The following is a 44,116-nucleotide window of genomic DNA, read 5'->3' on the forward strand; positions in this document are numbered from 1 at the left end:
CAGCGGTCGTGGCGCTGGATCTGGCCGGATCGTGGGGGGTGGCCGGTACGGGGGATTTTCCCACCGCAGCACCCGCCGTGGGCGCTTTTCTGCTGTCGATCGTGACGCTACGGGAGACCGGCGAAATCACCATGGCGACCATCGCCCTCGGTTTGGCCATGAGCGTGGCGGCGCTGTTGGAAACGCACGACGATCTGCTCGCTCTCGGCCCGTACATCCTTTCCATCTCGCTCACGGTCGCGCCCCCGTTGGTCGGTGCCAGCATCGTTCAGGCCTTCCGGCGCATGGTGCAGCGCGAACTCGACCTCGTTTTGGTGCAGAGCACGGTATCGCAGCCGCGGTTCGCGGTCGGGATGCTCGCCTCCGAGCAGCTCGCCCGACTCGACCTCGATGCGGAGACCCTGCTCGACGATGTGGCGCAGGGCCGCACCGCACTGCCGCTGGCACCGTCCACAGCGACAACGGCCGCCTCGCTGGCCACCCAACTGCGGCATCACCTGATTGAAGGCCGCACCGAAACCTGGCTGCATCATGCCGTGACCGAGAGCGAATTTCTCGGCCCCGTCGTCGCGCTGAGCGATCCGAACGGCTTGGCCGGGCTGTTGTCGCCACCGCAACGTGATGGACTGTTGCTAACGATTTGGCTATTGATTGGGGACACGGCGCGGTCCGGGGCATCCGTTTCCCTGCGGCTTGGACCGATTGCCCCCACACATGGGGCTGGGCCGCATCGCAAGGTGCGATTTCCCATTGAATTGACCACAACGGGGGTAGCCCGACGGCGTGTCGATCCCGAAACGTGGCAGGCAATTCGTGCGGTCGGCCCGCACGTGGACTCAAATAAAGCTGGAAGCTTGCGGGTAGACATCGAGTGCAGCGTTGACAATCCCACGGATGCCTAGCATTGGGGATATTGACGATAGGGTGCAGGCAGTAGGAGGCAGAAAATGACGACAACAGACCGTCCCATCCGTTTGGCCCTTGTTGATGACCACAGGATGCTTTTGGGTGCGCTCACTGAGTGGATCCGGAGCGCCGCTGACGACATCGAGATGGTGGCGGCGGTGACCACCTGGCCCGAGTTGCTGACGCATCCCGAGTTTCCGGTGGATGTCGTGCTGCTCGACCTCGATCTCAAAGACAACATTCCGGTGTCCCTGAAGATTTCCACGCTCAAGACCACGGGCGTGAAGACCGTGCTGATGAGCACCTATTCCGAACCGGCCCTCGTGCGTGAAGCGCTCGCTGCTGGCGCGCTCGGCTACCTCGTGAAGAGCGAGGAGGCCAGCATGATCGTCGACGCCATTCGCGCCGCGTACAACGGCAAGTCGTATATCTCGGCTGAGCTCGACTATGCGCTCAACTCCACCGAGAACGTTGAGGGCCCCCGCCTCAGCGCCCAGGAACGTCGGGTCATGGCGCTCTACGGTGCCGGCGAACCGGTGAAGGCCGTCGCCTACCAGCTCGGCATCTCCGAGGAGACCGCCAAAAGCTATCTCAAGCGCATTCGCGAGAAGTACCGTCTGGCCGGTTACGATGTGGGAACCAAGGTGGCGCTGCGCAAGCGTGCCATCCACGACGGCATCCTGCTACAGACCGACTAGACCGCAGCATCCGCTTCACCGACCGGCCACCTTTTTGGGAGCCGGTCAACTGCGTTAACGCTGGCGGATGACCGGGTTGAGCTGCGTACCGTAGGGGACGTGCCGGCCGTTCAGGCGGCGCCGACGATCGATGTTGAAGGTGCTCAGCGTCAGCAGCACGCCGATCGCGCTGAGCCCCACGCCGATCCAGACCGGGGCGAGATAACCCAGGCCCGCCGCGATGGCGACGCCGCCCAGGGCCGCGCCGAGCGCGTTACCGACGTTGAGTGCGGAATGGTTGAGCGCGGCGGCGAGGGATTGGCTCTCGTGCGCAACATCCATCAGCCGGGCCTGAATGGTCGGTGACAGCGCGGATGCCGCGGCGCCGACCAGGAACATGCCCACGAGCAGCCCGGCCAGGAACTGCGCCGACAGGCCGAGGGTGACCAGCGCGATGATGAGCACGCCGAAGGAGAGGTACATCGTGCGGCGCACGCTCCAGTCGGCCAGTGCTCCCCCGGCAAAGTTGCCGACGGTCATCCCGAGCCCGACGACGACCAGAATGAGCGGGACCGCCGCGGCGTCCAGTCCGGTGATCTCCATCACGAGCGGCGCCACGTAGGTGTACACGGCGAACAGACCGCCGAACCCGATCGCTCCAATCGACAACGTCATCCACACCTGCAGGCTGCGGAAGGCCCGCAACTCGGCGCGCATGGTGGCCTTGGGATTGCCGTCCTGGAACGGCACCAGAAGGGCGACGGCCACGAAGGTGAGGGCGAAAATTGCGGCCACGACGAGGTAGGCCACGCGCCACCCGCTGGTCTGACCGATCCAGGTGATCGTGGGCACCCCGATGACGTTGGAGATGGTCAGCCCACTCAGCACGATGGCGATGCCGCGGGCCCGTTTGCCGGGACCCATCAGGTGTGCGGCCACGAGCGATGCAATGCCGAAGTAGGCGCCGTGCGGGAGTCCGGCGATGAACCGGGCGGCAAGCACGGTCTCGAAGGTGGGCAGCAGCGCCGAGGCGACGGTACCGAGCGTGAACGCGGTCAGCAGGGCGAGCAGCAGCTGTTTGCGGGGCCAGCGAGCGGCGGAAGCGGCGATTGTCGGTGCTCCGACGACGACACCGAGGGCGTAGGCCGAGATAAGCCAGCCGGCTTTCGCGTTGGCGGCATCCGGGGCGCTGGCGTACAGGCCCGGAAGCAGGTCGGCGGCGAGGTTCGGCAACAGCCCCATGGCGACGAATTCGGTCGCGCCGATGCCGAACCCGCCCAGGGCGAGGGCGAGCAGGGCAAAACGAATTCGGGTCGACGACAGTTGCGTCGACCCGTCAGGAGTCAGGGGCATGCAATAAGCCTAAGCCTGAATTCGTCGGTTCGCGTTGAGTGAGCGATGCTCGCCTGCCCGCTTGCCTGCCTGCCTGCCTGCCTGCCCGCCTGCCCGCCTGCCTGCCCGCTTGCCCGCCTGCCTGCCTGCCTGCCCGCCTGCCTGCCTGCCTGCCTGCCTGCCTGCCTGCCTGCCCACTTGCCCGCTTGCCTGCCTGCCTGCCCGCTTGCCGCGCACACGCTGGCGTGGGTCGACGGCCACGTCGGGAAACTTGATCAGCGGATGCGGCGCCCCACCGACCTCTCACCGAGCGTGGCCCCTCGCGTTCACGGCGGTCAATCGCGACGAACTTGCGGCGCGGGAGTTGCGCCGGTGCGCGCGAGGCGCAACTCCCGCGCACTGGCGCAGCTCCCGCGGGACGCGTGGCGCGGGGGTACCGGCCAGGCCGGAACTCCCGCGCACTGGCGCAATTCCCGCGCCGCCGCACCTCCACCCGACCGCTGGAGCGAGCATAGGCGCCAGCCTGCTCGCGCGGGCTGTCTAGGCGTCGAGGGCGGTTTCCAGGCGCTCGAGCTTGCCAGTCAGCTCTCCGGTATGGCCGGGACGGATGTCAGCCTTCAGCACGAGGGAAACGCGCGGTCCGAAAGCGCCCACCGCCTCCGTCGCCGCCTTGATCAAGGCAAAGACCTCGTCCCAGTCGCCCTCGATGGTGGTGAACATGGAATCGGTGTGGTTCGGCAGACCGGATTCACGCACGATGCGCACCGCGGCAGCGACCGCGTCGTGCACGGATCCCTGCGAGTCAGCGGCGACGGACGGGGCGACAGAAAATGCTACGAGCATGTGGGTTCCTTAGGTGTGGTGGTCGATGGCATGAGTGGTGGGGCCGGCTGAAGCAGACGGTGTCGAGTCAGACGGTGTCGAGTCAGACGGTGTCGAGTCAGACGGTGTCGAGTCAGACGGTGCTCCGGTGAGGCGATACAGGGAGTGCAACGCCCAGCCGAGCAGCACGAATTCGAGCAGGTTGCGCAGGCTGAGCACGAACACCAAAATCGGGTTGGCCACGAGGACCCAGTCGTACAGGGTGGGGTAGATGATCTGCGTGAGCGCGGCGAGCACCAGCCCGAGCAGCGCCGGCATGCGCCAGGCCCGACCGTTCAGCACGAGTCCCAGGATGAGCGGTGCGGCGAACCAGCTGATGAACTGCGGCGAACCGACCTTGTTGAACGCGATCAGGGTCGCCGTCAACGCGAGCGTCAGCGGCGGCAGGACCGCCAACCAGCCGGCGCCGCGTCGCTGGGCGCGCACGCCGAGCAGGAGCACCATAGCGGCGGCCAGCGCCAACAACGGGGTCATTGCGGCGCTCAGCGCGCTGGTGCCGGCACCGGCGACCTGAAACGTGAGAATCTGCCGGTCGTAGTAGACAAAACTGCCGGGCACGCCGAACGCAGCCTGCCACAGCCACGGCACGGCCACGGGCGATTCGATTTGGATCCCCCGGCCCGCCTGTTCGCCCACAAAACTCAACACGTGCAGGCCGCTGCCTCGGCTCAGGCTGAGCGTCGCGGCCACGGCGACGACCGCGGCGGTCGCGGCTGCGGCGACCCCGAGGATGTGCCAGCGCTGTTTCGATGCCACAAACAGGGCGGCGAGCGCCGCAACGGGCCAGATTTTGATCCAGGTTGCGATCGTGAGCAGCACCGTGCCGCAGAGCGGCCGGCGCCGTAACCAGAGCAGGGCCACGATGCACACTGGCACCGTAACGGAGTCGATGCGCACGAGTGCGATCGGGCCGAGCAGGGCCAGAAACAGCAGCCACCACCGCGCCACGGCCCACTGCGAGCGGTGGCGCAGGAGCACGTAGAAGGCCCCGGCGTTCAACGCACACACCAGCGCGAACCAGGTGCCGAGGTACGCCGGGCCGCCGAGCGCGTACGCGGCGACCACCGGCACGAGGGCCAGCACCGGGTAGACGAAGTCCTCCGTGATTCCCACGATGCTGCCCAGGCCGGCGTTCGCGGCCCAGCCGCGATAGACGCCCTCCACATCGCCGAGCGGATAGCCCGGGCCGAACAGGGCCAAGCCGATCAGCAACAGGTGCACGAGCACGAATGCCGACCACAGGGCGGTCAGCGGATGCCGCGGTTGCCGCAGGCTCCAGCGGCCCGCTGGCCGGATCTTGTCGTGAATTCGCACGCTTTACTTTGCCACAGCCAGGCGAGCGAATGTACTCCGCCCGCTGAGACCGCGTTTCTCCCTGCTAGCGGGTCGGGCGGGGGCCGGGATCGATCCCGTGGTCCAGAAGCGCGGCGACAACGCGCGGCACGGTCTCGGCCACGTCCAGGGCCGCGATCGGGCCGCCGCGGGAGGCCAGTTTGGCGGCTTCGGCGTGCAGGAACGCGGCGGTCGCGGCGAGCGGGGCGAGGGAGGCGGCATCCGCTTCGAGCTGGTCAGCATGGGTGGCCAGGAGCGCACCGAGAATGCCGCCGAGAACGTCGCCCGACCCGGCCGTGGCGAGCCAGGCCGGCCCGGTCGACACGGTCAGCAGGGCTCCTGCCGGCGAGGCCACGTGGGTGACGGCCCCCTTGAGCAACACCGTCACGTCGAACAGGCGCGCGGCGCGAATCGCCCACTCGCCCGGGTTCGCGGCAATCTGCGAGGCGGAACCCGGCTTGGCTTCATCGGCGAGCATCACGGCCAGTTCGCCGGCGTGCGGTGTGATCACGGTCGGTCCGATCCCGTGCGAGACCAGGTCGAGGGCGCCCGCGTCCAGCACCGTGGGTAGTCCCTCGGCGAGGGCGAGGTCGAGGTGCGCGGTGGTGGCATCCGTTCGGGTGCCGGCGTTGATTCCGGAGCCCAGCAGCCAGGCCTGCACGCGGCCGGGTACGGTCACGATCTCGGGTCGGCGCTGGAGAACGAGCGTCTCGGCTCGACGCGGTCCGAGGTAGCGCACCATGCCGAGGCCGGTGCGCACGGCCGCCTCGACGCCGAGCACGGCGGCACCGGGGTAGTCCTTGGAACCGGTGCGCACCCCGAGCACGCCGCGGGAATACTTGTCGTCATCGGCCTGGGGCCGGTAGATCCAGTCGCGGGCCTGTTCGGCCTCCCATTCGAGCCAGCCGCGCGGTTTCACCATGCCTCCACGATAGGTCGTTTTGTTCGGCGCTGGAACCCGGTGTGCTCGGTTCGGGTGCCTGTGCCAGCCCTGCGTCAGCCCTGCGCCAGCCGCGGGTTTCGCGGCCGACGCGGCGCGTGCTAGTCGCGGCGGGTGGCGTCTTGTACTTCGCCGACCAGCTCCTCGATGATGTCCTCCAGGAAGAGCACGCCGGTGGTCTCGCCCTCGGCGGTGAACGACCGCGCGAGGTGCGCACCGGAGCGGCGCATAGTGGCGAGGGCGTCCTCGAGGTCGGTGTCTTCGAAAATAGAAATCAGGGTACGGATGCGCTTGGCCGGGATCCGCCCCGCATAGCTGTCCGGTGCACTCAGCGTTCCGGTGCCCACCGCAGCCGATGCAACATCGAGGTCGAGCACGTCCTTCAGGTGCACGTACCCGGTGAGGTGGCCCTCGGCGTCGGCGAGAACGTAACGGGAAAATCCGTGACGGGTGACGGCCTTCTCGACATCGGCCGGCGTGGCCGACTCGGGCAGGCTGACCAGGGCGCCGAGGCCAACGGCCACGTCGCGCACCTTGCGGTTGGTGAACTCGAATGCCGCGCTGAGGGCGCCGGTCCCATCGCTCAGCACGCCCTCACGGGTGGACTGCGAGACGATCGTGGCGACCTCGTCGAGCGTGTACGCGCTCGTCGCCTCGTTCTTGGGCTGCACCCCGAACAGGCGCAACACGCCGTTGGCGAGCGCGTTGAGGGCGACAATGAGCGGTTTGAAGACGCGTGCGACGAACACGAGCGGCGGCGCGAGCAGCAGAACAGCACGGTCCGGAACCGAGAACGACAGGTTCTTCGGCACCATCTCGCCGAACACGACGTGCAGGTAGGAGACCAGCAGCAGCGCCACAACGAAGGCGATCGTGCCGATCACCGGGTCGGGCAGCCCGGTCAGGCCCAGCGGAGCCTCGAGCAGGTGGTGAATCGCCGGCTCGGACACGTTCAAAATGAGCAGCGAACACACCGTGATGCCCAGCTGGGAGGTCGCGAGCATGAGCGTTGCGTGTTCCATCGCCCACAGCGCGGTCTTGGCACTACGCTTTCCGGCTTCGGCAAGCGGTTCGATCTGGGAGCGGCGGGCCGAGATGACGGCAAATTCCGCTCCGACGAAGAAGGCGTTGGCCGCGAGAAGCACGACCAACCAGGCAAGTCCGGCCCAGTCGCTCATTTGTCGCTCACCTTCTTTCGATCGGATTTGATTTCAACAGACAGTGCTGGTTCGGGAGCGGCCTCGGGGGTGAACCGCAGTCGGTCGATGCGGCGCCCCTCGAGCCGTTCCACGGTGAGGAATCCGCCGTTGACCGGCACGCGATCGCCGAGCACCGGCAGCCGGCCCAGCTCGCTCATCACAAAACCAGCCACGGTCTCGTACGGACCCTGCTCCGGCACGACGACCTTGGTACGTTCGAGCAGCTCGTCGGGGCGCAGCATGCCCGGAAAGGTCAGCGAATCGGGTGACCGCACCACGCCGGCGCGGGCCCGGTCGTGCTCGTCGGCAACCTCACCGACCAGTTCCTCGACGAGGTCTTCCAGGGTGACGACACCGGCGGTGCCGCCGTACTCGTCAACGACGATCGCCATCTGGTAGCCACGGCCACGCAGCTCACCGAGCAGGTCGTCGAGCTTCATGGTTTCCGGTACCCGCACGGGGTCGGTCTGCAGGGCTGACACCGGAACATCCGCTCGGCGGGCACGCGGCACGGCCACGGCCTGCTTGATGTGCACGACGCCCACGACGTCATCGACGCTTTCGTCAACGACCGGAAAACGCGAGTAACCGGTGGAGCGGGTGAGGTCGATCACGGCCTGCGCCGAATCGGTGCGATGGATGCTCGCCACGCGCGGGCGCGGCGTCATCACGTCGGACGCAGTGTGCCCGGAGAACAGCAGCGTTCGGTGCAGCAGGGTTGCGGTGTCTTCCTCGAGCAGTCCGGCACTGGCCGAACGGCGCACGAGCGAGGACAGCTCCTCGGCGGTGCGCGCTCCGGAAAGTTCCTCCTTCGGTTCGATACCGACCGCACGCAACATGCCGTTTGCGCTGTTGTTGAGCACGAGCACGGCCGGTTTGAACACCGTGGTGAACACGGTTTGGAAGGGAATCACCAAGCGAGCGGTCTGAATCGGCAGGGCGAGTGCGAAGTTCTTGGGAACCAGCTCACCGATCACCATCGATACGAGGGTCGCCGCCACGATAGCGATCGTGGTGCCGAAGGCCGGAACAAGGTCGATGGGCAATCCGACCGCCGTCAATGGGCCACGCAGCAACGACGACAGGGCCGGTTCGATCGTGTAACCGGTCAGCAGCGTCGTGAGGGTGATTCCGAGCTGAGCGCTCGACAGGTGCGTCGAGGTGATTTTCAGCGCGGCGATGGTGAGGACGAGGCGGGGTTCCCCACGATCGCGTCGCGCTTCGAGGTCGGCGCGGTCAAGATTTACCAGGGCGAATTCACTGGCGACGAAGAGGCCCGTCCCGACGGTCAGGATGAGGCCGAAACCGAGCATGATCAGCTCAGACAAGGACTTCACCGCCGGCGGCTACGGGCGAGGGTTTATGAGAATCAGGTTTAGCGGTGGGAGGGTCATCCATTATTCCACCGAGTATACCGGGCGCACCTGCCTGATTTCCGGTGGGCGCGCTACCAGGAGACGGGCAGCGCCTTGCCCTCTTCGTAGCCGGCCGCCGACTGAATACCCACGAGCGCCTTGGTATGAAAATCGGCGACGGTAGTTGCCCCGGCGTAGGTGAACGAGGAGCGCACCCCCGAGGTAATCATGTCGAGCAGGTCCTCGATCGACGGCCGCAGCGGGTCAAGGTAAATCTTCGAGCTGGAGATCCCCTCCGCGAACAGGGTCTTGCGGGCAAGGTCGTAGGCGTCGAGGCGCTCGAACCGGGCCTGTACCGCCTTGGTCGAGGCCATTCCCCAGCTTTCCTTGTAGAGCGCGCCACGGGCATCCGTATTCAGTGTTCCGGGAGCTTCGGCGGTGCCGGCGAACCAGGAACCGATCATGACGGATGCCGCACCGGCGGCGAGCGCGAGGGCCACGTCTCGCGGGTAGCGCACCCCGCCATCGGCCCAGACGTGAGCGCCCAGTTCGCGGGCTGCGGTGGCCGTTTCGAGCACGGCCGAGAACTGGGGCCGTCCAACGGCGGTCATCATGCGGGTGGTGCACATGGCCCCCGGACCGACCCCGACCTTGACGATTGTGGCGCCGGCACCGACGAGGTCGCGCACCGCATCCTTGGTCACCACGTTGCCGGCCACAATCGGCAGTCCGAGGTTCAGGTCCGCGACGATGCCGAGAGCACGCAACATGCCGGACTGGTGCCCGTGCGCGGTGTCGATCACGAGAATGTCAACGCCGGCCGCGGCGAGCGCGCGAGCCTTTGCGGCGACGTCGCCGTTGATGCCGATCGCGGCAGCGACCTTGAGTCGCCCCCGCGCATCGAGGGTGGGCTGATACAGGGTGGAGCGCAGGGCGCTCTTGCGGCTGAGGGTTCCCACCACAAGGCCGTGGTGCAGCACCGGGGCGAAGTCAATGTCGGCCTCGGTCATCAGATCGAAAGCGCGGCGCGGCCCCTCGACATCGTCGGCGTCGAGCGCGGTCAGTTCACCGTGCAACAGATCGCCGAGGCGAGCGTCGGGCAGCGCCGTCGCAAGCCGGCTGGCGACGATGCAACCGAGATAATCCCCATTACCGGCATGAATCACAAGTCCCTGGCCGGGAACGGCCGGAACCTGCCGCAACGCCATCTCGACGGTGTCGTCCGGGGCAAATACGAACGGCGTGTCGAAACGAACCGATTGGTCTTTAACCCAGCGGATGGCCGCATCCAGATCCTGCAACGGCATGTCCTGCGGCAGCACTCCGAGTCCGCCGCGCCGCGCGAGCGCGGCGGCCAGACGCGGCCCGGTGACCGAGTTCATATTCGCCGACACGATCGGAATCGTGGCGCCGGTGCCGTCGTTGGGTGCCAGCGACACATCCAAACGGCTGGTGACCGCCGACTGTCCAGGCACCAAAAACACGTCGGAATAGGTCAAATCATGACTGGGCGTTGTTCCATAGAACTGCATATAAAGAACGCTAGCCGCTCACTGGGGTGTTTATGGTCGTGCGGGATGGGATTAGGCTGGACAGGCAGACTGACCTGATGGTCGACATCGTCAGCGACAGTCTCAATGAAAGCGAAGATTGACCCGGCGAACTTACCCCGCCGAGGGCATCCAAATTCAAAGCAGAGAGTGGGCGATCCCACGGTGTCAAGCCAGGTAACCGGTGGAGCTTCTGACGAGACAACGTCAGGCGAATTCGGAGCAAATGAGTGGCTCGTTGACGAATTGTACGAACGATACTTGATCGACAAAACGTCGGTCGATGAATCGTGGTGGCCGGTACTCGAGAGCTACCACCAAACCGCAAACACTCCGATGGACGCACCCGCAGGCGTCCCCGCCGCATCCGCTCCCCCGGCGCCAGCAGCGCCGGCCGCAGCAGCGCCCGCTGCCGCCGCCCCGGTTGCTACCCCGGTAGCTGCCCCTGCTGCCGCCCCGGTGGCGCAGACTGCCCCCGGCGCTGCCGCACCGGTCCCCGTCACGGGAAACCAGCCGACGGCCCGCACCACCTCGAGTGCGCCCAAGCCGGCTCCGGTTCCCGCCGACGCTCCGGTGACGAGCCCGCAGGCCGTCGTCGTTGACGACTCCGAGCCGGTCAAGCAAGACAAGGTCTCACCGCTGCGCGGTATGGCGAAGTCGCTCGCGACGAACATGGTCACCAGTCTGACCGTGCCGACCGCCACGAGCGTGCGCACCATTCCGGCCAAGCTGCTCATCGACAACCGCATCGTCATGAACAATCACATGAAGCGGGCTCGAGGCGGCAAGGTCTCCTTCACCCACCTGATCGGTTGGGCGCTGATTCGCGCGCTCAAAATGTTCCCGAGCCAGAACGTCTTCTACGACGAGGTCAACGGCAAGCCGTCGGTCATCGCCCCCGCCCACGTCGGAATGGGCCTGGCCATCGACATGCCCAAGCCCGACGGCACGCGCGCCCTGCTCGTGCCGGCCATCAAGCGCGCCGACACGATGACGTTCGGGGAGTACCTCTCCGCCTACGAAGACCTCGTCTCCCGTGCCCGGCAGAACAAGCTCACGGCCGACGACTTCGCCGGCGCTACGCTCTCGCTGACCAACCCGGGCGGCATCGGCACCGTGCACTCGGTGCCTCGCCTCATGAAGGGCCAGGGCTGCATCATCGGCGCCGGCGCCCTCGACTACCCGGCTGAGTTCCAGGGCTCGAGCGTCAAGACGCTCACCGGCCTGGCCATCTCGAAGACCATCACGCTCACCAGCACCTATGACCACCGCGTCATTCAGGGTGCCGGTTCGGGTGAGTTCCTCAAGATCGTGCACGAACTCTTGATCGGCCAGCACAACTTCTACGAAGAAATCTTCTCGGAACTGCGCATTCCGTACGACCCGATCCACTGGGCGCCGGACATCAGCGTCGACCTGGCCAGCGCCGTCGACAAGACCGCCCGGGTGCAGGAACTGATCAACTCGTTCCGCGTGCGTGGCCATCTGATGGCCGACATCGACCCGCTCGAGTACCGGCAGCGCAGCCATCCCGACCTCGATATCGCAACGCACGGTCTCACCTTCTGGGACCTCGACCGGTCCTTCGTGACCGGCGGTTTCGGTTCGCAGCGTCAGATGCTGCTGCGCGACATTCTCGGCGTGCTGCGCGACTCGTATTGCCGTACCACGGGCATCGAGTACATGCACATTCAGGATCCGGCCCAGCGTAAATGGGTGCAGGAGAAGATGGAGAAGTCCTACGTCAAGCCCACGCACCACGAGCAGATGCGTATTCTCGCCAAGCTCAACGAGGCCGAAGCGTTCGAGACGTTCCTGCAGACCAAGTACGTCGGCCAGAAGCGTTTCAGTCTGGAGGGCGGCGAGTGCACCATTCCGCTGCTGGACACCATTCTGCAGGGCGCTGCCGAGCAGGGTCTCGACGAGGTCGCGATCGGCATGGCCCACCGCGGTCGTCTGAACGTGCTCACCAACATCGCCGGCAAGACCTACGGCGAAATCTTCCGTGAGTTCGAGGGCACCCAGGACCCGCGCACCGTGCACGGCTCCGGTGACGTGAAGTACCACCTCGGTACGACCGGCACCTTCCGGGGCGAAGACGGTGCCGAAATTCCGGTGTCCCTCGCCGCGAACCCGTCCCACCTCGAAGCCGGCGACGGCGTGCTCGAAGGCATCGTCCGGGCCAAGCAGGACCGCAAGCCGATCGGCACCTTCTCCACCCTGCCCATCCTCATTCACGGCGACGCCGCGATGGCCGGCCAGGGCGTTGTGCTCGAAACCCTGCAGATGTCGCAGCTGCGCGGCTACCGCACCGGCGGAACTGTGCACATCGTCGTGAACAACCAGCTCGGTTTCACGACCCTGCCGCTGGATGCTCGCACCAGCGTCTACGCGACAGACGTCGCCAAGACCATTCAGGCGCCGATCTTTCACGTCAACGGCGATGACCCGGAAGCCGTCGTGCGCGCCGGCGAGCTCGCGTTCGCGTACCGCCAGGAGTTCAAGAAGGATGTCGTCGTCGACCTCATCTGCTACCGCCGTCGCGGGCACAACGAGGGCGACGACCCCTCGATGACCCAGCCGCTGATGTACAACCTGGTCGAAGCCAAGCGCAGCGTGCGCAAGCTGTACACCGAGGCTCTCGTCGGCCGTGGCGACATCACCGAGGAAGAGTACGAGGCCGCCCACCGCGACTTCCAGGACCGCCTGGAGCGTGCGTTCCTCGAGACCCACGCCGCGCAGACCTCCTCGATCCCGATCATCACGCCGGAAATGGCCGCCAAGGCCAAGGCCGAATCGGAAGCTCAGGCCAGAGACGACGCTGCCGGTGAGCCCGAGACCACCGGTGTTTCCGAGAGCGTCATCCACCTCATCGGCGACGCGTTCAACAACAAGCCGGCCGGTTTCACCGTGCACAACAAGCTGCAGCAGCTGTTGCAGAAGCGTCTCGACATGAGCCGCAACGGCAACATCGACTGGAGCTTCGGCGAGCTGCTCGCTCTGGGTTCCCTGCTGGTGGAGGGCACCCCGGTGCGTTTCGCCGGCCAGGATGCCCGCCGCGGCACGTTCGTGCAGCGTCACGCTGTGCTGCACGACCGGGTGAACGGCCAGGAATGGCTGCCCCTGGCCAACCTCAAGGACAACCAGGCCCGATTCTGGATCTACGACTCGCTGCTCAGCGAATATGCGGCCATGGGCTTCGAGTACGGCTACTCGGTGGAACGTGCCGATGCCCTCGTGCTCTGGGAAGCGCAGTTCGGTGACTTCGCCAACGGTGCGCAGACCATCATCGACCAGTTCGTGTCCTCCGCCGAGCAGAAGTGGGGGCAGCGGTCATCCGTTGTCCTGCTGCTGCCGCACGGTTACGAAGGCCAGGGCCCCGACCACTCGTCGGCCCGAATCGAACGGTTCCTGCAGCTGTGCGCCGAAGAGAACATGACCGTGGCTCGTCCGTCGACGCCCGCGTCGTACTTCCACCTGCTGCGCCGTCAGGCGTACATGCGCCCGCGTCGCCCGTTGATCGTGTTCACCCCCAAGTCGATGCTGCGCCTGCGTGGCGCGACGAGTTCCGTCGCCGAGCTCACCAGTGGCAAGTTCGAGACGGTCATCGACGATGACCGCATCGCCGACAAGTCCGCCGTCAAGCGTGTCTTGTTCATGTCCGGCAAGATCTACTACGACCTGCTCAATGAGCTCGTGAAGAACCCGAACCCCGAAATCGCCCTCGTGCGCGTCGAGCAGTTCTACCCGCTGCCCGCCGTGCAGCTGAAGGATGTGGCAGCCCAGTACCCGAATGCCGAACTGGCCTGGGTTCAGGACGAACCGGAGAATCAGGGTGCCTGGCCGTTCTTCTACCTCGAGACCAACAAGCTCGGCCCGCGCGCCATGCGGTTGTTCTCCCGCCCGGCGTCGGCCTCGCCGGCCGCCGGTTCGGCCAAGCGCCACGCGATCGAGCAGGCAAAGCTGCAGCGTGAGGCGCTGACGCTGTAGTTCTGATTACCGGCCGTGGGTCTGACGATGGAGGGTGACCTGGTCACCCTCCATCGCTGTATCCGCACGGTGGCCTCCGCCCTGGTCGCGCCGCACAGTCGCATCCGCGTGCGTTTTTCGCGTTGCCAGCGCGCACGGAGCGTTCTAGGCTCGGACCAACCGGAGGAGCACAGCATGCCCATTCGCACGGAGAACCGGCTCGGAGAGCCCTGTTGGATCGACCTGATGACGAGCGACCAGGCCCGGTCGATCGCGTTCTACCGGGACCTGCTCGGCTGGAGGGCCGTGGATACCGGGGCGGGCTCCGGTCGGTACACCATGTTCTTTCACGGCGACGCGGCCGTTGCGGGCCTCACGCCGCAGGATCCCTCCAGCGGCAATCGAGATTTCTGGACGACCTTCCTGGCGACCGGGAACGTCGATGAGACCCTTCTCGCTGCGACCACTGCGGGGGCCACCGTGACCGTGCCGGTGCAGACCGTCGGCGATCAGGGGCGTCTGGCTGTGCTGACCGATCCGTGCGGAGCGGCCGTGGGCATCTGGGAGGCAGCCGGGCACCTGGGTTTCGGCGCCGACAATGAAATCGGCACGCCCGTCTGGCACGAACTGATGAGCCGGGACTTTCCGGCGGCGATCGAGTTCTACCAAGCGGTGTTCGGCTGGACCCCGCTTCCGCTGAGTGACAGGCCCGATTTTCGCTACAGCACCTTCGGGCACGACGAATCGATGACCGGAGGGGTCTACGACGCCGATGCCATGCTTCCGGCGGGGGTTCCATCGCACTGGCAGGTGTATCTCGGGGTCGCCGACGCGCGGGTGGCCGCCGAGCGGGTGCGGCAGCTCGGCGGCACGGTGCTTCGCGAGCCCTGGGAATCCGATTTCGGAACCTTCGCCCAGGTGGCCGACCCGACCGGTGCCGCATTTCTACTCGGAGAGGTTCAACCGTCGCGGCAACAAGCCACTCCGGAATCGGCTCTAGTGTGAGGCTTGCAGGGCACGCAGCCTGAGCAGAACCTGATCTCTCAGGTCTTCGGGCGCGGTTTCCTTGCAGGCACGCTGCACGACCTCGGTCAGCGTGCGCCCAACGAGGTGTTCAACGCTGCAATCGGGGCACTGTGCGAGGTGCTCCTGAATGTCGGCCGCATCGTCTTTGCGAAGTTCGTTGTGTAGATACTCTTCGAGTTCGGCCTTGGCCTTCTCGCAACCGCAATCGGTCATTTGTCTGCGCTCCTGGATGTTTTCTGGCCCTCGGCCGTGCCCAGCCCGCGCTCAGCCGCATAGCCGGCCAGGAGCTCGCGCAGAAGTCGCCGGCCTCGGTGCAGGCGGCTCATCACGGTGCCAATGGGGGTTTTCATGATTTCGGCGATCTCCTGGTAGGAGAAGCCTTCAACGTCGGCGAAGTACACGGCGAGTCGGAAGTCCTCGGGGATGGACTGCAGGGCGTCTTTGACGGCACTATCGGGCAGATGGTCGATCGCCTCGGCCTCGGCCGAACGCCCCGACATGGCCGTCGTTGACACGGCACCGCCGAGTTGCCAGTCCTCCAACTCATCGATGGTGCCCTGATACGGCTCGCGCTGCTTCTTCCGGTAGGCGTTGATGAAGGTGTTGGTGAGGATGCGGTACAGCCACGCCTTGAGATTGGTGCCCTGCTCGTACTGCGCAAACGCGGCGAACGCCTTGACAAAGGTCTCCTGCACGAGATCCTGAGCATCCGAGGGATTGCGTGTCATGCGCATGGCCGCCGCGTATAGCTGGTCAAGGAACGGCAACGCCTGTTCCTCGAACAAACCCCGCGTCTGCTCGCGCAGCTCGGCCTTTGTCGGTGCAACCGACGTGAGTTGTGTGTCGCTGCTCGAAAGGTCTTCCGAGTTCACGGGCGTGTCTGAAGTCATCACGGGCAATTCTAGGCTGTTACCCACAGCCAAGGGTCGTTCCAACAGCATTGACACCGCTTCAGATCTCCCTCAAATTGTTATCACCGACTATTCTGATAACCGATGTTGATCTCGAGATATTCCAAGCCGGAGTTCGATCCGTACGGCGACAATTCGCCGACCGAAGCGGATGCCTGGTGGCCCGCGCCGACCACGGCGGCGCCGCTGCAGGCGGTGCTCGCTTTGCCGGGCTCAAAATCGCTGACCAATCGGGAGCTGGTGGCATCCGCTCTGGCCAGCGAACCGTCGCTGTTGCGCGCGCCACTGCACTCGCGGGACAGCGACCTCATGGTCGGTGCGCTGCGCCAGCTCGGCGCCACCGTAGAAGCCGTTGCCGGGGCCGGTGCGTTCGGCACCGATCTACTGGTGACCCCGCCGGTCGAAATGCTCGGCTCCACCACGATCGATTGCGGTCTGGCCGGCACCGTGATGCGCTTTCTGCCACCGCTGGCCGCCCTCGCCCTCGGCCCGACGACTTTTGACGGGGATGCCGGGGCGCGTCGTCGCCCCATGGGCCCCATGATCGGCGCCCTGCGCGACCTCGGCGGCGATATCAACGACGATGGCAAGCGCGCCCTGCCGTTCACCGTGCACGGGCGTGGAGCGGTCACTGGCGGCGCCGTCACCATCGATGCGGGCACCTCGAGCCAATTCGTCTCCGGGCTGCTCCTGGCCGGCGCACGCTTCGAGCAGGGGCTGCACCTCACCCACTCGGGGGAACGGTTGCCGAGCCTGCCCCACATCGAGATGACCATTGAGGTGCTGCGCGCCCGCGGAGTCGAGGTGGCAACCCCCAACGTCGGCGAATGGGTCATCGCACCCGGCCCGATCGCCGGCCGCACCGTAGACATCGAGCCCGACCTGTCCAACGCCGCGCCCTTCCTCTGCGCCGCACTCGTGGCCGGCGGCAGCGTCACCATCACCGGCTGGCCGGAAACGACCACCCAGGTTGGTGCCGACCTCGAGCAGCTGCTCCCGCTCTTTGGCGCGACCGTCACCCGCATCGGCAACCGCCTCACCGTGACCGGCGGCGAGCGCATCCACGGTGTCGAACTGGATCTCTCCACCGGCGGCGAACTCGCCTGCACCCTCGTAGCTCTGGCCGCCCTCGCCGACGAACCGAGCACGATCACCGGCATCGGGCACATTCGCCACCACGAGACCGACCGGCTGGCTGCGCTGGCCACCGAGATCAACCGGCTCGGCGGCGCCGTCACCGAGCTGCCCGACGGCTTGCAGATCCAGCCGGCCCCCTTGCACGGCGGCCAGTGGCTCAGCTACGACGACCACCGCATGGCGACAGCCGGCGCGCTGATCGGCCTCGCCGTACCCGGTGTCGAGGTGGAGAACATCGGCACAACCGCCAAGACCCTCCCCCAGTTTCCCGAACTGTGGCACGCCATGATCACCGAAGCGGCGCTGTAAATGGCGGTGGCCCCGCCCGCTGACGGCGCTGCCGGTTCCGACGATGCCGGCTCTGATGACCTGGCCGGCGCCCCCGGCGACATCTGGTGGGCATCCGCTGACGATGACGAACCGGAGTTCGATGAGTCGAGCGTGCGCGTGCGGGCAGGCCGCAAGGGCAGTAAACCGCGCACGAAGACCCGGCCGGGACACGAGAATGCCCTGACCGGGCGCATCCTCTCGGTTGACCGCGGACGCTACACGGTGATGCTCGATGAGAACCTGCCCACCGAGCGCCGCATCACGACCGCCCGGGCGAGTGAGCTGCGCAAGAAGGCCGTCGTGAACGGCGACCGCGTCGATATCGTCGGCGATACCACCGGTGCTGAGGGCAGCCTGGCCCGTATCGTGCGCATCGTGCCACGCGACACCCTGTTGCGGCGCAGCGCCGACGACACCGACGCCGTCGAGCGCGTGATCGTCGCCAACGCCGACCAGATGTTGATCGTGGTCGCGGCGGCCAACCCGGAGCCGCGCATCCGCTTGGTGGATCGGTACCTGGTAGCGGCCTACGACGCCGGGGTGAAGCCCATTCTGTGCATCACCAAAACCGACCTCGCTGACCCGTCCGAGTTCCTGGCCAATTTCGCCGGACTCGACCTGCCCGTGTTTCAAAGCGGTGAGGGCGGCATGCCGATCGCCGAGATCTCGGCGGCGCTGATCGGCCACGACACCGTCTTCGTCGGGCATTCCGGGGTCGGCAAATCCACCCTCGTGAACGCGCTCGTGCCGGGCACCAACCGGGCCATCGGAGTGGTCAACACCGTCACCGGGCGCGGACGCCACACATCCTCGTCAACCGTGTCGCTGCGCCTCGAAACGGATGCCGGCCGCGGCTGGGTTATCGACACTCCCGGCGTGCGCTCTTTCGGCCTGGGGCACATCAACACCGACAACATCCTCAAGGCGTTCACCGACCTCGCCACGATCGCCGAGCGCTGCCCGCGCGGCTGCACACACCTGCCCGGATCGCCGGACTGCGCGATCATCGAAGCCGTCGAGGTCGACGAACTCGGTGCCACCGGCCGGGTGCGCCTCGATTCCCTGCAGCGCCTGCTCGCGACGTTCGCGCCCGCCCGATAACGTCACGGTGCGCGGGAGTTGCGCCGGTGCGCGGGAGGCGGAACTCCCGCGCACCGGCGTAGCCCCCGCGCGATGCGCCGTGGAGCGGCCGCTCGATACGATGGAGGTATGACGGATTCAACGCACCTCGCAGTCGGCGACACAGCCCCCCAGTTCACCCTGACCGACCAGGACGGGGCATCCGTTTCGCTGGCCGACTTTGCCGGCCACAAGGTCGTCGTGTACTTCTACCCGGCCGCAATGACTCCCGGCTGCACAACCCAGGCCTGCGACTTTCGCGACAACCTCGGGTCGCTGAAGGCGGCCGGCTACCAGGTACTGGGCCTGTCGAAAGACGCCCCCGCCAAGCTCAAAAAGTTTCAGGAGCACGACGCGGTGAATTTTCCGCTGCTCAGCGACACCGACCTCGAGGTGCACCGCGCTTACGGTGCCTGGGGCGAGAAGAACCTGTACGGCAAGATCGTAACCGGCGTGCTGCGCTCGACCTTCGTGCTCGACGAAGCCGGAAAGATCACCCACGCCCTCTACAACGTCAAGGCCACCGGCCACGTCGCGAGTCTGCGCAAGAAGCTCGGCATCGACGCCTAGGTTCGGTGCTCTGGAGCGTTGTTCAGAGCCCGCCCAGATCGGTCAATCGACGTCGGGCTCGGGTTCGTGACTGGTTGCGGCGATCACCCGCGGGCTGAAGACCAACACGAGCACGATAATCGACGGCAGCAGCAGGAGCCAACCGATGTCGGGACGGGCATATATGCCCTGAAAACAGCCAATGGCAATCATGACCTGCACGAGCTGCCAGGTGACCGCCGCACCTCGAATCCACGGACGCCGGCGCAGCGCACCGACGGTGATCGCGCTCACCCACACGGCAGCGACCACGGTGAGAGCTACCAGCGCCAGGGATGCGCCGGCCGAATTCGGGGTGGCGACGATCATTTCCAGCACCCACCAGGCGCTGAAGGCCCACAGGGCAAGTGCTTCGAGCGCGAGTAGAGCGATCATCACTCCCAGCAGCGGGGCGCGACGAAGCGCCCGGAGGTCAATCCAGGCTGGGCGCCCTGCACCAGAGCCGCTGTTCACAGCGAAAAGCCATACAAAACTATTGATTTGATACCTCTATTATGGGACGATATTTGAGGCCCGGTTGACGCTCACAGGGACGTGAGCTGTTTCAACGCGGTTATCGCGCAGATTCCACTTTCCTGCAACCGGCCATCACCCCTGCAACTCTGGCCAAACGGCCGTGCACCCATGTAATAAAAGGAGCATCCCTATGGACTGGCGCGATAAAGCTGCCTGCCTCACCGCCGACCCGGAACTTTTCTTCCCGGTTGGTAACACTGGACCCGCAGTGGACCAGATCGAAAAGGCAAAGTCGGTGTGCGCCCGATGCAACGTCACCGAAGTGTGCCTGCAGTATGCACTTGAGACCGGTCAGGACTCGGGAGTCTGGGGCGGCCTCAGCGAAGACGAGCGCCGTGCGCTCAAGCGCCGCGCCGCACGCGCGCGCCGCGCCTCCTAGCGAGCCGGCACTCAGAACGCGAGCCTACGGCCATCCGAAACATCGGAGGCCGCGGGCTCGCTTTTTTGTGCGCTGTCGACCGCGTGCGCCCGAGCATCCGCTCACGGGCCCACCTTGTGCAACTGGGCCCATGATCTAGCATGGGCCCAGTTTCCGGGCCCGGGCCCGGGTAGGTACACAGGAGCGTGGGGGCTAGCCCTCCTGCATGAAGCGCAGAGGGATCTCGATTGTGACCTCGGTGCCGCTGCCCATCATTGTGTGCCAATCGATGGTGCCACCGAGCTCACCCTGGATAAGGGTGCGCACGATCTGCGTGCCCAGACCGGAGCCCACCTTGCCTTCCGGCAGGCCAGCACCCGTGTCACGCACCATAACGGTGAGGGTCTCATCGCTGCGCTGCGCCTCGATCGACACTTCGCCCTCACGCCCGGCGAGGCCGTGCTCGACCGCGTTGGTGACGAGTTCGGTCAGCACGAGCGCGAGCGGCGTGGCATAGGCGCTCGGCAGAGTGCCAAAGCTGCCGGAGGACTTCGGGTGCACCGTCGTGTTGTGAGCGGATGCGACTTCCACCGTCAACAGCAGCACCCGTTCGAAGACGGCATCGAAGTCGACGATCTGACTCAGCCCCTCCGACAGGGTGTCGTGCACGACGGCAATGGCCGCGACGCGTCTCATCGCCTGGGTCAGCGCCTCGCGTGCCCGGTCAGACTGGGTGCGCCGCGCCTGGATACGCAGCAGCGATGCCACGGTTTGCAGGTTGTTCTTCACCCGGTGGTGAATCTCCCGGATGGTGGCATCCTTGGTGATCAGTTCACGTTCCTGGTGGCGCAGCTCGGTGACGTCACGCGAGAGAATGATCGCGCCCACCCGTTCGCCGCGGTTGCGAATGGGAATCGCGCGCAGCGACACCGTCACGCCGCGCGCCTCGATGTCGGTGCGCCACGGCGCCCGTCCGGTGACGACGAGGGGCAAGGACTCATCGACGACGGCGCTGCCGGTGAGCAGGCTCGTGGTGACCTCGGCGAGCGACTCCCCCTCCAGTTCCTCGGCGAACCCCATGCGGTTGAAGGCGGAGAGCGCATTGGGGCTGGCGAACGTCGTCAGGCCGTCGGCGTCGAGCCGCAGCAGGCCGTCCGAGGCGCGCGGCGCACCGCGGCGCGGCCCCGTCGGGGCGCCGAGGTCGGGAAAGTCCCCCGAGGCGATCATGGCGAACAGGTCGTTGGCGCAGTCGTTGAAGGTGAGTTCCTGACGGCTCGGCGTGCGCGCCTCACTCAGGTTGGTGTGCCGGGTGAGCACCGCCACCGGGGCATCCGTCACCTCGGAACCGGTCGTACTCAGCCGGCGCAGCACCGGAATGGCCCGCACCCGGGTGGGAGTTTCCTCGTACCAGTCGGGGGCGGTGGTGTCGACGATTTTGGCCGTCTCGAAAGCCTCGGTGACCTGATTGCGCCATTCGGCCTTGATCGGCTGGCCCACGAAGTCACGATAGAACAGGGTGGCGGCACTCGACGGGCGTGCATGCGCGACCGCGACGAAGCTGTCGGAAGTTGTGGGTACCCACACGACGATGTCCGCGAAAGCGAGGTCGGCCAGTAGCTGGCCGTCCGCGACGAGCATGTGCAGCCAGTCCACGTCTTCCGCGCTGCTGCGGCCCTGGGCAAGTACGAGATCACTGAGAGTCGACACCCTCACTAGCCTAGATCCCCACGCGCCCCCGCGATGCACTCTGCCGTGTCGGTCTGCGATGGGTCCATGATGTAGATATGCACACAAACGTGGCGAAAACGAACCGCACCCTGATCGTCATCCTCGGCATCATCGGCGTCCTCGTATTGGTCGCCCTAGCGGTGGTCTTCACCCGGGGGGCACCACAGACATTGGATCCGAGCACTCCGGAGGGCGTGGTGCAAGCCTATTCTCTGGCCGTGATCGACGGGGATGAAGCCGCCGCCGCCACGCACCTTTCCGCAGAAGCCACCGTGGGCTGCAGCCCCGTCGATCACGGGTCGACCAATAATCTTCGCGTCGTTTTGGTCTCGACGACGGTGCGACCGAACTCGGCCGACGTCGTTGTGTCGCTGGTGACCTCGTACAACGACGGCCCCTTCGGCGCCTCCGAGTATGAGAACGAGAGTAACTTCGACCTGGTCAAAGTCGACGGCGAGTGGCTGATCACGAAGGCACCGTGGGAACTCTCCGTCTGCCCGAACCCGAGGGGAACGAAATGATGGCCTCCCTGACGGGCATCGCGCTGATCGTTCTGCTGGCGATCGGCATCGCTGGCACCGTCATCGCGGTGCGCCGCTCCTCCGGCCAGGCAAGCAGCACCGGAACACCGACCGCACGCCGGGTCGTGGTGTACGTTTTGCTGTTCGCGCTGGTAGTCATTGCCGCGATCGGTCTGAGCGGGCTTCTCGGGCGACTGATCGATGCCGGCACGCTCCCCTCCGGCTCGAGCCTGGCGGGAAGCGACGTCTCGGGTCTGGCACGCTCACTCGCGTTCAGCCTCGTCGCCGGCCCGTTCGCCGTGGTGCTCTGGTGGGGCCTCTGGCGACGGTTGGCCGGCGTGGAGCGCGCATCGCTGGCCTGGGGACTGTATCTGGCCGGAATGCAGACCGTCGCCCTCATCACGGCGACCTCCGCCCTGCTCACAACCGTCGCAGCGCTGGTGCGCAGCGACTGGCAGCCGCGCACCTTCGCCATCGCGCTGGTCTGGGCTCTGGTCTGGGCCTGGCACCGGTGGATGGCGCGGCATCAGTTGAAGAGTCCCACCCAGCTGGCCAGCGTCGCGCCGCTTCTCACCTCAACCTTCGGCCTGCTGATCGGAGCGGTCGGGGCCGTGACCGCGCTCGCTTCCCTGATTGATGCGGCCGTGGACGTTACGCTGGGGTCGATCACCGTTGGGGAACCGTGGTGGCACCTGCCCCTGCAGTCCGCAATCTGGCTGCTCGGTGGCGCCCTGATCTGGTGGTGGCAATGGATGGTCGAGCAGGCGCAACGAATGAGCGGCGTGCTGGCGGATCTCGTGTTGATCGTGGTCGGAATCGCCGCGGCCGCCGCCGCCACGTTGGGCGGAACGGGCACGGTCATCTTCGTGCTGCTGCGGCTGGCCTTCGCCCGCGAGAATAATTCCCTGACAGACATTCTGGGTGCGCTGGGCACCGCCAGCGCGACGGCGCTCGTGGGCGCAGTGGTCTGGGCCTACCATCACGGCCTGATCCGCCAACGCACGCCGCTGGTCTCGCTGGCAGCCACGCTCGTCGTCTCGGGACTCGGACTGGTGGCCGCGGCGACCGGGCTGGGCATCGTGGTGAATTCGCTGCTGGCCGGCCTGACCCCGGTCCTGATCGGCTCCGACCCGCGCTCGCTACTGCTGGGGGGTCTCAGCGCGGCGGTGGTGGGCGGTCCGCTCTGGTGGGCGGTCTGGAAACCACTCCGAGCGGTTGATCCGGTGTCCGCCGGCGTGACCGGTCGACGGATCTACCTCATTCTCATTTTCGGAATCAGTGCCGTCGTGGCGATCATCACCCTGCTCGTGATCGGCTATCGCGTCTTCGAGTTCGCCCTCGACGATCTGAGCCGCGAAAGCCTGCTCGACCGGGTGCGCGCGCCGCTCGGGCTGCTCGTTGCCACCGGTCTCGCCGCCGGCTACCATTTCTCGGTTTGGAAACGAGATAGAGCGGCGTCGAGCACCCTCGAACCGCCAGCCCAAACCATCGACCGGGTGATCCTCGTCACACCGGGTGATTCCCGCGTGCTCCGCGCCGCCATCGCCGACCTCACCGGGGCCGCGGTGACCGTGTGGCTACGAGCGCCCACCGCTGGCGCCCAGGGCGATTTCGCGGCGGATTCGGTGCCATCGGCGGAGCGGATCGCCGCGGCACTCGCCGGTGTCACCGGAGCGCGCGTGCTCGTCGTGCTGGGCGCCGACGAGCGCATCGAGGTGATTCCCCTACAGGAATAGGCAGTCGCTATTTCGCCCCAGCCCACCCCGCCGTTCAGAGAGCTGGTGCCGGTTTGCGCCGCCAGCCCAGCGCACGCTTTGGACGCGTGGCGGGTTCCGGAACGGGGAGAAGCACGGTATCCACAAAGCGACGGATGCTGGCGCGAGCGGGGGACCTCGGGCTGGCGTCCCGCAGGGTGCGCCCCGTCAACACCGCAGCATCCAGAGCGCCTTGGTCGTGCGGCACCAGAATGGGCGACTCGATACCGCCGAAGCGCAACAGCATGGCCGCCACCTGCCCGCGGGGATTGAGCCCGACCGCGCTGGCCCGCACCTGATTCATCACGACGCTGATCGTGCTGCCCGCCGTGACCTCGGTGAGATCACCCCAGGCGCGCAGAAACCGGGCCATCCCGACCGGGTCGGCGAGCCCACAGGCAACGACGTGATCGGCCACCCGCAGGGCGGTGACGGTGGCCGCGTTGCGCCGAGGTGCCAGAACATCGCTGGTCAGTTCCTCGTCGCTCTCCAGGTTGAACCCCGTGTCCACCACCACGTAATCCACCCAGTGCCGCAACACGTCGATGGTGCGCGTGACGCGCTCGGTCGACAATTCCGGCCATCGCGACGGCCGCCCCAGACCGGTGAGCACCCAGAACGCGCCTTTCGGCGAGTTGTAGCGTTGCGCGATCCTTTCGAGTTCCGATTGGTTCAAGCTGTCACTCCCGGCCAGCCGGCACGCGGCCGCGAAGCCGGGTGCTTCGTCGAGCATGCCCAGGCTCGGCGCGATGGACGCGCTGTACGTATCGACGTCGGCCAACGCCACGGTGTGGCCGGCTGCGGCGATTTCCGCCGCAATGTTGATGGCGAGCGTGGTGCGCCCCGGAGCGCCGGACGGGCCCCAGACCGCGATCACCGACCCGGTATTCAGCGCTCCCCCAGTGAAGTGCCGCTCCCCCACGCGCAACGGAACCACGACCCCCGACACGAGCAACTGCTCGATTTGCGACCAGCCACAGGGGATCGCGACCGTTTCGTATAGGCCGAGCGTGGCAGCGTGCCGCTGCTCCTGTTCCGACGCGGTGAGGGCGACCACCCGGATTCCACGTTCGTCGCACGCGGCGATCAGCTGGCCGGTCAGGGATTCTTTCCGGCCGCTGACCACCACGACGTGCGGTTGCCCGTGCGCCAGCGTCTCCAAAAATTCTCGGGCACTATCCACGCGCGTGACCACGCTGTGCCCACAATCGATGATGTCGGCCAGCATGCGCTGCTCGGTTGCACGGTCGAGTACGAGCGCGAGGCGAGCCATTACGGCTCCACCGGGGTGTTCACGGGCACGATCGCGAGCGCATCACCGTTCATGATCGCTTCGAGTACCGCGCCCACGGCTGCCTTGGGCACGAGCATCTCCACGGATTGGCCGTTGTCGGCGGCAATGATGCCGGTCGGTTCGACGATTCGCACCACCGCTGCCTGACCCACCAGAATCGTCGGCGGTGCGTATTCACTCGGCCCGGTAGCGCGCGCCGACCAGATATCGACAATGGAACCTGCCGCAATCGATGCGGCCAGTCGGCCCGGAACATCCACGACGACGCTGGTCAGGTTCTGCCCCGATGATTCCCCGACCGCTGACCGGGCCACCAGCTCCCCGGCCAAAATGGTCTGGGTGACCAGCAGGTCTCGCTTCAGTTCGGGCGCGGGCACCAGGTACAGCTCGGCGGTACCGCCGAGCTGTACCCGGGTCTCGATGAGATCGGCGGCGGTGAGCGGGTCGCCGACCGCCAGCGTGTGCCGGGCGGTGTACACGGCCGAGGTCTGATCGCTGCCGGCGACAATCGCGGCGACCCCGGTGATCGAGGCGACAACGAGGACGAGGCCGATAACGAACCGCGGGTCCACCCAGAATCGGCGGCGTGTGCGTGTGGGGCGGGCTGTTTTCATCCGGTACCTCGCTTGGTCTGGGTCGCTTCGTCTGAATGGTTTCTATCGTGGCTGGATATGCACGATCGGGAAAAAGTTATGCACAGCTACTGGAGCCGAATGACGTGAATCTGCCAAAACGGGACGAGGCGAAAGTGCGTCACCTCCGAGGCCCGGCGCAGCGTGCCGAGCGGATGCACCGCCAGGTCGAAGTGGTCCCGCGCCACGCGGTCGATGGTTCCGGCCAGAACACCACCGCGGGTTTCGAGCTCGACGCTGCGGCGTCGCCGACACAGGTCACGCAGCACGAACGGAAACCCAACCCGTTCGATCAGCCGAGCGGAAGCGTCCGATTCCACGGCCAGCGACGCCCGACTCTGCTCCGCAGTGAGCAGCACACCGGCAATGGCCGACAGCGGAATGACGCACTGCACCCGACGGCCCCGGGCACCGCGCTGGTCGGCACCCAATTGCTCGGCACCCAATTGGTCGACACCCGGCTGGTCGACATCAGGCCGGTCGCCTGCAAGCACGTCGGCCACGAGTAGATCTGCTGCGATCCAGTCCCGGCCGAGTGTTGTGGGCTGAAGCATCAACGATTCGCCGGAGACCAGGACGACACGCAATCGCAGTGCGCCGCCGGGGCCTGCCGCCCGCACCGTATTGCTCAGCCGGGTGCGCAACGAGAGTTTTTCCAAACGCTGGCGTTCCGCGTCGAGGCGCAGGTCGGCGGCCTCGGCGTGCAGCTCGCGTTCGAGTTGCCCTTCGAGGTCGTTAAACAGATCGTCCCAGCGCACACGTCGAAGGTAGCCGACGCAGCGATTTCTCGCTCAGGTTATGCACAGGCTCTATAAGCGCTCGACGGCGCCATATCAAAGCTGGTTAGGTTTTGCGCCACGGCAACTGCACATTCGAGGCCAGGAGGAACGATGACGTCACCCGGTACCGGTCAGTCTCGCGACCACGAGAGGGAGCACCGTGCCGATGCCGCCACTGTCGACACCAGCACTGTCGACACCAGCACCGTCGACACCAGCACCGTCAGCACGCGCACCGACAGCACGGCGGCCATGCCGGAGGTAGAACCGCTACTGCGCGCTCTGGCCCTGCGCGTCATCGAGGTGCTCGCCGGGGCCCGTGAACTGGAACAGCTCGCGCGTTGGGTTACCGACGACGTCTATGCTCACCTGGGTGTTCGTGCGTCGATCGCGGCCCGGGCTCGAGCGGTCACCCGAGTGGTTGCTGAGCGACCGAGGCTCTGGATCGACCACGTCACGACCTGGCCGACCGAGACGGGAGGATTCAACGCCGTTATGCTCGTTTTCGACAAACGCCGCGCCCACGTCATCTCGATGCAGCTGGAGCGCGTGGGTCAGCGTTGGCGAGCCACCGTCATCGTCGTCATGTGATGGGTCGAGGACGGCTTAGATCGACTTCTTGCCCTGGGCGCGACGCTCGGCGCGGTTCACTGGTGCGGCTCCCTCGGCCTTCTGCCCGAACGCTCCACGCTGGGCCGGGCCGGATCCTTCGGCGGGCTGTTCGTCGCTGTCCGCGACGGGTGCCGCGCGCCGGGCCCGATCGGTGGCAGCCTGCTGAATCTGGCCGCGCTGATTGCGCACCTCGACTCCGCCGGAATCGCTCGGGGCCGTGTAGCTGAGCTTCTCTTCGGGAGCGTCTGCCGGGGTGAGACCCTTGGCCGCGACGACCGGACCGGCTACGGCACCGGTACCGGCGGTGACCTCGACGTCGAGGTTGAACAGGAACCCGACGGTCTCCTCGCGAATCTGACCCATCATCTGTTGGAACATGGCGAAGCCCTCGCGCTGGTATTCCACCAATGGGTCCCGCTGGGCCATGGCACGCAGCCCGATACCGTCTTTCAGGTAGTCCATCTCGTAGAGGTGGTCGCGCCAGCGGCGGTCGATCACCGAAAGCACCACGCGGCGCTCCAGCTCGCGCATGGCCGGCGCCCCGAGGGACTCTTCACGGCGCCCATAGGCGAGCTTGGCGTCAGAGAGTATCTCCCGACGCATGAAGTCGCGGTTGATCTTGCCCTTGTCTCCGGCCTCGGACACGACCTCGTCGATGGTCAGTCCCACCGGGTAGAGCGTCTTGAGCTCGGTCCACATGGCGTCGAAGTCCCAGTCGTCGCCGTTACCGTCGCCCGCGTGCACGTCGAGCACCTCGTCGATGACATTGGTAAGGAAGGTCTGGGTGCGCTCGTGCAGGTCATCACCCTCCAGAATATGGCGACGGTCACCGTAAATCGCTTCGCGCTGGCGGTTCAGCACGTCGTCGTACTTGAGCACGTTCTTGCGGATCTCCGCGTTGCGGCCTTCCACCTGCGCCTGTGCGCTGCGGATGGCGCGGCTGACGACCTTCGATTCGATCGCCATATCATCGGGCACGCCCTGGCGGCCCATCAGCGCCTCGGCGGCACCGGCGTTGAACAGGCGCATGAGGTCGTCGGTGAGCGACAGGTAGAACCGGCTCTCGCCCGGGTCACCCTGACGTCCACTGCGTCCGCGCAGCTGGTTGTCGATGCGGCGCGACTCGTGCCGTTCCGTGCCGAGAACATACAATCCGCCCGCAGCGATGACTTTGTCTGCTTCTTTGGTCACGTCGGACTTCACCGCGGTGAACACATCGTCCCAGGCGAGTTCATACTCGTCGGGGGTTTCGACCGGGCTGAGGCCCTTGGCGTTCATCTCGGCGACGGCGAGGAATTCGGCGTTGCCGCCGAGCATCACGTCGGTACCACGACCGGCCATGTTGGTGGCGACGGTGACCGAACCGAGCCGGCCGGCCTGCGCGACGATCGCCGCCTCCCGGGCGTGGTTCTTGGCGTTCAGCACCTCGTGGCGCACGCCCTTCTTGGCCAGCAGGCGTGACAGGTATTCGCTCTTCTCAACGCTCGTCGTGCCGACCAGAACCGGCTGGCCGGCTTCGTGCCGCTCGACGATGTCTTCGACGACCTGACGGAACTTGGCCTCTTCGTTCCGGTAGATCAGGTCGGACTGGTCGATGCGCTGCATCGGCTTATTGGTGGGGATGGCGACGACGCCGAGCTTGTAGGTGCTCATGAACTCGGCCGCTTCGGTCTCGGCCGTTCCGGTCATGCCGGAGATCTTCGAGTACAGGCGGAAGTAGTTCTGCAGGGTGACGGTGGCCAGGGTCTGGTTCTCGGCCTTGACGGCGACACCCTCCTTGGCTTCGATTGCCTGGTGGATGCCCTCGTTGTAACGGCGGCCCATCAGAATACGGCCGGTGTGTTCGTCAACGATGAGCACTTCGCCGTTCATGACGACGTAGTCCTTGTCTTTCTTGAATAACGCGTTGGCTTTAATGGCGTTGTTGAGAAAGGAGATCAGCGGCGTGTTGGCCGATTCGTAGAGGTTGTCGATGCCGAGGTAGTCCTCGACCTTTTCGATACCGGGTTCGAGCACACCGATCGTGCGCTTCTTCTCGTCAACCTCAAAGTCTTCGTCGGCGACGAGACGCTTCGCCAGGCTCGCGAACTCGTTGAACCAACGATTCGCTTCGCCGGATGCCGGACCAGAGATGATCAGCGGGGTGCGGGCTTCGTCGATGAGAATCGAGTCGACCTCGTCGACGATGGCGAAGTAGTGACCGCGCTGCACCATGTCGCTGGCCTGCCACGCCATGTTGTCGCGCAGGTAGTCGAAACCGAATTCGTTGTTGGTGCCGTAGGTGATGTCGGCCGCATACATTTCGCGGCGCTGCACCGGAGTCTGACCGGAGACGATGCATCCGGTCGTCATGCCGAGGGCGCGGAAGACGCGACCCATCAGCTCGCTCTGATAGCTGGCCAGGTAATCGTTGACCGTGATGACGTGCACGCCACGACTGCTGATCGCGTTGAGGTAGGCGGCCGTGGTGGCCACGAGGGTCTTGCCCTCACCGGTCTTCATCTCGGCAATGTTGCCGAGATGCAGGGCGGCGCCACCCATGAGCTGCACGTCGAAGTGACGCAGGCCGAGGGTGCGGGTGCTGGCTTCACGCACGGCGGCGAAAGCCTCCGGCAGCAAGTCATCGAGCGATTCGCCGTTGGAATACCGTTCCCGTAGGGTGACGGTCTCGTTCTTCAGCTCGTCGTCGGTGAGCTCATGGAAGTCTTCTTCCAGCGCGTTGATGGCTTTCGCATAGTTTTCCAGGCGGCGCAGAACGCGGCCTTCACCAACACGAAGAACCTTTTCAAGAATTGACGCCACGAATGTACTCCACTAGTCAAACGGTGCAGGCACGCACTGCGGCAGCCCAATCGGGCCACCGCAGCACACGCCTGCGCCTCTCGTCTGGCAGATGCCAGAGCACCGACCTGGTCGGCGGCTAAGGCAATGCTAGTTGGTCAGTTGGCACGCCCGCTGGCAACGGGCACAGCCTCCTGCAACTCAGCAGCTGAACTGTCGAGTTCGATGACTCCGTAGTCCCAGCCCTTGCGGCGGTAGACCACGCTCGGTCGCTTGGTTTCCACGTCCTGGAACAGGTAGAAGTCGTGGCCGACGAGCTCCATGAAGTAGAGGGCATCGTCAACGGACATGGGGGCTGCCGCGAACACCTTGCGACGGATGACGACGGGGCAGTACTCGTCTTCGGCATCGGCGACTGCGGCATCTTCCGGCACGATCGGAATCGCGCCGGTGCGCACCCGTTCGAGCGTTTCGGGGTTCGCCGGTGTGATGTCGATAACGCTGAACCCGACCGCGGACGCCTCGTGCAGCGAGGTGGGACGGTGGGCGCCGCCGCGGTGCACTTTCTTGCGGTCCTTGGCGCGGCGAACACGCTCGAGAAGGCGACCGAGTGCCACGTCAAAAGCGGCGTACTTGTCGGAACCGTCTGCTTCGGCCCGTACCAGCGGCCCCTTGCCGATCAGGGTGAGCTCGACCCGATCGTTGCCGACGGCAGCACCGTTCTTCTCGTGGTGGCGGCTGACCTTGATCTCGAGCGCGAGGGCCTTCTCGGCGAGAAGGGCGATCTTCTCGGCCTTCTCCGTCGCATAATCGCGGAAGCGATCAGTGATTCCAAGGTTGCGTCCGACGATGTTAGTTTCCATGACGACCTCCATTTTGGCGGACCGCCCGAAGACTGGGCGATCATTGCGCGCCTTTGACTCCACCGTAGCCGTGGGAGTGAGATAAGTCACAGTATTTATCGATCAGTTTGCCCAGAACACCGCTACCGGGGCAGCCGGCGGCGTGTTTCCGCCAGTGTGGCCAGAGCGATCACGGTACCGCCTGCAGCGAACACGGCGCGCCGCGCCTCGAGCAGGGTCGCCCCGGTGGTCACGATGTCGTCGACCAGGAGCACCCGGGTGCCGGCAAGGGGGCGCCGGGCGATCAGGCTGTTGCTCTTATTGGCGACGCGTTCCGCCCGCCCCAGACCGACCTGGTCGAGGGCCTCGCGACGCTGCGTGAGCGCCGCAACCGGATGCAGGCCGGCCCGGTGCAGCAGTGCATCGACCGGGTGGTACCCACGTTCGCGCCAGGCTTGGGATGACGAGGGAATGGTCACGAGTTGGATTCCCCGTCGGGTGCTGCAGTCGACATCATCAGGGTGAGCAGCGAGCGCGGCCACGACGGCCGCTCGCAGCGGCGCGGCGAGCGCGGCGGCGGCATCCGTTCGCCCACCGTCTTTGTAAGCGCTGATCACGTGACGGGCCACGCCCTCGTAGGTGAGGGCCGACCAGATCACGGCGTCATCGCGGGTGACCGAGTGCACGGCCGGCCGGAGAGCCACCCGGCAGGCCGCACACAATGCGCGGTCGACGGCGCCGCAACCGCTGCACTCGGTCGGCAGCAGGACCGACCAGGCGTCACGAGCCGCACCGGCCAGCCGATCCCGCACCCACCGATTCATGGCGCCAGCGTGCCCGGCACCGCCCCCGCGCGCTCGGTGCGGCTGACAACCGTGCACGACCGGGCCCTTGACAGGCTGGGGAGGAGACGGACCCGGGTGCGGTGCGCTAGCCGATGAGTCCCTGTTGGGTGGCGAGCAGGGCCACGTCATCGATGCGGGCCTGCCAGCCTGCCCCGCGCTGCACCGAGAGAGTGCCGGTGCCGGTAACGATGCGCAGGTCGCGCACCGTATTGCTGCCGACGAGGAACCGGCTGTCCACGGGAGGGTCCACCGTTGAGCTCACGCCCCCGACCTGCTGGGCGACGATGACTGTTTCCCCGCTGGGCAGGGTGCTCAGCGAGGCAACGGTCAATTCATCGATCCAGGTGGCGTCGAGCCCCACCTTACCGCCCGACGCCAACAGCACGGGGGCGCCGATACCGGTCGGGGTCCCGTCCGTGCGAATGACGGACGCGACGACGAACCGGGTTTCCGAACCGGTTCCGAGCAGCGCGATCAGCCGGGCTCCGTCTCGCGAAATTTTCACGGCCGAGATCGAGGTGGCCTCCGGCCAGGGCGTTGGCAGCACGGTCGCTTCCCCCTCGGGGCTGTAGACCACCAGAGCGCTGGGGTCATTGGCCGGTACCGACCAGACGAAGCGATCATTGTCGATCGACGGTGCCAGCAGCCCCGCACGGGAATCGAGGAGCACCGGTTGCTCGTCTACCCGCACGACGTAGACGCCGGCACCGGCGAGCACGGCCGCCGAGCCCTGACCCGACGCGAGCGTGACCGCTGTGGGGGCCAGCTGGGCGATGGCGTCAGACAGGCCGTCGATCGGGGTGATGCCCTGCCCGGTCGCGGCAAGAAAGCCGAATTCGCCGCCGCGCAGCAGGAGCGCCCTGGCATCCACCCTTGGATCGATGATCGGCGCCCGCGAGGCCAGATCATCGATGACCACGGAGTTTTGGTCGATGGTGATCTCCACCGAGAGCCCGGACGGCAGGCTGGCAGCCAGCTGGGCCTTCATGCGTTGCAGGGTCTGCCGGTCGGCGTTCAGTGCCTCGCTGTTGAGGTCGACCATGGCCTCACGCCCGACCACCTGCACCGCGTCGGCGGTGAGTTTGGAGCCCTCCGGGAAGGCGCTGACCAGCGCGCCGGCCAGCCACGAGCTCGGTCCGTTGAGAACGGCGTTGACGAGTTTGGTGGGAGCGGATGCCCCCCGCGGAAACCAGCGCAAATCCGGCACCAGGTATCGAAATCCGGGGTCGTAGAAGTAGACCGGCTGGGCACTGAACACGTCGTTGAAGGTGTTCTCGTCGATCACGGTGCCGTCCGGAGCCGCGCTGATGCGCCACTGGCCGCCGATCAGCTGAAATTCGTACCGCAACGGCACCGGGCTCGCGTCGACCTCTCGATATTCCCCGGTCTGGTCCACTTCGGCGACCGGCGTGACGGCCACGAGGGTCGCGCCCTCGTCAATGGTGGTCAGGGTACGCCCGGAGCCGTTATCAACGGTGACACCCGCGGTGGGATCCCACGTGGCGCGAAACGCAGGGGTCAGAAATTGGCGCGCGATGTCGTAATTGTTCTCCGGGCTCGAGGAGGCATCCATGAACCCCCGCAAAATGGAATCGGTCGATGCATCCTTCTGCGGCAATGCCGGCAGAAAGACCGGCGCCGGATTGTCGTCGGGCACGATCTCATTGCCGGCGTGCACGGTGCCGTCGCGCGGAATGCCGCTGCAACCGCCGAGACCGATGGCCAGGCTGATCGCCACGAGTAGTGCCGGGATCGTGCGCAGGGAGCCGCGCCACGCTGAACTAGTCATGGGGGCCTCCGCCCTGTCCCGGCACATGCCCGGCCTCACCCAGTGCGGCCGTGGCGTCATCGGGGGGCAGCGGAAGGGGCGAAGATTCGAGCTGAACCCGCGCCGTGACCGGAAGAGTGAGTCGAAAACACGACCCCTGGCCGGGGCTCGACCAGACCTGCAGCCAGCCCTTGTGCACGCTCGCGTCTTCGCGGGCGATGGCCAGGCCGAGCCCGGTGCCGCCGATGGTGCGCTGACGTGACGGATCCGCTCGCCAAAATCGGTCGAAGACGTGCGCCACTTCGGCCTGGCTCATACCGAGCCCGTAGTCGCGCACCGAGATCGCCACCGCATTCGCGTCGCTGTCAACCGACACCACGACGGGTTTTCCCTCGCCGTGCTCGATGGCGTTGCCGATCAGGTTGTGCAGCACCCGGCGGATCCGGCGCGGGTCGACGTCGGCGTTCAGATAGCCGCCCGGCGCTACCAGGCGCAGGTCGCTGCCCTTGGTCTCGGCGAGGGATCGCAGGCTGTCGATGGCGTCTTCGGCCAGATAGACCAGGTTCGTCGGTTCGCTCTCCAGCTCAACCGACCCGGCGTCGTACCGGCTGATTTCGAGCAGGTCGCTCAGCAGCAACTCGAAACGTTCAACCTGGGTGTGCAACAGCTCCGCCGTGCGGCCGGTGGCTGGCGGAAAATTCGCCCGCTGGTCGTAGAGCACATCGCCGGCCAAGCGGATGGTGGTGAGCGGCGTACGCAGCTCGTGCGAGACATCCGACACGAAACGCTGTTGCACCTCGGACAGGTCGGCGAGTTCGCGAATCTGGCTTTGCAAGCTGTCGGCCATGCCGTTGAACGAGCGGGCGAGAGTGGCGATAACGTCTTCGCCCTTCTCCGGGATACGCACGGCGAGGTCACCGGAGGCCAGTTTCTGGCTCGTCTCGGCCGCCACCCGCAACGGCGTCACAACGAAACGTACGACGATCCACGACACCGCTGCGATCAGCAGCACGAGGGCCAGGCCGGCCACCCCGAGCGTCTGCTGCACGAAGAGCAGCGTCGCCTCGGCGTCCTGCAGGCTGTACGCGATGTACAGCTCATATCGGCCAGCCACCGGAACGGTGATCTGGGATCCCACCACGATGCCGGGAACGGTCGTGGCATCGTCGCCGAACAGGGTAACCGACTGCCAGAACTGGTCACCGTTATTGGCCTGGACCTCGGCGCGGAGATCGGAGCCGATCACGCCGCTGGACGCCCCGAACGTTGACGAGTCCAACGGCGCAACGGTCGACGGATCCTGACCGGGTACCCGCAGCACGGCAACCAGCCGACTCGACGACGTTGCGGAGATCGAGGTGCGTGCGGAGCTAAGCAGATTTTGCACCTGCACCCGGTCGGTGGCGTCGGAGGAGTCGAACAGGCTCTGCGCCGCACTGGTCGCACGGTCAGATTCGAGCAACACCTGACTGAGCCGGGATTGAAACAGGTCATTGCCGATGCTGACCGACATGTACACGCCGACGATGAGGATGGCCAGCCCGGACAGGGCGACGGAAACGGTCACCGTGCGAAATTGCAGGGAGGAGCGCCACGAGGAACGCACCAGCCGGGGCCAGTTGCGCGGCCTGCTCCGGTAGGTCAGCGCCGGCACGGCGGCCTGAACCGTTTCTGCCGACGAGGCCTGGCGATCATGCCGATCCGCGCTCTCTAGCTCACCGTGCCGGCACGATAGCCGACGCCGCGTACCGTCATGACAATTTTAGGGTTGTCCGGATCGTGCTCCACCTTGGCGCGTAGCCGCTGCACGTGCACGTTAACGAGCCGGGTGTCGGCCTTGTAGTGGTAACCCCAGACCTGTTCCAGCAGCATCTCGCGCGTGAAAACCTGTTGGGGTTTCGAAGCGAGCGCCAGCAGCAGGTCGAACTCGAGCGGGGTGAGGTTGATCGCCGTCGTTCCGCGGGTCACTTCGTGACCGACGGCATTCACAACGAGATCGCCGATGTGCAGCGCGAGGGCCCCGTCTGCCGCGGGCGGGCGTAAACGGGTGCGGATGCGCGCGACCAGTTCCTTCGGGTTGAACGGCTTGACCATGTAGTCGTCGGCGCCGGACTCCAGCCCCTTCACCACGTCGGTCGTGTCGGACCGGGCGGTGAGCATGATGATCGGAATGCCGGACTCGGCGCGGATCAGCCGACATACCTCGATACCATCGAGGCCGGGCAGCATGAGATCGAGCAGCACTAGATCGGGTTTTCCGGTGCGGAACGATTCGAGGGCAAGCGACCCGTCGGCGCAATACCCGGGGGTGAAGCCCTCGCCCTGCAAAACGATGCCGATCATCTCGGACAGGGCGGTATCGTCATCGATAACCAAAATGCGTGCGGTCATGGGTCTCTCTCCAGAACAATGTCGTTGTGTGTTCTGCTGGTGCACGGGGCAAATTCCCCGATGAGTAGGGCAAAGTCTTGCACAAGAGTAGCCGAGAACGCTATCTGAGTGCTCGCCGGCGCAATTCTTGAGTGACCTGTGCCAGCATGGAACAGTGACCGACCCCTGGCAAGCCCCCGACGCCCCTGTTCCGCCGCGGTTCGGAGATTACACAACGCCCGCCTCGCCGTACCAAAGCACCGATCTGGGGCAGGGATGGGCTCCTCCCCCCAAACCGGGATTGATTCCGCTGCGGCCGATCGGATTCGGCACGTTGCTCGGGGCCTCATTTCAGGTCTTGCGTCGCAATCCGAAAGCTACCTTCGGCAGCGGGCTCATCGTGCAGGCGGCCATCATGCTCGTCACGGTGGTCGTTGTCGGGCTGGTCACGTTCTGGGCCATTGACCGCATCGATAGCGCGCCGCTCGCCCAGCGTGATGCCGTCACCGCCGGATCGGTCCTGGTCGGTGTGCTGTCGCTGATCGTTCCCTTCGGGCTGTCCCTGGTCGGATCTGCGTTGCTGCAGGCGGTCATCGTGCTCGAGGTCGCCCGAGCGACCCTCGGCGAGAAACTGCGACTGGGCGCGCTGTGGCGCCGGGCGGCGACCCGCTTGTGGCCGCTGACCCTGTGGACCCTGCTGCTGTCCGTCGCGTTGTTCGTCGGCACGGCCGTCGTTGCCGGTCTCGTCGTACTGTTGGTGGGTGTTGGCGGTGTCGCCGGCATCGTCGCCGCGGTTCTGGTCGGTCTGTTCGGCGGTCTGCTCCTCCTGGCCGCGAGCGCGTACCTCTATGCCAAAACCTGTACGGTGCCGAGCTTGATCGTGCTGGAACGACTGGGCGTGCGGGCATCCGTTGTGCGGTCATGGTCGTTGACCCGCGGCTATTTCTGGCGCACCCTGGGCCTGCTCCTCCTGGTCGGTTTGATCGTGCAGGTGATCGGCCAGATCGTTTCGACCCCGGTCTCGCTCTTGTCAGGCCTCGGCACCGTGCTCGTTGACCCGAACGGCGCCTTCGCCGAGGAATCGACGATCATCAGCCTGATTCTCAGCGTGATCATTGCGATTCCGGTGGCAGCGGTGGCAGCGGTGGTGCAGTCGGCGGCGATCGCGCTGGTCTACCTCGACCTGCGGATGCGCAAGGAAGGCCTGGACCTGGAACTGGCCCGGTACGTTGAATCGGTCGCGCAGGGCGGCAACGTACCCGACCCGTATCTGATTCCGACCACGCCCGGCGCTGGACATTCCGCGGCATGACCCCCCAGGGCCTGGCGCAGATCGGAATGTTGATCGGCCCCGTGGTCGACCGCGTCCCGTTGCGCGCGCCGGGTGAGGTGCCGGTGGATCCCGATGCACCGACGGCCCGAAAGTGGTTGCGCGAGGAACTCGCCAAGGCACCCTACGAAGCGGCCAGGCCGACCTGGTTCGACCGCGCATCGCAGGGATTCTTCGACTGGATCAACTCGTTGAGCATCGGCGGCGACGGTGGCCTGCGCAACTGGCTCCCGGTGGTCGCGGTCGTTCTGGTGCTCGCCGCCCTCGTGGCGGGCTGGCTGCTGTTCGGCGCTCCCAAACTCGCGCGGCGACGCCGGGCCGACAGCGACCTGTTCGGCACGATCGACCAGCGCAGCAGCGCCGAGATGCGCACCGCGGCCAGCGCTGCGGCCAGCCGCGGCGACTGGAGTCTGGCCTGCGAGGAAATCTTTCGTGCCCTGGCCCGCGGCCTCGCCGAACGCACGGTGCTCTCCGTCACGCCCGGCACGACCGCGCACGACTTCGCGGCTCGGGCCCGCCTGGCTTTTCCCGCGATGGGCCCGGCGCTGTCGAGCGCGGCGGACACCTTCGACCGGGTGCGCTACCTCGAGCAGACCGCTCTCGAGTCCGACTTCCGGGCCCTCGCCGCGCTGGAGGCCGAGCTGCGCACGGCCGCGCCCGTCGCCCTCGCCCCGCTGACCGACGCAGGCCGGTCATGACCGCGACGAGACTCCATATAGCAGCGGATGCCGCTGCCCCCGGCAGCGCTGAGTCCGGTCGCCCTGAGTCCGGCCGCGCTGAGTCCGGCCGTTCTGGCTCTGCCGTGACAACGGTGGCGACGCCGACCCTGCGCGCCTGGCTGCATCGCTCCTCGTTCTGGATCATCACCTCCATCGCAATCGTGGCCATCGCGATTGTCAGCATGCTGATTTCCGGCGGTGCCCAGGCGACGGGCCGCGCCCTGGCCGGGGACAGCCCTTCCCCGGCCGGATCGATGGCGCTCGTCGAGGTGCTCCGCGAGCAGGGTGTCACGGTGACGCTGGCCGATTCGCTGACCGAGGTGCGCGCCGCTGCGGGCGATAATTCGACCGTGCTCCTCTACGACGCGAACGACTACCTCGATGCCGACCAGCTGACCGAGCTGGCCGACCTGGCCGCGCACACCGTGGTCGTTGCGCCCAGTTTTCTAGCCCTGCAGGCCCTGGCCCCAACCGTGGGCTTCGGCGGCGTCTCCGAAGCGGAGTCGCTCAGCGCCGACTGCTCCGTACCGGCCGTCAACCGCGCCGAGCAGATAGTGCCGGGCGGGGACACCCTCTCGATTCCGCAGAAGAACGCGCATCCGCTCGTCACGGGTTGCTTTGCCAGCGGCACCGACAAATTCTCCCTGGTTCAGGTGGAGAATGACACGACCGGCGGCATCGTCACACTGGTGCCGGATGCACGAGTCTTCAACAACGAAAACGTGAGCGGCTACGGCAATGCGGCGCTCGCCCTCGGGCTTCTCGGGCCCAGCGACTCACTGGTGTGGTATCTGCCCACCCTCGCCGACCTCCCCCGCACCGGACCGCCCTCCCTGGCCGACTTGACGCCGGGCTGGGTGACTCCCGTGCTGCTGCTGCTCGTACTCACGACGCTCGCCGCCGCCGTCTGGCGCGGCCGCCGCTTCGGCCCGCTCGTGTCCGAGAACCTGCCGGTCACCGTGAAGGCGAGCGAGACCATGGAAGGGCGCGCGCGGCTGTATGCGCGCGGCAACGCGCGGCTGCGGGCCCTCGACGCGCTGCGCGTGGGTTCTGTGCAACGCCTCGCCCGCACCGTCGGCCTTGGCCGACTGGCTCACCTCGACGAGGTCATCGGCTCGGTCGCCGCGATCACCGGCAGCGCCCCGAGTGAGGTGCGGCGGGTTGTGGTCGACGCGGTCCCCGCATCGGATGCGCAGCTGGTGGCGCTGTCCGATTCTCTGCAAGCTCTCGAACGCGCGACCAGCCGGGCTGCGGGCACCGCGACGGCACCGCACCCGGAAGCGCCGGCATCCGCTTCACCCGACTTTGATTCTCCTCCAGCCGAAAGAATGGACCCATGACGACTCCCGCAACGCCCACCCCGCCCACTGACTCGCCCGCCGTCGCGCTGTCGTCGATGGCATTTTCCGCTTCCGAGCCGTTGGGGCTGGAGGATTCCGCCGCCCTGCGCGCCGCGCTCAACCGGGTGCGCACCGAGGTAGGCAAGGCTGTCGTTGGGCAGGACGGCGCGGTCACCGGGCTGATCATCGCGCTGCTCGCTCGCGGCCACGTGCTGCTTGAGGGCGTGCCCGGTGTCGCCAAAACCCTGCTCGTGCGCACGCTCAGCCAGGCGTTGAGTCTCGACACCAAGCGTATTCAGTTCACGCCGGACCTGATGCCGGGAGACGTGACGGGCTCGCTCATCTACGACGCCCGTGCGGGCGAGTTTGAGTTTCGGCAGGGTCCGGTGTTCACCAACATCATGCTCGCCGATGAGATCAACCGCACGCCGCCGAAAACGCAGTCCGCGCTGCTCGAGGCGATGGAGGAGCGGCAGGTCAGCGTTGACGGCGAGACGTTGAAACTGCCGGAACCGTTCATCGTGGCCGCGACCATGAACCCGATCGAATACGAGGGTACCTACACACTGCCCGAGGCGCAGCTTGACCGGTTTCTGCTCAAGCTCGTGCTCGACGTGCCGCAGCGCGTCGACGAGATCGAGGTGCTGCGTCGCCACGCCGCCGGGTTCAATCCGCGCGACCTGGCCGGCGCCGGCGTGCACGCGGTGCTCGGTGCGGCCGAACTCGCGGCGGCCCAGGCGGCGGTAGCGCGCGTGGGATCCAGCGCGGATGTGCTCGCCTACATCGTCGATCTGGCCCGCGCCACGCGCACCAGCCCCTCGGTCAAGCTCGGCGTCAGTCCCCGCGGCACGACCGCTCTGCTGGCCGCCACCAAAGCGTGGGCCTGGCTGAGCGGGTACGACTCGATCACCCCCGACCACGTGCAGGCGATGGTGTTGCCGGTCTGGCGGCACCGCGTGCAGTTACGCCCCGAGGCCGAATTGGAGGGTGTCTCGGTGGATGCCATTCTGCGTGGCGTTATGCAGCAGGTTCAGGTTCCGATCTAACAATGACGCTCAGTGGACGGTTCGTTTTTCTCGTTGCTCTTGGCATCGTGCCCATCGTGGTGTTCGGGCCAACGGCCGAAGCGGCTACCGGTGTGCTCGGGGCATGGCTGCTGCTCGTGCTCGCACTCGGCAGCCTCGACCTCGCCCTGGCGGCCTCGCCGCGTGCCGTGACAGTGCAGCGGATGCTGCCAGCGCGGGTGCGGCTCGGCGAAACGGTCACGAGCGAGCTGTACCTGACCAATACCGGTCGCCGTCGTCTGCTGGCCACGGTGCGGGATGCCTGGCAGCCCTCGGCCGGTGCCGGACGCAATCGCAGCCGGGTCGTACTCGGTCCCGGGGAACGACGTCGCATTGCCCTGGTGCTCGTTCCCCTTCGGCGCGGGGAACGTCGGGTGGAACAGGTGACCGTGCGGTCGAGCGGACCGTTGGGCCTGTGGAGCCGTCAGGCGACGCTCAACGCGCCGGGGCGCATCCGGGTATTGCCGCCGTTTCATTCCCGCAAGCACCTGCCCTCCAGAATCTCGCGGCTCAAGGAGCTCGATGGGCGCACGAGCGTGATGGTGCGCGGGCAGGGTACCGAGTTCGATTCCCTGCGCGAGTATGTGCGCGGTGACGATGTGCGCTCGATCGACTGGCGGGCAACGGCCAGGCGCAACGACGTGATGGTGCGCACCTGGCGGCCGGAACGGGATCGGCGCGTGGTCATCCTGCTGGATACCGGGCGCACCTCGGCCGCCCGCGTGAACAATGAGCCACGCCTGGATACCGCCTTCGAGGCCGCCTTGCTGCTGGCCGCCCTCGCCTCAGTCGCCGGCGACCGAGTGGATTTTCTCGCGTTCGATCGACGGGTACGCGGCCGGGTGCAGGGCGCCAGCGGAGCGGCATTGCTCTCCCAGATGGTCGATTCCATGGCCATGATCGAACCGGAACTCATCGAGATGGACTGGGCGGCGGTTCCCGGCCAGGTGCGCTCCATCACGAGCCAACACGCCCTGATCGTGGTGCTCACCTCGATCGATGCTGCGGGAGCGTCGACGGGGCTGTTATCGGTGCTGTCCCAGCTCACCAAACGTCACACCGTGGTCGTGGCTTCCGTGCTCGACCCGGCTACGGTCGAGGCAGCGACCGCCCGCAGCGGACGCGACGAGATCTACCGCGCGGCAGCCGCGGAACGGGCCCTGCTCGATGTGGCACGCGTATCGGCCGCCATCCGCCAGCTGGGAGCGGATGTTCTCACTGCCTCGCCCGCGCAGCTTCCACCGGCCCTGGCTGACCGGTACATCGCGTTGAAGGCCGCCGGCCGGCTCTGATTCGGGATATTTGCCTCGGAAGATTGCCGGGGCGAGGCCGGGTGCGCCGCTTGTGCTGCTGGTGCTGCTGGTGGCGCTTGTGGCGCCGCTTTAGGCGCCGTAAATCCGTGTGCTGCCGGCCTCGAACTCGCTCAGGTCGCCGGTTTCGCCGGCGCGGGTGGCACGGCCACCGAGCACGATCATGTAGGTGAGGAAGGCGCCGAGGGCGACGGCACCGATGCCGATCTTCACCGGCCACGGCCACGGCTGTGGGGTGACAAAACCCTCGATGATGCCCGACACCAGCAGTACGAAGACGAGGCCGATGGCCACGGTGAACAGCGCCCGGCCGTCCTCGGCGAGGGCCTGCCCTCGCGTGCGCGCACCCGGTGCAATCCAGGCCCAGAAGATGAGCAGCCCACCGGCCGCAGCAACGAAAACCGCGGTGAGTTCGAGCATCCCGTGCGGCGCGATGTAGAGAAAGAACACATCGCCCTTGTCGTAGGCGAACATAACCGCGGCGGTCGTGCCGATCCCCATGGCGTTTTGCAGAATGATGTACGGAACGTAGACGCCGACGATGCCGAAGGCGATGCATTGGGCAGCGATAAAGGCGTTGTTGGTCCAGACCGCGCCCGCGAAGGATGCTGCGGGGTTGGTGGAGTAGTAGCCGACGAAGTCCTCGTTGGCCAACTGCGCCAGCTGCGCATCCGTTCCGATGTTGGCCAGCACCCTCGGGTCGTTGTAGGCCCAGACCGCGTACAGGCCGGCGACAACGGCGGTCACCACCGCAACGGCGAGGGTGAGCCAGCGCAGCCGGTACAGGGCGGCGGGTAGCTGGGCGACGAAGAACCGAGGAATCTGCGCCAGCACGTTGGCGCTCACCCCGGTGAACCGCAGCCGAGCTCGAGACAACCCGACCGATAAACGATCACCCTCGAGAGTCGACCCGGCAGTTGATTTCATAGCGGACAGCTGGGTGGCCCCGGCCTGGTAGCGCTCGATGAGTTCATCGGACTGGGCACCACTCAACCGCCGCCGAGCCCCGAGCTCGGTCAGGCGGTCCCAGTCGGCGCGATGCGCCGCCGTATATGCGTCTAGATCCATCTGGTTCAATAGTAGACATGAAGGAGACCGCGCGTCCCATCGATCGTGCCGACAGCCGCGACACCGATTCGAACCGTGACGATGAACTCGTTACCGGCGAGGCGGTCGCGCTCGATGTGCGGCCGGCCAGCATCATCCTGCGCGCCGCCGGATCGATCATTGACACGCTCGCCTACGTGGCCTTGTACCTGCTGCTGCTTCTGGCCTACTTTTTGAGTGTGGCGGATTCTGCCGATCCTGCGCTCACCCAGGCCTTTTCGATCGTCGCTCTGGTTTTCGCCCTGCTGATCGTGCCCGTGCTGGTCGAGACACTCGCCCACGGACGGTCCTTGGGCAAGCTCGCCGTCGGTGCCCGCATCGTGCGGGACGACGGTGGAGCCATCTCCCTGCGCCACGCATTCATCCGCGCCCTGACTGGCCTGCTCGAGATCATCATGACCCTTGGAGGGCTGGCCGCGATTACCGCTCTGCTCAACGGCCGCTCCAAACGCCTAGGCGATCTTCTCGCCGGTACCTACAGCCAGCACGAGCGTGTGCCGCGTAATCGTGAGATCCCGCGCCCGCTTCCCGAGGCGCTACGGCCTTGGTCACAGACCGTCGATATCGCCCGTCTGCCGGACCGACTCGCGCGTCGCGTCGCGCAATACCTTCGCCAGTCGTCTCACCTGACGCCTCAGACCCGGCAACGGTTGGCGGAATCGCTCGCCGCCGAGGTCACACCGTACGTTTCGCCTCTGCCCGATGCCCCGGCGGAATTCTTTCTCGTCGCAGTCGCTGCGGTGCGCCGCGAACGCGAGTACACCGCGCTACTCCTTGAACGTGAGCGCCTCGCGCGCCTCGCGCCGGTCCTCACGGGCCTCCCGCACGGCTTCCCCAACCGCTAGCCGACTGCCGGGTGCCGCACCGCCCATCGGGGGCCTGAGGCCAGCCCCTGTCCCGCGCATGCGCCATCCCCCGTTCCTCGTGCCGTGTGTCTGGTTGGCGGGGTACCGGGCTGTCGAGTTATGCCATTGTCTGAGCTGAGGAGTGGACATTCCACCGACCCGCAGAATCTCGTCCTGGTCCTGGACTTGGCCGGCTGGATGCGTTGCAGTGTGCGTTGGAGGATGCGTGTCGGGTTAACGAGAAAGGCCACCCGTGGGTGGCCGTGGTGGGGCATGCGGTCGCGCGTGGGGTGGTGTTAAAGCAGAATAGCCACCCCGGGGGGTGGC

At 66.4% G+C, this 44,116-nt stretch carries 38 protein-coding genes (1 of these 38 running past the window's edge); 17 read left to right on the forward strand and 21 right to left on the reverse strand.

Annotated features, from left to right (window positions below):
- On the forward strand, positions 1–902 hold the 3' portion of the coding sequence (locus tag QMK22_RS11025; protein WP_283497693.1) for a hypothetical protein. The gene continues 436 nt to the left of window position 1, outside the view; the window shows 902 of its 1,338 coding nt (coding positions 437–1,338); its start codon lies beyond the left edge, outside the window; it ends in the stop codon at positions 900–902.
- Between the two features lie 45 nt (positions 903–947).
- Positions 948–1,604, forward strand: a complete 657-nt coding sequence (locus tag QMK22_RS11030) for a response regulator transcription factor (RefSeq protein ID WP_092111590.1) — start codon at positions 948–950, stop codon at positions 1,602–1,604.
- 54 nt (positions 1,605–1,658) lie between these two features.
- Here QMK22_RS11030 and QMK22_RS11035 read toward each other — a convergent pair whose 3' ends face one another.
- The 7 genes from QMK22_RS11035 to guaB1 form a co-directional block, all read right to left on the reverse strand.
- On the reverse strand, positions 1,659–2,936 hold the full coding sequence (locus tag QMK22_RS11035) for an MFS transporter (RefSeq protein WP_283497694.1): 1,278 nt from the start codon (positions 2,934–2,936) through the stop codon (positions 1,659–1,661).
- Between the two features lie 519 nt (positions 2,937–3,455).
- Positions 3,456–3,758 (reverse strand): thiamine-binding protein, encoded by a 303-nt coding sequence (locus QMK22_RS11040; RefSeq protein WP_283497695.1) that lies wholly within the window; start codon positions 3,756–3,758, stop codon positions 3,456–3,458.
- A 9-nt stretch (positions 3,759–3,767) separates the two neighbouring features.
- Complete coding sequence (locus tag QMK22_RS11045; protein ID WP_283497696.1) at positions 3,768–5,111, reverse strand: glycosyltransferase 87 family protein; 1,344 nt, start codon at positions 5,109–5,111, stop codon at positions 3,768–3,770.
- A gap of 64 nt (positions 5,112–5,175) precedes the next feature.
- Positions 5,176–6,051 (reverse strand): ADP-dependent NAD(P)H-hydrate dehydratase, encoded by an 876-nt coding sequence (locus QMK22_RS11050; protein ID WP_283497697.1) that lies wholly within the window; start codon positions 6,049–6,051, stop codon positions 5,176–5,178.
- A 119-nt stretch (positions 6,052–6,170) separates the two neighbouring features.
- Positions 6,171–7,247, reverse strand: a complete 1,077-nt coding sequence (locus QMK22_RS11055) for a hemolysin family protein (protein ID WP_283497698.1) — start codon at positions 7,245–7,247, stop codon at positions 6,171–6,173.
- Positions 7,244–8,581: a hemolysin family protein gene (locus tag QMK22_RS11060; RefSeq protein ID WP_283497730.1), complete on the reverse strand. Its 1,338-nt coding sequence runs from the start codon at positions 8,579–8,581 to the stop codon at positions 7,244–7,246. Before QMK22_RS11060 ends, QMK22_RS11055 begins: the two co-directional genes overlap by 4 nt.
- Positions 8,582–8,715: 134 nt before the next feature.
- Positions 8,716–10,155 carry a GMP reductase gene (gene guaB1, locus QMK22_RS11065; protein ID WP_283497699.1) on the reverse strand — a complete coding sequence of 480 codons (1,440 nt, stop codon included), beginning with the start codon at positions 10,153–10,155 and terminating at the stop codon, positions 8,716–8,718.
- 183 nt (positions 10,156–10,338) lie between these two features.
- Between guaB1 and QMK22_RS11070 the strand changes: the two genes are divergently transcribed.
- A complete protein-coding gene (locus QMK22_RS11070) occupies positions 10,339–14,163 on the forward strand; it encodes a multifunctional oxoglutarate decarboxylase/oxoglutarate dehydrogenase thiamine pyrophosphate-binding subunit/dihydrolipoyllysine-residue succinyltransferase subunit (protein ID WP_283497700.1) in 3,825 nt (1,274 codons plus the stop codon).
- A 174-nt stretch (positions 14,164–14,337) separates the two neighbouring features.
- A complete protein-coding gene (locus QMK22_RS11075) occupies positions 14,338–15,147 on the forward strand; it encodes a VOC family protein (protein ID WP_283497701.1) in 810 nt (269 codons plus the stop codon).
- On the opposite strand, the gene QMK22_RS11080 is transcribed toward QMK22_RS11075, so the two are convergent.
- Positions 15,139–15,381, reverse strand: coding sequence for a zf-HC2 domain-containing protein (locus QMK22_RS11080; protein WP_283497702.1), 243 nt, complete (start codon positions 15,379–15,381; stop codon positions 15,139–15,141). The two genes, QMK22_RS11075 and QMK22_RS11080, sit on opposite strands and share 9 nt — an antisense overlap.
- Positions 15,378–16,058, reverse strand: coding sequence for a sigma-70 family RNA polymerase sigma factor (locus tag QMK22_RS11085; protein WP_502857525.1), 681 nt, complete (start codon positions 16,056–16,058; stop codon positions 15,378–15,380). Before QMK22_RS11085 ends, QMK22_RS11080 begins: the two co-directional genes overlap by 4 nt.
- A gap of 105 nt (positions 16,059–16,163) precedes the next feature.
- On the opposite strand from QMK22_RS11085, the gene aroA reads away from it, so the two are divergent.
- The 3 genes from aroA to bcp all read left to right on the forward strand — a co-directional run bounded on the left by aroA (position 16,164) and on the right by bcp (position 19,235).
- On the forward strand, positions 16,164–17,525 hold the full coding sequence (aroA, locus tag QMK22_RS11090; RefSeq protein ID WP_283497704.1) for a 3-phosphoshikimate 1-carboxyvinyltransferase: 1,362 nt from the start codon (positions 16,164–16,166) through the stop codon (positions 17,523–17,525).
- A complete protein-coding gene (rsgA, locus tag QMK22_RS11095; RefSeq protein ID WP_283497705.1) occupies positions 17,526–18,647 on the forward strand; it encodes a ribosome small subunit-dependent GTPase A in 1,122 nt (373 codons plus the stop codon). It abuts the gene before it with no gap.
- A gap of 108 nt (positions 18,648–18,755) precedes the next feature.
- Positions 18,756–19,235 carry a thioredoxin-dependent thiol peroxidase gene (bcp, locus tag QMK22_RS11100; protein ID WP_283497706.1) on the forward strand — a complete coding sequence of 160 codons (480 nt, stop codon included), beginning with the start codon at positions 18,756–18,758 and terminating at the stop codon, positions 19,233–19,235.
- A 42-nt stretch (positions 19,236–19,277) separates the two neighbouring features.
- On the opposite strand, the gene QMK22_RS11105 is transcribed toward bcp, so the two are convergent.
- A complete protein-coding gene (locus tag QMK22_RS11105; RefSeq protein WP_283497707.1) occupies positions 19,278–19,649 on the reverse strand; it encodes a hypothetical protein in 372 nt (123 codons plus the stop codon).
- 271 nt (positions 19,650–19,920) lie between these two features.
- On the opposite strand from QMK22_RS11105, the gene QMK22_RS11110 reads away from it, so the two are divergent.
- Entirely contained in the window at positions 19,921–20,169 is a 249-nt protein-coding gene (locus QMK22_RS11110; RefSeq protein ID WP_035837005.1) for a WhiB family transcriptional regulator, read from the forward strand.
- A gap of 192 nt (positions 20,170–20,361) precedes the next feature.
- On the opposite strand, the gene QMK22_RS11115 is transcribed toward QMK22_RS11110, so the two are convergent.
- Positions 20,362–21,855, reverse strand: coding sequence for a sensor histidine kinase (locus QMK22_RS11115; RefSeq protein WP_283497708.1), 1,494 nt, complete (start codon positions 21,853–21,855; stop codon positions 20,362–20,364).
- Positions 21,856–21,932: 77 nt separating this feature from the next.
- On the opposite strand from QMK22_RS11115, the gene QMK22_RS11120 reads away from it, so the two are divergent.
- Together QMK22_RS11120 and QMK22_RS11125 are read left to right on the forward strand one after the other, a co-directional pair.
- Positions 21,933–22,397, forward strand: coding sequence for an LpqB family beta-propeller domain-containing protein (locus QMK22_RS11120; RefSeq protein WP_283497709.1), 465 nt, complete (start codon positions 21,933–21,935; stop codon positions 22,395–22,397).
- The gene (locus QMK22_RS11125) at positions 22,394–24,133 is read left to right on the forward strand and encodes a DUF5671 domain-containing protein (RefSeq protein ID WP_283497710.1); all 1,740 of its coding nucleotides are present in this window, start codon (positions 22,394–22,396) and stop codon (positions 24,131–24,133) included. Before QMK22_RS11120 ends, QMK22_RS11125 begins: the two co-directional genes overlap by 4 nt.
- A 34-nt stretch (positions 24,134–24,167) precedes the next feature.
- Here QMK22_RS11125 and QMK22_RS11130 read toward each other — a convergent pair whose 3' ends face one another.
- From QMK22_RS11130 to QMK22_RS11140, 3 genes are all read right to left on the reverse strand, one after another.
- Positions 24,168–25,424, reverse strand: coding sequence for a CpaE/TadZ family protein (locus QMK22_RS11130; protein ID WP_283497711.1), 1,257 nt, complete (start codon positions 25,422–25,424; stop codon positions 24,168–24,170).
- Entirely contained in the window at positions 25,424–26,059 is a 636-nt protein-coding gene (locus QMK22_RS11135) for a hypothetical protein (protein ID WP_283497712.1), read from the reverse strand. Before QMK22_RS11135 ends, QMK22_RS11130 begins: the two co-directional genes overlap by 1 nt.
- An 86-nt stretch (positions 26,060–26,145) precedes the next feature.
- A complete protein-coding gene (locus tag QMK22_RS11140; protein ID WP_283497713.1) occupies positions 26,146–26,835 on the reverse strand; it encodes a hypothetical protein in 690 nt (229 codons plus the stop codon).
- A 132-nt stretch (positions 26,836–26,967) separates the two neighbouring features.
- Here QMK22_RS11140 and QMK22_RS11145 point away from each other — a divergent pair, with 132 nt between their 5' ends.
- A complete protein-coding gene (locus QMK22_RS11145) occupies positions 26,968–27,447 on the forward strand; it encodes an Rv3235 family protein (protein WP_283497714.1) in 480 nt (159 codons plus the stop codon).
- A gap of 15 nt (positions 27,448–27,462) precedes the next feature.
- Here the strand turns inward: QMK22_RS11145 and secA are convergent, their stop codons facing one another.
- From secA to mtrA, 6 genes are all read right to left on the reverse strand, one after another.
- Complete coding sequence (gene secA, locus QMK22_RS11150; RefSeq protein ID WP_283497715.1) at positions 27,463–30,270, reverse strand: preprotein translocase subunit SecA; 2,808 nt, start codon at positions 30,268–30,270, stop codon at positions 27,463–27,465.
- A gap of 137 nt (positions 30,271–30,407) precedes the next feature.
- Positions 30,408–31,112, reverse strand: a complete 705-nt coding sequence (hpf, locus tag QMK22_RS11155; protein ID WP_283497716.1) for a ribosome hibernation-promoting factor, HPF/YfiA family — start codon at positions 31,110–31,112, stop codon at positions 30,408–30,410.
- 122 nt (positions 31,113–31,234) lie between these two features.
- Positions 31,235–31,915, reverse strand: coding sequence for a ComF family protein (locus QMK22_RS11160; protein WP_283497717.1), 681 nt, complete (start codon positions 31,913–31,915; stop codon positions 31,235–31,237).
- Between the two features lie 106 nt (positions 31,916–32,021).
- Positions 32,022–33,725 (reverse strand): LpqB family beta-propeller domain-containing protein, encoded by a 1,704-nt coding sequence (locus tag QMK22_RS11165; protein WP_283497718.1) that lies wholly within the window; start codon positions 33,723–33,725, stop codon positions 32,022–32,024.
- The gene (gene mtrB, locus QMK22_RS11170; RefSeq protein ID WP_502857534.1) at positions 33,718–35,349 is read right to left on the reverse strand and encodes an MtrAB system histidine kinase MtrB; all 1,632 of its coding nucleotides are present in this window, start codon (positions 35,347–35,349) and stop codon (positions 33,718–33,720) included. The genes QMK22_RS11165 and mtrB overlap by 8 nt, the downstream gene beginning before the upstream one ends.
- Positions 35,350–35,414: 65 nt before the next feature.
- Positions 35,415–36,095: an MtrAB system response regulator MtrA gene (mtrA, locus tag QMK22_RS11175; RefSeq protein WP_283497720.1), complete on the reverse strand. Its 681-nt coding sequence runs from the start codon at positions 36,093–36,095 to the stop codon at positions 35,415–35,417.
- Between the two features lie 154 nt (positions 36,096–36,249).
- Between mtrA and QMK22_RS11180 the strand changes: the two genes are divergently transcribed.
- Genes QMK22_RS11180 through QMK22_RS11200 form a run of 5 tightly spaced genes read left to right on the forward strand, consistent with a single transcriptional unit; the run spans position 36,250 to position 41,819 of the window.
- The gene (locus QMK22_RS11180) at positions 36,250–37,386 is read left to right on the forward strand and encodes a hypothetical protein (protein WP_283497721.1); all 1,137 of its coding nucleotides are present in this window, start codon (positions 36,250–36,252) and stop codon (positions 37,384–37,386) included.
- The gene (locus QMK22_RS11185) at positions 37,383–38,102 is read left to right on the forward strand and encodes a DUF4129 domain-containing protein (RefSeq protein ID WP_283497722.1); all 720 of its coding nucleotides are present in this window, start codon (positions 37,383–37,385) and stop codon (positions 38,100–38,102) included. The genes QMK22_RS11180 and QMK22_RS11185 overlap by 4 nt, the downstream gene beginning before the upstream one ends.
- Positions 38,099–39,463, forward strand: a complete 1,365-nt coding sequence (locus QMK22_RS11190) for a DUF4350 domain-containing protein (protein WP_283497723.1) — start codon at positions 38,099–38,101, stop codon at positions 39,461–39,463. Before QMK22_RS11185 ends, QMK22_RS11190 begins: the two co-directional genes overlap by 4 nt.
- A gap of 56 nt (positions 39,464–39,519) precedes the next feature.
- Positions 39,520–40,509: an AAA family ATPase gene (locus tag QMK22_RS11195; RefSeq protein ID WP_283497731.1), complete on the forward strand. Its 990-nt coding sequence runs from the start codon at positions 39,520–39,522 to the stop codon at positions 40,507–40,509.
- 2 nt (positions 40,510–40,511) lie between these two features.
- Complete coding sequence (locus QMK22_RS11200; RefSeq protein ID WP_283497724.1) at positions 40,512–41,819, forward strand: DUF58 domain-containing protein; 1,308 nt, start codon at positions 40,512–40,514, stop codon at positions 41,817–41,819.
- Between the two features lie 90 nt (positions 41,820–41,909).
- Here QMK22_RS11200 and QMK22_RS11205 read toward each other — a convergent pair whose 3' ends face one another.
- Positions 41,910–42,905: a stage II sporulation protein M gene (locus tag QMK22_RS11205; protein ID WP_283497725.1), complete on the reverse strand. Its 996-nt coding sequence runs from the start codon at positions 42,903–42,905 to the stop codon at positions 41,910–41,912.
- Positions 42,906–42,922: 17 nt separating this feature from the next.
- Between QMK22_RS11205 and QMK22_RS11210 the strand changes: the two genes are divergently transcribed.
- Positions 42,923–43,789, forward strand: a complete 867-nt coding sequence (locus QMK22_RS11210) for an RDD family protein (RefSeq protein ID WP_283497726.1) — start codon at positions 42,923–42,925, stop codon at positions 43,787–43,789.
- Positions 43,790–44,116: the final 327 nt, after the last annotated feature.

It is taken from the genome of Cryobacterium sp. PH29-G1 (genome assembly GCF_030063365.1).
In the GTDB taxonomy this organism is placed as follows: Bacteria; Actinomycetota; Actinomycetes; order Actinomycetales; family Microbacteriaceae; genus Cryobacterium.

What these genes read in the sequence shown, in the direction of transcription:
- QMK22_RS11030 (WP_092111590.1), top strand. Translation starts at nt 948, where the DNA reads ATGACGACAACAGACCGTCCCATCCGTTTGGCCCTTGTTGATGACCAC.
- QMK22_RS11035 (WP_283497694.1), bottom strand. Translation starts at nt 2,936, where the DNA reads ATGCCCCTGACTCCTGACGGGTCGACGCAACTGTCGTCGACCCGAATT.
- QMK22_RS11040 (WP_283497695.1), bottom strand. Translation starts at nt 3,758, where the DNA reads ATGCTCGTAGCATTTTCTGTCGCCCCGTCCGTCGCCGCTGACTCGCAG.
- QMK22_RS11050 (WP_283497697.1), bottom strand. Translation starts at nt 6,051, where the DNA reads ATGGTGAAACCGCGCGGCTGGCTCGAATGGGAGGCCGAACAGGCCCGC.
- QMK22_RS11055 (WP_283497698.1), bottom strand. Translation starts at nt 7,247, where the DNA reads ATGAGCGACTGGGCCGGACTTGCCTGGTTGGTCGTGCTTCTCGCGGCC.
- QMK22_RS11060 (WP_283497730.1), bottom strand. Translation starts at nt 8,581, where the DNA reads ATGCTCGGTTTCGGCCTCATCCTGACCGTCGGGACGGGCCTCTTCGTC.
- guaB1 (WP_283497699.1), bottom strand. Translation starts at nt 10,155, where the DNA reads ATGCAGTTCTATGGAACAACGCCCAGTCATGATTTGACCTATTCCGAC.
- QMK22_RS11075 (WP_283497701.1), top strand. Translation starts at nt 14,338, where the DNA reads ATGCCCATTCGCACGGAGAACCGGCTCGGAGAGCCCTGTTGGATCGAC.
- QMK22_RS11080 (WP_283497702.1), bottom strand. Translation starts at nt 15,381, where the DNA reads ATGACCGATTGCGGTTGCGAGAAGGCCAAGGCCGAACTCGAAGAGTAT.
- QMK22_RS11085 (WP_502857525.1), bottom strand. Translation starts at nt 16,058, where the DNA reads ATGACTTCAGACACGCCCGTGAACTCGGAAGACCTTTCGAGCAGCGAC.
- aroA (WP_283497704.1), top strand. Translation starts at nt 16,164, where the DNA reads ATGTTGATCTCGAGATATTCCAAGCCGGAGTTCGATCCGTACGGCGAC.
- rsgA (WP_283497705.1), top strand. Translation starts at nt 17,526, where the DNA reads ATGGCGGTGGCCCCGCCCGCTGACGGCGCTGCCGGTTCCGACGATGCC.
- bcp (WP_283497706.1), top strand. Translation starts at nt 18,756, where the DNA reads ATGACGGATTCAACGCACCTCGCAGTCGGCGACACAGCCCCCCAGTTC.
- QMK22_RS11105 (WP_283497707.1), bottom strand. Translation starts at nt 19,649, where the DNA reads ATGATCGCTCTACTCGCGCTCGAAGCACTTGCCCTGTGGGCCTTCAGC.
- QMK22_RS11110 (WP_035837005.1), top strand. Translation starts at nt 19,921, where the DNA reads ATGGACTGGCGCGATAAAGCTGCCTGCCTCACCGCCGACCCGGAACTT.
- QMK22_RS11120 (WP_283497709.1), top strand. Translation starts at nt 21,933, where the DNA reads ATGCACACAAACGTGGCGAAAACGAACCGCACCCTGATCGTCATCCTC.
- QMK22_RS11125 (WP_283497710.1), top strand. Translation starts at nt 22,394, where the DNA reads ATGATGGCCTCCCTGACGGGCATCGCGCTGATCGTTCTGCTGGCGATC.
- QMK22_RS11130 (WP_283497711.1), bottom strand. Translation starts at nt 25,424, where the DNA reads ATGGCTCGCCTCGCGCTCGTACTCGACCGTGCAACCGAGCAGCGCATG.
- QMK22_RS11135 (WP_283497712.1), bottom strand. Translation starts at nt 26,059, where the DNA reads ATGAAAACAGCCCGCCCCACACGCACACGCCGCCGATTCTGGGTGGAC.
- QMK22_RS11145 (WP_283497714.1), top strand. Translation starts at nt 26,968, where the DNA reads ATGACGTCACCCGGTACCGGTCAGTCTCGCGACCACGAGAGGGAGCAC.
- hpf (WP_283497716.1), bottom strand. Translation starts at nt 31,112, where the DNA reads ATGGAAACTAACATCGTCGGACGCAACCTTGGAATCACTGATCGCTTC.
- QMK22_RS11160 (WP_283497717.1), bottom strand. Translation starts at nt 31,915, where the DNA reads ATGAATCGGTGGGTGCGGGATCGGCTGGCCGGTGCGGCTCGTGACGCC.
- QMK22_RS11165 (WP_283497718.1), bottom strand. Translation starts at nt 33,725, where the DNA reads ATGACTAGTTCAGCGTGGCGCGGCTCCCTGCGCACGATCCCGGCACTA.
- mtrA (WP_283497720.1), bottom strand. Translation starts at nt 36,095, where the DNA reads ATGACCGCACGCATTTTGGTTATCGATGACGATACCGCCCTGTCCGAG.
- QMK22_RS11185 (WP_283497722.1), top strand. Translation starts at nt 37,383, where the DNA reads ATGACCCCCCAGGGCCTGGCGCAGATCGGAATGTTGATCGGCCCCGTG.
- QMK22_RS11190 (WP_283497723.1), top strand. Translation starts at nt 38,099, where the DNA reads ATGACCGCGACGAGACTCCATATAGCAGCGGATGCCGCTGCCCCCGGC.
- QMK22_RS11195 (WP_283497731.1), top strand. Translation starts at nt 39,520, where the DNA reads ATGGCATTTTCCGCTTCCGAGCCGTTGGGGCTGGAGGATTCCGCCGCC.
- QMK22_RS11200 (WP_283497724.1), top strand. Translation starts at nt 40,512, where the DNA reads ATGACGCTCAGTGGACGGTTCGTTTTTCTCGTTGCTCTTGGCATCGTG.
- QMK22_RS11205 (WP_283497725.1), bottom strand. Translation starts at nt 42,905, where the DNA reads ATGGATCTAGACGCATATACGGCGGCGCATCGCGCCGACTGGGACCGC.
- QMK22_RS11210 (WP_283497726.1), top strand. Translation starts at nt 42,923, where the DNA reads ATGAAGGAGACCGCGCGTCCCATCGATCGTGCCGACAGCCGCGACACC.